Annotated in this window: 53 protein-coding genes, 1 tRNA gene, 1 other RNA gene and 1 pseudogene (1 of these 56 only partly in view); 32 read left to right on the top strand and 24 right to left on the bottom strand. The window is 66.9% G+C overall.

The features are described from left to right. The 5 genes from AC3IMC_RS13035 to AC3IMC_RS13015 all read left to right on the top strand — a co-directional run. Window positions 1-539 carry the 3' portion of an SRPBCC family protein gene (locus tag AC3IMC_RS13035; RefSeq protein ID WP_490918969.1) on the top strand. Its footprint begins 190 nt before the window's first position, so only the last 539 of its 729 coding nucleotides appear in the window; its start codon lies beyond the left edge, outside the window; the stop codon is at window positions 537-539. Between the two features lie 52 nt (window positions 540-591). Further along, window positions 592-1,878, top strand: a complete 1,287-nt coding sequence (gene tgt, locus AC3IMC_RS13030) for a tRNA guanosine(34) transglycosylase Tgt (protein ID WP_490918968.1) — start codon at window positions 592-594, stop codon at window positions 1,876-1,878. 36 nt (window positions 1,879-1,914) lie between these two features. Further along, on the top strand, window positions 1,915-2,673 hold the full coding sequence (locus AC3IMC_RS13025; protein ID WP_490918967.1) for a dienelactone hydrolase family protein: 759 nt from the start codon (window positions 1,915-1,917) through the stop codon (window positions 2,671-2,673). Window positions 2,674-2,827: 154 nt separating this feature from the next. Beyond that, on the top strand, window positions 2,828-3,766 hold the full coding sequence (locus tag AC3IMC_RS13020) for a type IV toxin-antitoxin system AbiEi family antitoxin domain-containing protein (protein ID WP_490918966.1): 939 nt from the start codon (window positions 2,828-2,830) through the stop codon (window positions 3,764-3,766). A gap of 133 nt (window positions 3,767-3,899) precedes the next feature. Beyond that, complete coding sequence (locus tag AC3IMC_RS13015) at window positions 3,900-4,757, top strand: hydroxymethylpyrimidine/phosphomethylpyrimidine kinase (protein WP_490918965.1); 858 nt, start codon at window positions 3,900-3,902, stop codon at window positions 4,755-4,757. Between the two features lie 24 nt (window positions 4,758-4,781). Here the strand turns inward: AC3IMC_RS13015 and AC3IMC_RS13010 are convergent, their stop codons facing one another. Then, window positions 4,782-6,530, bottom strand: coding sequence for a pyruvate dehydrogenase (locus AC3IMC_RS13010; protein ID WP_490918964.1), 1,749 nt, complete (start codon window positions 6,528-6,530; stop codon window positions 4,782-4,784). 184 nt (window positions 6,531-6,714) lie between these two features. Continuing rightward, window positions 6,715-8,109 (bottom strand): MFS transporter, encoded by a 1,395-nt coding sequence (locus AC3IMC_RS13005; RefSeq protein ID WP_490918963.1) that lies wholly within the window; start codon window positions 8,107-8,109, stop codon window positions 6,715-6,717. 235 nt (window positions 8,110-8,344) lie between these two features. Between AC3IMC_RS13005 and AC3IMC_RS13000 the strand changes: the two genes are divergently transcribed. Genes AC3IMC_RS13000 through AC3IMC_RS12990 form a run of 3 tightly spaced genes read left to right on the top strand, consistent with a single transcriptional unit; the run spans window position 8,345 to window position 11,458 of the window. Then, window positions 8,345-9,013, top strand: coding sequence for a response regulator transcription factor (locus AC3IMC_RS13000; RefSeq protein WP_490918962.1), 669 nt, complete (start codon window positions 8,345-8,347; stop codon window positions 9,011-9,013). Next, complete coding sequence (locus AC3IMC_RS12995) at window positions 9,010-10,458, top strand: HAMP domain-containing sensor histidine kinase (protein ID WP_490918961.1); 1,449 nt, start codon at window positions 9,010-9,012, stop codon at window positions 10,456-10,458. Before AC3IMC_RS13000 ends, AC3IMC_RS12995 begins: the two co-directional genes overlap by 4 nt. After that, window positions 10,451-11,458 (top strand): TAXI family TRAP transporter solute-binding subunit, encoded by a 1,008-nt coding sequence (locus tag AC3IMC_RS12990; RefSeq protein ID WP_490918960.1) that lies wholly within the window; start codon window positions 10,451-10,453, stop codon window positions 11,456-11,458. The genes AC3IMC_RS12995 and AC3IMC_RS12990 overlap by 8 nt, the downstream gene beginning before the upstream one ends. Window positions 11,459-11,594: 136 nt before the next feature. On the opposite strand, the gene AC3IMC_RS12985 is transcribed toward AC3IMC_RS12990, so the two are convergent. After that, window positions 11,595-13,079 (bottom strand): helix-turn-helix domain-containing protein, encoded by a 1,485-nt coding sequence (locus tag AC3IMC_RS12985; RefSeq protein ID WP_490918959.1) that lies wholly within the window; start codon window positions 13,077-13,079, stop codon window positions 11,595-11,597. A 177-nt stretch (window positions 13,080-13,256) separates the two neighbouring features. Between AC3IMC_RS12985 and aceA the strand changes: the two genes are divergently transcribed. Continuing rightward, window positions 13,257-14,573: an isocitrate lyase gene (gene aceA, locus AC3IMC_RS12980; protein ID WP_490918958.1), complete on the top strand. Its 1,317-nt coding sequence runs from the start codon at window positions 13,257-13,259 to the stop codon at window positions 14,571-14,573. Between the two features lie 219 nt (window positions 14,574-14,792). Next, window positions 14,793-16,445, top strand: coding sequence for a malate synthase A (gene aceB, locus AC3IMC_RS12975; RefSeq protein WP_490918957.1), 1,653 nt, complete (start codon window positions 14,793-14,795; stop codon window positions 16,443-16,445). Window positions 16,446-16,674: 229 nt separating this feature from the next. Here the strand turns inward: aceB and AC3IMC_RS12970 are convergent, their stop codons facing one another. Further along, window positions 16,675-17,871, bottom strand: coding sequence for an MFS transporter (locus tag AC3IMC_RS12970; RefSeq protein WP_490918956.1), 1,197 nt, complete (start codon window positions 17,869-17,871; stop codon window positions 16,675-16,677). Between the two features lie 143 nt (window positions 17,872-18,014). Between AC3IMC_RS12970 and AC3IMC_RS12965 the strand changes: the two genes are divergently transcribed. After that, window positions 18,015-18,974: a D-2-hydroxyacid dehydrogenase family protein gene (locus AC3IMC_RS12965; RefSeq protein WP_490918955.1), complete on the top strand. Its 960-nt coding sequence runs from the start codon at window positions 18,015-18,017 to the stop codon at window positions 18,972-18,974. 14 nt (window positions 18,975-18,988) lie between these two features. Beyond that, on the top strand, window positions 18,989-19,522 hold the full coding sequence (locus AC3IMC_RS12960; protein WP_490918954.1) for a GNAT family N-acetyltransferase: 534 nt from the start codon (window positions 18,989-18,991) through the stop codon (window positions 19,520-19,522). Between the two features lie 32 nt (window positions 19,523-19,554). On the opposite strand, the gene AC3IMC_RS12955 is transcribed toward AC3IMC_RS12960, so the two are convergent. Further along, window positions 19,555-21,732: an amylo-alpha-1,6-glucosidase gene (locus tag AC3IMC_RS12955; protein WP_490918953.1), complete on the bottom strand. Its 2,178-nt coding sequence runs from the start codon at window positions 21,730-21,732 to the stop codon at window positions 19,555-19,557. Between the two features lie 60 nt (window positions 21,733-21,792). Next, window positions 21,793-22,854, bottom strand: a complete 1,062-nt coding sequence (locus AC3IMC_RS12950; protein ID WP_490918952.1) for a glycosyltransferase family 4 protein — start codon at window positions 22,852-22,854, stop codon at window positions 21,793-21,795. Between the two features lie 215 nt (window positions 22,855-23,069). On the opposite strand from AC3IMC_RS12950, the gene AC3IMC_RS12945 reads away from it, so the two are divergent. Together AC3IMC_RS12945 and AC3IMC_RS12940 are read left to right on the top strand one after the other, a co-directional pair. After that, window positions 23,070-23,768: a DsbA family oxidoreductase gene (locus AC3IMC_RS12945; protein WP_490918951.1), complete on the top strand. Its 699-nt coding sequence runs from the start codon at window positions 23,070-23,072 to the stop codon at window positions 23,766-23,768. Window positions 23,769-23,799: 31 nt separating this feature from the next. Then, complete coding sequence (locus AC3IMC_RS12940) at window positions 23,800-24,450, top strand: TetR/AcrR family transcriptional regulator (RefSeq protein WP_490918950.1); 651 nt, start codon at window positions 23,800-23,802, stop codon at window positions 24,448-24,450. A gap of 27 nt (window positions 24,451-24,477) precedes the next feature. Here the strand turns inward: AC3IMC_RS12940 and AC3IMC_RS12935 are convergent, their stop codons facing one another. Both AC3IMC_RS12935 and AC3IMC_RS12930 read right to left on the bottom strand, forming a co-directional pair. Next, window positions 24,478-25,152 carry a LytR C-terminal domain-containing protein gene (locus AC3IMC_RS12935; protein WP_490918949.1) on the bottom strand — a complete coding sequence of 225 codons (675 nt, stop codon included), beginning with the start codon at window positions 25,150-25,152 and terminating at the stop codon, window positions 24,478-24,480. Then, window positions 25,145-25,444 carry a type II toxin-antitoxin system VapB family antitoxin gene (locus tag AC3IMC_RS12930; protein ID WP_221385451.1) on the bottom strand — a complete coding sequence of 100 codons (300 nt, stop codon included), beginning with the start codon at window positions 25,442-25,444 and terminating at the stop codon, window positions 25,145-25,147. Before AC3IMC_RS12930 ends, AC3IMC_RS12935 begins: the two co-directional genes overlap by 8 nt. A 148-nt stretch (window positions 25,445-25,592) precedes the next feature. On the opposite strand from AC3IMC_RS12930, the gene AC3IMC_RS12925 reads away from it, so the two are divergent. Both AC3IMC_RS12925 and AC3IMC_RS12920 read left to right on the top strand, forming a co-directional pair. Further along, complete coding sequence (locus AC3IMC_RS12925; protein ID WP_490918948.1) at window positions 25,593-26,522, top strand: Cof-type HAD-IIB family hydrolase; 930 nt, start codon at window positions 25,593-25,595, stop codon at window positions 26,520-26,522. 105 nt (window positions 26,523-26,627) lie between these two features. Beyond that, window positions 26,628-28,265, top strand: coding sequence for a stealth family protein (locus AC3IMC_RS12920; protein ID WP_490918947.1), 1,638 nt, complete (start codon window positions 26,628-26,630; stop codon window positions 28,263-28,265). Between the two features lie 3 nt (window positions 28,266-28,268). Here the strand turns inward: AC3IMC_RS12920 and AC3IMC_RS12915 are convergent, their stop codons facing one another. After that, window positions 28,269-29,198, bottom strand: coding sequence for a phosphodiesterase (locus AC3IMC_RS12915; RefSeq protein WP_490918946.1), 930 nt, complete (start codon window positions 29,196-29,198; stop codon window positions 28,269-28,271). A gap of 161 nt (window positions 29,199-29,359) precedes the next feature. Continuing rightward, window positions 29,360-29,872, bottom strand: a complete 513-nt coding sequence (locus tag AC3IMC_RS12910; protein ID WP_490918945.1) for a glutathione peroxidase — start codon at window positions 29,870-29,872, stop codon at window positions 29,360-29,362. Window positions 29,873-30,081: 209 nt separating this feature from the next. Between AC3IMC_RS12910 and AC3IMC_RS12905 the strand changes: the two genes are divergently transcribed. Both AC3IMC_RS12905 and AC3IMC_RS12900 read left to right on the top strand, forming a co-directional pair. Beyond that, window positions 30,082-30,312: a hypothetical protein gene (locus tag AC3IMC_RS12905; RefSeq protein ID WP_490919091.1), complete on the top strand. Its 231-nt coding sequence runs from the start codon at window positions 30,082-30,084 to the stop codon at window positions 30,310-30,312. A gap of 27 nt (window positions 30,313-30,339) precedes the next feature. Further along, window positions 30,340-30,585, top strand: coding sequence for a hypothetical protein (locus tag AC3IMC_RS12900; protein WP_490919090.1), 246 nt, complete (start codon window positions 30,340-30,342; stop codon window positions 30,583-30,585). A 74-nt stretch (window positions 30,586-30,659) separates the two neighbouring features. Here the strand turns inward: AC3IMC_RS12900 and AC3IMC_RS12895 are convergent. Further along, window positions 30,660-31,013, bottom strand: a pseudogene (locus tag AC3IMC_RS12895) (M23 family metallopeptidase); the annotation flags it as partial. 620 nt (window positions 31,014-31,633) lie between these two features. Between AC3IMC_RS12895 and AC3IMC_RS12890 the strand changes: the two are divergent. After that, complete coding sequence (locus AC3IMC_RS12890; protein ID WP_490918944.1) at window positions 31,634-32,557, top strand: oxygenase MpaB family protein; 924 nt, start codon at window positions 31,634-31,636, stop codon at window positions 32,555-32,557. A gap of 91 nt (window positions 32,558-32,648) precedes the next feature. Here AC3IMC_RS12890 and AC3IMC_RS12885 read toward each other — a convergent pair. Further along, a tRNA-Ser gene (locus tag AC3IMC_RS12885) sits at window positions 32,649-32,733 on the bottom strand. Window positions 32,734-33,060: 327 nt separating this feature from the next. On the opposite strand from AC3IMC_RS12885, the gene AC3IMC_RS12880 reads away from it, so the two are divergent. The 5 genes from AC3IMC_RS12880 to AC3IMC_RS12860 all read left to right on the top strand — a co-directional run bounded on the left by AC3IMC_RS12880 (window position 33,061) and on the right by AC3IMC_RS12860 (window position 39,095). Beyond that, window positions 33,061-33,384 carry a hypothetical protein gene (locus AC3IMC_RS12880; protein ID WP_490918943.1) on the top strand — a complete coding sequence of 108 codons (324 nt, stop codon included), beginning with the start codon at window positions 33,061-33,063 and terminating at the stop codon, window positions 33,382-33,384. 44 nt (window positions 33,385-33,428) lie between these two features. Continuing rightward, window positions 33,429-33,525, top strand: an RNA gene (ffs, locus tag AC3IMC_RS12875) — signal recognition particle sRNA small type. 21 nt (window positions 33,526-33,546) lie between these two features. Next, window positions 33,547-36,915, top strand: coding sequence for a DNA polymerase III subunit gamma and tau (locus AC3IMC_RS12870; RefSeq protein WP_490918942.1), 3,369 nt, complete (start codon window positions 33,547-33,549; stop codon window positions 36,913-36,915). Window positions 36,916-36,981: 66 nt separating this feature from the next. Continuing rightward, window positions 36,982-37,581, top strand: coding sequence for a recombination mediator RecR (gene recR / locus AC3IMC_RS12865; protein WP_490918941.1), 600 nt, complete (start codon window positions 36,982-36,984; stop codon window positions 37,579-37,581). A 155-nt stretch (window positions 37,582-37,736) separates the two neighbouring features. Then, a complete protein-coding gene (locus tag AC3IMC_RS12860; protein ID WP_490918940.1) occupies window positions 37,737-39,095 on the top strand; it encodes an aspartate kinase in 1,359 nt (452 codons plus the stop codon). 87 nt (window positions 39,096-39,182) lie between these two features. On the opposite strand, the gene AC3IMC_RS12855 is transcribed toward AC3IMC_RS12860, so the two are convergent. After that, complete coding sequence (locus AC3IMC_RS12855; protein ID WP_490918939.1) at window positions 39,183-39,398, bottom strand: hypothetical protein; 216 nt, start codon at window positions 39,396-39,398, stop codon at window positions 39,183-39,185. Between the two features lie 164 nt (window positions 39,399-39,562). Further along, a complete protein-coding gene (locus AC3IMC_RS12850; protein WP_490918938.1) occupies window positions 39,563-39,805 on the bottom strand; it encodes a hypothetical protein in 243 nt (80 codons plus the stop codon). Between the two features lie 79 nt (window positions 39,806-39,884). Here AC3IMC_RS12850 and AC3IMC_RS12845 point away from each other — a divergent pair, with 79 nt between their 5' ends. The 4 genes from AC3IMC_RS12845 (at window position 39,885) to AC3IMC_RS12830 (ending at window position 42,256) form a co-directional block, all read left to right on the top strand. Further along, complete coding sequence (locus AC3IMC_RS12845) at window positions 39,885-40,349, top strand: MarR family winged helix-turn-helix transcriptional regulator (RefSeq protein WP_490918937.1); 465 nt, start codon at window positions 39,885-39,887, stop codon at window positions 40,347-40,349. Between the two features lie 95 nt (window positions 40,350-40,444). Next, on the top strand, window positions 40,445-41,014 hold the full coding sequence (locus AC3IMC_RS12840) for an SSI family serine proteinase inhibitor (protein ID WP_490918936.1): 570 nt from the start codon (window positions 40,445-40,447) through the stop codon (window positions 41,012-41,014). Then, window positions 41,001-41,924 (top strand): 3-methyladenine DNA glycosylase, encoded by a 924-nt coding sequence (locus tag AC3IMC_RS12835; RefSeq protein WP_490918935.1) that lies wholly within the window; start codon window positions 41,001-41,003, stop codon window positions 41,922-41,924. The genes AC3IMC_RS12840 and AC3IMC_RS12835 overlap by 14 nt, the downstream gene beginning before the upstream one ends. Beyond that, window positions 41,921-42,256, top strand: coding sequence for a serine protease inhibitor (locus AC3IMC_RS12830; RefSeq protein ID WP_490918934.1), 336 nt, complete (start codon window positions 41,921-41,923; stop codon window positions 42,254-42,256). Before AC3IMC_RS12835 ends, AC3IMC_RS12830 begins: the two co-directional genes overlap by 4 nt. A 102-nt stretch (window positions 42,257-42,358) precedes the next feature. On the opposite strand, the gene AC3IMC_RS12825 is transcribed toward AC3IMC_RS12830, so the two are convergent. Beyond that, window positions 42,359-45,466, bottom strand: coding sequence for a S8 family serine peptidase (locus tag AC3IMC_RS12825; RefSeq protein ID WP_490919081.1), 3,108 nt, complete (start codon window positions 45,464-45,466; stop codon window positions 42,359-42,361). Between the two features lie 270 nt (window positions 45,467-45,736). Next, window positions 45,737-45,922, bottom strand: a complete 186-nt coding sequence (locus tag AC3IMC_RS12820; protein ID WP_490918933.1) for a hypothetical protein — start codon at window positions 45,920-45,922, stop codon at window positions 45,737-45,739. 266 nt (window positions 45,923-46,188) lie between these two features. Between AC3IMC_RS12820 and purS the strand changes: the two genes are divergently transcribed. The 3 genes from purS to purL are packed head-to-tail and all read left to right on the top strand — an operon-like array spanning window position 46,189 to window position 49,521. Then, on the top strand, window positions 46,189-46,440 hold the full coding sequence (purS, locus tag AC3IMC_RS12815; protein ID WP_490918932.1) for a phosphoribosylformylglycinamidine synthase subunit PurS: 252 nt from the start codon (window positions 46,189-46,191) through the stop codon (window positions 46,438-46,440). A gap of 1 nt (window position 46,441) precedes the next feature. Further along, entirely contained in the window at window positions 46,442-47,215 is a 774-nt protein-coding gene (gene purQ, locus AC3IMC_RS12810) for a phosphoribosylformylglycinamidine synthase subunit PurQ (protein WP_490918931.1), read from the top strand. Then, window positions 47,212-49,521 (top strand): phosphoribosylformylglycinamidine synthase subunit PurL, encoded by a 2,310-nt coding sequence (gene purL / locus AC3IMC_RS12805; protein ID WP_490918930.1) that lies wholly within the window; start codon window positions 47,212-47,214, stop codon window positions 49,519-49,521. The genes purQ and purL overlap by 4 nt, the downstream gene beginning before the upstream one ends. Before the next feature lie 71 nt (window positions 49,522-49,592). Here purL and AC3IMC_RS12800 read toward each other — a convergent pair whose 3' ends face one another. The 5 genes from AC3IMC_RS12800 to AC3IMC_RS12780 form a co-directional block, all read right to left on the bottom strand. Next, window positions 49,593-50,531: a type IV toxin-antitoxin system AbiEi family antitoxin gene (locus AC3IMC_RS12800; protein ID WP_490918929.1), complete on the bottom strand. Its 939-nt coding sequence runs from the start codon at window positions 50,529-50,531 to the stop codon at window positions 49,593-49,595. A 117-nt stretch (window positions 50,532-50,648) separates the two neighbouring features. Further along, window positions 50,649-50,942: a DUF503 domain-containing protein gene (locus tag AC3IMC_RS12795; protein ID WP_490918928.1), complete on the bottom strand. Its 294-nt coding sequence runs from the start codon at window positions 50,940-50,942 to the stop codon at window positions 50,649-50,651. 12 nt (window positions 50,943-50,954) lie between these two features. Further along, window positions 50,955-51,275, bottom strand: coding sequence for a putative quinol monooxygenase (locus AC3IMC_RS12790; protein WP_490918927.1), 321 nt, complete (start codon window positions 51,273-51,275; stop codon window positions 50,955-50,957). Next, complete coding sequence (locus tag AC3IMC_RS12785; RefSeq protein ID WP_490918926.1) at window positions 51,272-51,826, bottom strand: DUF1990 domain-containing protein; 555 nt, start codon at window positions 51,824-51,826, stop codon at window positions 51,272-51,274. The genes AC3IMC_RS12790 and AC3IMC_RS12785 overlap by 4 nt, the downstream gene beginning before the upstream one ends. Next, window positions 51,819-52,232, bottom strand: a complete 414-nt coding sequence (locus tag AC3IMC_RS12780) for an MmcQ/YjbR family DNA-binding protein (RefSeq protein ID WP_490918925.1) — start codon at window positions 52,230-52,232, stop codon at window positions 51,819-51,821. Before AC3IMC_RS12780 ends, AC3IMC_RS12785 begins: the two co-directional genes overlap by 8 nt. A 45-nt stretch (window positions 52,233-52,277) precedes the next feature. Between AC3IMC_RS12780 and AC3IMC_RS12775 the strand changes: the two genes are divergently transcribed. Continuing rightward, the gene (locus AC3IMC_RS12775; RefSeq protein ID WP_490918924.1) at window positions 52,278-53,306 is read left to right on the top strand and encodes an isopenicillin N synthase family dioxygenase; all 1,029 of its coding nucleotides are present in this window, start codon (window positions 52,278-52,280) and stop codon (window positions 53,304-53,306) included. On the opposite strand, the gene AC3IMC_RS12770 is transcribed toward AC3IMC_RS12775, so the two are convergent. From AC3IMC_RS12770 to AC3IMC_RS12760, 3 genes are all read right to left on the bottom strand, one after another. After that, entirely contained in the window at window positions 53,303-53,728 is a 426-nt protein-coding gene (locus AC3IMC_RS12770) for a CoA-binding protein (protein WP_490918923.1), read from the bottom strand. The two genes, AC3IMC_RS12775 and AC3IMC_RS12770, sit on opposite strands and share 4 nt — an antisense overlap. 207 nt (window positions 53,729-53,935) lie before the next feature. Further along, window positions 53,936-54,295: a YegP family protein gene (locus AC3IMC_RS12765; RefSeq protein ID WP_490918922.1), complete on the bottom strand. Its 360-nt coding sequence runs from the start codon at window positions 54,293-54,295 to the stop codon at window positions 53,936-53,938. Window positions 54,296-54,554: 259 nt separating this feature from the next. After that, window positions 54,555-55,596 (bottom strand): adenylosuccinate synthase (locus AC3IMC_RS12760; protein ID WP_490918921.1); only part of this gene is annotated, 1,042 nt, incomplete at its 5' end.

Below are 55,596 nucleotides of genomic sequence, written 5' to 3'. Positions count from 1 at the left end.
GGGACACCTTTGAGCTTCATCCGGTGCCCGGCGGGACCCGGGTGAGCGTTACCCGCGGAGCCCTTGACCACGAATCCGAGTGGGCCGCATGGGACGAGGACATCACGCAGGGGTGGCTGACGTTCCTGCAGCAGCTCCGCTTCGCCCTGGAGCGCCACCCGCACGGCAAGCGGCACACCTTGTTCCTGCACCTGACGGACGGGAAGGGCTCCGCGATTGACAAGCTTGGACTCTCCGACCTGCCTGCCGCAGGTGAGCCGTACCAGTTGAAACTGGGAACCGGCGAGCAGATCAGTGGGAAGGTCTGGTTCCGGACCAGCCACCAGGTGGGCCTCACGGTGCACGACTATGCCGAGCATGGCGAGGGCCTGCTGGTGGTGGCAGACCACCCCGCCATTAAGAATGTCCGCGAGGAGGGCGATGGCTCCCTGGTCATCGCTTCGACGTATGACCTGGGAGCCGGCAGGCTCGAGGCCGTGCGATCCTCCTGGGATTCCTGGCGGTCCGAAAACTACCCCGACTCGGATCCGGTGAGCTGAGGGCGGCGGCGCCCCTTGCTGGCGCCGCCACGATTGCTGGCACACTGGTAGGGTGCCCGCCGATCTTGCCACCACCCTGCCCGACACCCAGTCCCAGTTCTCCTTCACCGTGGGCACCCGCCTGGCCGAGTCGTGCCCGCCGCCGGCGGCGCTTGTTGACGCAAACGGCGGGGAATTCCTGGGCCGCACCGGCACCATCGCCACCCCGCACGGGCAGATCCGCACCCCGGCGTTCATCGCCGTCGGAACCAAGGCCACGGTGAAGGCGGTACTCCCGGAATCAATGGCCAATCTCGGCGCCCAGGCACTGCTGGCCAATGCCTACCACCTGTACTTGCAGCCAGGCCCGGACATCCTGGACGACGCCGGCGGCCTGGGCGCCTTCATGAACTGGCCCGGGCCCACGTTCACGGACTCTGGCGGCTTCCAGGTGATGAGCCTGGGCTCCGGGTTCAAGAAGGTCATCGACATGAAATCGGTGGACGCGTCCGGCCCCGACGACGCCGTGGCCCCCGGCAAGGAGCGGCTGGCGCACATCGACGAGGACGGTGTCTGGTTCAAGTCGCACCTGAACGGCGACCGGCACCGATTCTCCCCCGAAATCTCCATGCAGGTCCAGCATCAGATCGGCGCGGATATCATGTTCGCGTTCGACGAGCTCACCACCCTGCAGAACTCCCGCCGGTACCAGGAGGAATCGCTGGAGCGGACGCGGCTGTGGGCGGAGCGGTGCATCGCTGAGCACTTCCGGCTGACCGGCGAGCGGGCGGGGAAGCCGTACCAGGCCCTGTTCGGCGTCATCCAGGGCGCCCAGTACGAGGACCTGCGCCGGAAGGCCTGCCGCGACCTCGGCGCCATGCCGTTCGACGGCTACGGCATCGGCGGGGCGCTGGAAAAGGAAAACCTCGGCACCATCGTGCGCTGGTGCAACGAGGAACTCCCCGAAGACAAGCCACGGCACCTGCTCGGCATCTCCGAGCCGGACGACATCTTCACGGCCATCGAAAACGGGGCCGACACCTTCGACTGCGTCTCCCCCACCCGCGTGGCCCGCAACTCCGCCTTCTACACCCCCTACGGCCGGTTCAACCTCTCGGGCGCCAAGTACAAGCGGGACTTCGGGCCGCTGCAGGAAGGCTGCGACTGCTACGCGTGCGCCAACTACTCGCGGGCCTACATCCACCACCTGTTCAAGGCCAAGGAGATGGTCTCCGCCACCCTGATCTCCATCCACAACGAGCGGTTCGTGGTGAAGATGGTGGACGACGCCCGGCTGGCCATCGAGTCCGGGAGCTTTTTCGACTTCAAGGCTGACACCCTGGGGCGCTACTACTCCTAGGCAGGGACCATCAGGGAGCTCCGGTAGGGTAGCCCCATGCCTGTCGAACCCATCGAGATCCCTGCCGCAGACGGCACCGCCGAGGCCCTGGTGGCCCGCCCGTCCACCGGAACCGGCCCGTTTCCCGGCGTCATCCTCTACATGGACGCGTTCGGCCTGCGTCCCCGCATCCGGGAGATGGCACAGCGCATCGCCGACTGGGGCTACGTGGTGCTGGCCCCGAACGTCTTCTACCGGGAAGGAACCGCGGCCGAGCTCGCCCCCGCGGCGGACATGTCCACCGAGGAAGGCCGGGAGGCGGCGGGCAAGGCTGCGTTCCCGCGCGTCGGCCGCCTGACACCGGACAAGGCGCTGCCGGACATCGATGCCTGGGTGGCTGCGCTGGCGTCCCTCGAGGGCGTCGCCCCCGGCCCGATCGGCACCACCGGCTACTGCATGGGTGCCAGGCTCGCCGTCCGGACCGCAACGTCCCACCCCGAAGTGGTGGCGGCATGCGGCGGCTTCCATGGTGGCGGACTCGCCACCGACACCCCGGACAGCCCGCACCTCAAGCTGGGCAACGCACGGGCCCGCTTCGTCTTCGGCCATGCCGACCACGACCGCAGCATGGGCCCCGATGCCGTCGCGCGCCTCGGCGAAGCGCTCGAAACTGCAGGGCTTGAGGCGTCCAACGAAATCTACGCCGGGGCGCCCCACGGCTACACCATGGGCGATACCTCTGCCTTCCACCCGGAAGCCACCGAACGGCACTTCCACGAACTGCGGGCATTGCTGGACGGGACGCTGAAGGCCTAAGCCGGCTGCCGCCGTCGAAATCGCCGGAAAGCTGCGGGATCGCCGGAACGTTCCGGCGATCCGGACGGTTTCCGGCGAGCCGGGGCCGCTCACGTTTTCCACATGACGACGGCGGCGCCTTCCGGAGCTGCCGCGGCGGCAGGATCCTGTCGGGATGACACCGCAACGGCCAGTCCCGCTCCCCGCCCTTCCGGGGACCGGCAACCTGTGGCGGACGGGGCAATTGAACGAAATGGGCCTCAACGCCCGGGCCATCAAAGCCTTGGTGCTCCACGGAAAGCTGGTCCGCCTCCGACACGGCTGCTACATCCGCGCTGAGCTGTGGGAGAAGCAGTCGGGCCCGGTCCGCAGCAGGCAGCTGATTCGCGCCCACGCGCACGGGACGCTGACCACCTCAGCGGGCGGCTATGTGTACAGCCACACCTCGGCGGCCCGGCTGCACGGTTTGTATCTGTGGGACGTTGATGATCTGATCCACCTTCTGCTGCCCGGAAACCCTTCCAGCGAGCGGCTCGGCAAGGATGTCCGCGGCCATACCCGGCCGTGGACCGCACCGGAGGTGGTGACTCTCGGCGGACTGAGGGTGACGTCGCTGGAGCGGACGGTGGTGGATTGCGCCATGATGCTGGGCTACCGGCAGGCACTGGTGCTGATGGACCACGCGCTCCGGCTCGGTGCAGACAAGGTCCTTATGGAAAATATGGTCCAGGGCCTGCAAGGGTGCCGCGGGATCCGGACCCTTCGGCTGGCGCTCACCCACGCCGATCCGCGGTCGGAGTCAGCCGGCGAGACTCTCACCCGCGAACTCCTGGCACGGTTGAAACTTCCGCTGCCCGAACCCCAGGTCGCAGTGGCTACGCGTGCTGGCCGGTACCGGCTGGATTTCGCCTGGAAGGAGAAGCAGGTGGCCCTCGAATTCGACGGGAAGACCAAGTACTTCGACTACAGGCCGACGGCCGAGGTGCTGTTCCAGGAACGGCAGCGCGAAAATGCCCTCATCGAGGACGGGTGGGCCTTTCTGCGCGTGAAATGGGCCGACCTGTTCCGCGAACACGAGTTCAAAGCCCGCATCCTCGCTGCACTCCGGCGGTAGCCATGCGCCGGCCGGAGCGCCAAATCGCCGGAAAGCCACCAGGTCGCCGGTTTAATCCGGCGATCTGGCATCCTTCCGGCGTCCCGGGACGGGTAAGCCACAACGCACGACGACGGGTGGCAGGATGGGGTGCATGACTTCCGTTTTCCCTGACTCCACGCTGCCCGCGGACGCCCCCGCCGTCGTCCTCACCATCGCAGGTTCCGAAGCCACTGGCGGCGCGGGCGCCCAGGCCGACCTGAAGACCTTCCAGGAACTTGGCGTCTTCGGCATTGCCAACCTGACCTGCATCGTCTCGTTCGACCCGACCGACAGCTGGAACCACCGCTTCGTGCCGGTGGACCAGCAGGTGATCGCCCACCAACTGGAGGCGACGACGGCGGCCTACGGTCCGGCGTCGGGCGCGCCTTCCGTGTTGGACACCGTCAAGATCGGCATGCTCGGCAGCCCGGCCACCATCAGCACCGTGGCGGGCGCCCTCCAGGAGAACAGCTTCGCGAACGTGGTCCTGGACCCGGTGCTCATCTGCAAGGGCCAGGAACCCGGCCACGCACTGGACACCGACCAAGCCCTGAAGGCCCAGATCCTGCCGCTGGCCACGTTCGTCACGCCCAACCACTTCGAGGCGGAGTCGCTGTCCGGGCTGGACATCACGGACGTCGAATCCCTGAAGGCCGCTGCCGTCCGCATCCATGAGGTCAGCGGCGCCGCAGTCCTCGCCAAGGGCGGGGTGCGGCTGGACGGCCCGGACGCCGTCGACGTTTTCTACGACGGCGAAACCCTCGAGGTCCTGGCCGCCCCCAAGGTGGGCGAGGTAGCTGTCTCCGGCGCGGGCTGCTCGCTGGCGGCAGCGGTGACGGCGGAGCTGGCCAAGGGCGCCACCCCGCTGGAGGCTGCCCGGACCGCCAAGGACTTCGTCACCGCCGGAATCCGCAACCGCGTTTCCTCGGGCGCCCCGTTCGATGCCCTGTGGCAGGGCGGCCCGCGCTAGGCGGGCCCACCCTGCAGCGCCAGGTCAGCGCCGCGGGATGTTGCGCAGGTTGCTGCGGGCCATGCTCACCGCCTCACCGGCGCCACGGTTCAGGACCACCTTGGACATGGCCGTGGCGAACCCGAGCACCTGCGATCCTGAGACCTTCGGCGGGATGGACAGCGCTTTGGGATCGGTGATCAGCTCCACCAGCGACGGGCCCGGGTGCGCGAAGGCCTGCCGGTAGGCCGCCTCGATCTGCAGGGGATCGGTGACGCGCACGGCGTGGAAGCCCAGGGCCTTGGCCACGGCGGCGTAATTGGCGTCCGGCACATCCACGCCGAAGTCGGGCAGGCCGTCCACCAGCATCTCGAGCTTCACCATGCCCAGGGTGGAGTTGTTGAACACCACCACGTTGACCGGCAGCTTGTACGCCGCCAGGGTGATGAGCTCCCCCAGCAGCATGGACAGGCCGCCGTCGCCGGAGACCGAAACGACCTGGCGGCCGGGGTTGGCCAGCTGGGCCCCGATGGCGTGCGGGAGGGCGTTGGCCATGGAGCCGTGCAGGAAGGAACCGATCAGCCGGCGGGTGCCCAGCGGGTTGATGTAGCGCGCGGTCCAGACGTTGCACATGCCCGTGTCGGCGGTGAAGATGGCGTCCTCCGCGGCCACCTGGTCCAGCAGCGAGGCCGCGTATTCCGGATGGATGGGCTGCTTCGTCTCTACCTTGCGGGTGTAGGCGCCTACGGACTTGTTCATCAGCCGGTCGTGCTTCTTCAGCATCTGGTCCAGGAAGCGGCGGCTCTTCTTGGGTTTCACCAGCGGCAGCAGCGCGCGCAGGGTGGGCAGCACGTCGCCGTGGACGGCGATGTCCACGTCGGTCCGCCGCCCCAGCCGCTGCGCCGCCCGGTCCACCTGTGCGGTGCGGGTGTCAGGCAGGAACTGGTCGTACGGGAAGTCGGTGCCCATCAGGACCAGCAGGTCCGCGTCCTCGATTCCCTCCGCAGCAGCACCGTAGCCCAGCAGGCCGGTCATGCCGATGTCGAAGGGGTTGTCGTACTGGACGAAGTCCTTGCCGCGCAGTGAGTGCCCCACCGGCGCCTTGGCGAGCTCCGCGAGCGCCATCAGTTCCCGGTGCGCACCCTCCACGCCGGCCCCGGCGAAAATGGCTACCTTGCCGGCGTCGTTGATCGCATCCGCCAGCGCCCGGACGCTGGCATGGTCGGGGACCAGGGCGGCGGGCCGGAAGGAGGCGGGCAGCGGCGTGGGGCCCACGGCCTCCAACCCGGCGATGTCGCCGGGCAGGGTGACGACGGCGACTCCCCCGAGTCCCAGCGCGTGCTGGATGGCGCTGTGCATTACGCGCGGCGCCTGCTCCGCGGTGCTGACCAGTTCGGAATACACCGAGCATTCGTTGAAGAGCCGGTCCGGGTGGGTTTCCTGGAAGAAGCTGCTGCCGATCTGCTTGCTCGGGATGTGCGAGGCGATGGCCAGCACGGGCGCACCGGATCTGTTGGCGTCGTAGAGGCCGTTGATCAGGTGCAGGTTCCCCGGCCCGCAGGAGCCCGCGCAGACGGCCAGCTTGCCGGTGAGCTGGGCTTCCGCGGCAGCGGCGAACGCAGCGGCTTCCTCGTGGCGGACATGGATCCAGTCAATGCCGCCCTTGGCCGAGCCTCCCGTCTGGCGGACGGCGTCGACGATCGGGTTGAGGCTGTCCCCCACGATCCCGTAGATCCGCTGCACACCGGCAGCCTGGAGTTGTTCGACGAGCTGGGTGGCAAGTTCCTTGGCCATGGTTCAGACTCCCGCGATGGTGGTGGTGGTGACAAACGCCAATATAGTCCGGCTGCCTCGGCGGGCACCTGGGAGCAGCAGGCGCCCGGCAGCGGCCAAACACAAAGGAGGCGTACGACGGCGGCCGGTCAGCCGCCGTCGTACGCCTCCTTGTGGAGCCAGGCACCTTGGTGCCGCCGGAATGCTAAACGCCGAGCGCGTCCTTGTCCGTGCGGCTACCCTGGTGCGCCTGCTCCCACGCGTGGCCCTGTTCGTCGTCCAGGTGGGTGGCTTTCTTGTTCTTCAGCGCAAAGATGTACACCAGCAGGGAAATGGCGATCGCCACGGTGACATAGGTGAAGAACAGGTCCTCCCGCTCCGCCTTCTGGAAGGCTGCGCCGATCAGGGGCACGGTGCCGCCGAAGAGGGAGTTGGCGATCGCGTAGCCCAGGCCCACGCCGAGGGCACGGATGGAGGCGGGGAAGAGTTCGGCCTTCACCAGCGCGTTGATCGAGGTGTAGCCGCCCACGATCACCAGGCCGCCCATCATGAGCAGGAATGCCGTGAACGGATCCTTGGTGCCGGCCAGGGTGGACAGCAGCGGCCAGGTGAACAGCACGCCGGTGATACCGAACCAGAGCAGCAGGGGCTTGCGGCCCACCTTGTCCGAAATGAGGCCGTAGACCGGCTGCAGCAGCATGAAGATGAACAGGGCCCAGAAGTTGATCACCGAGGTGTCGGTCTTGGCGATGCCGGACGTATCGTTCATGAACTTCAGGATGAAGTTGGTGTACGTGTAGAACGCCACTGTGCCGCCCAGGGTGATGCCGATGCACACCAGCAGCGGCTTCCAGTAACCGGTGAAGAGCAGCTTCATGGTGCCCGGCTGGGCCTGGCCGGTCTTTGCGGGAGCCTTTGCGGCGTTGATCTGGTCGGCGGAGACTGTTTCCTCCATCGAGCGCCGCAGCCACAGCACCACGAGGGCAGCCACGCCGCCGATGGCGAACGGAATGCGCCAGCCCCACTCGTTCAGGTCACCCTTGGGCATGACGTTCTGCAGGACCACCAGGACCAGCAGGGCCAGCATCTGGCCGCCCACCAGGGTGACGTACTGGAAGCTGGAGAAGAAGCCACGGCGCTTGCTGGTGGCAGCCTCGGACATGTAGGTGGCGCTGGTGCCGTACTCGCCGCCCACGGAGAAGCCCTGGATCACGCGGACGATCACCAGCAGGATCATGGCCCACAGGCCGATAACGTCCTGCGTGGGCAGGATGGCGATGGCGAAGGAACCCGCCGACATCAGGGTCACGCTCAGCGTCAGTGCGGCCTTGCGGCCCTTGCGGTCCGCGTACCGGCCGAAGAACCATGCGCCGATGGGGCGCATGAGGAACGACGTCGAGAAGACGGCCATCGCTTCGAGCCCGGCCTGGAGGTCGTCCTTGGAGTTGAAGAAGTGAGCCTGGAAGTACGCGGCGAAGACGGTGTAGACGTAGAGGTCGTACCACTCCACGAGGTTGCCGGCGGAGCCTTTCAGGATGTTGCCCACCGCCCGCCGGGTCTGGGCTGCCTCCGTGGCAGGGATGGCTTGTTGGGTGCTCATCGGTGAGTTCCTCCTCGTAGTGGTTTCGGCCTCCAGCGCCGGGAGGGCCTTATCCAAGCTATGGGTGATGCACGGCACAGCCAACGCGGGAGGGCATTTCCTAACACTTCCTTAGGTTTGGGCGCGTCCCCCTTCCGAACCTGCCGCCCGCCGTCGGGCAGATGCACCCCAGGCGCGGTAGTCTCCAAAGGCGGGGATGAACCGGAACAGCGCACGAACAGCAAGGAACAGGGCAATGGAAGTGCTGATCGTCGAGGACGACGACGCCATGGCCAGCGCACTGGCGGCCGGCGTCGCCACGGCGGGACATGCGGCCTCCAGGGTGGCCCGCGGCGCCGACGCGCTCCTGTCACACCGGAACTTCCAGGTGATCCTGCTGGACCTTGGGCTGCCCGACATGGACGGCCTGGAGGTGCTGCGCAAGCTCCGCCAGGTCACCCACGTTCCCATCCTGGTCTTGACTGCGCGCGACGACGAACGCAGCGTGGTGCTCGGCCTGCGGTCCGGTGCGGACGACTACCTGGTCAAGCCCGTCAAGCTGGTGGAACTGCTGGCCCGGATCGAAGCGGTGACCCGGCGGGCCGGACGCAGCAGCGGGGCGCCGCAGCACACCATCGTCCTGGACGACCTCGACATCGACCTGGACCGGCGCATCGCGTCCAAGGCCGGCGCACCCCTCCCCCTCACCGCCACCGAGTTCGAACTGCTGGCCCTGCTGGCGCGCCATGCCGGTTCGGTGGTCACGCGCGAACAGATCCTGGACGCACTGTGGGGCGACGCCTTCCTGGCATCCTCACGCTCCCTGGACGTGCACCTCACCGGGCTGCGGGCCAAACTGCAAAAACCCGGCTTCATCATCAACGTCCGCGGGGTGGGTTACCGGGTGGAGGCGGCTGCCCCATGAGGCTGCGGGTCCTCGGCGTCCTCAGCGTGCTCTGCCTCGTCGTGGTCTTCCTGATTTCGGGAACCATCCTGTCCTCCGCGTCCCGGGAGTTGACCCAGGAGCTGCAGATCAACCGGGCAGCATCTCTGAACCGGTTGGCGCAGGTGGCGTTCGATGCAGCCAGCGACGGCGACGCTGCCCGGCTGCAGCGGGAAATGGACACCTACTCCGGGCTCTATGGGGAAGGCATTGTGGTGCGGCTCCAGCAGGAGACCTTGATGTCGGGTGGACTGGGGGCGGACCGCGCTGACGTGCAGGAAGCCCTCTCCGTGGCCCGGCTGAACGTGAGCAACACCGCCCTGGAACCGCTGGAGCCCTTCGGAGCCGGTTCCCAGGTCATCTACCGGCCCTTCGGCAATGCGAGCCAGGTCCTGGGAGCCGTAGTCCTGGACGTCGACGCTGCAACTGCCCGGCAGAAGCTCCGGGAACGGTGGCTCGGTGTGGGCGTAGCTTCACTCGCCCTTGCCGCCATCCTCCTGTTCGGCGCGGCCCGGGTCACCAGTTGGGTCCTGCGGCCTGTCCTGCGCCTGAACTCGGCGGTGAACGAGCTGGGTCGGACCGGGCGCGCCGGGCTCCTGCCGGAGGCCGGGCCGCCGGAGCTGCGGGAGCTGAGCAGGTCCTTCACCGCCATGGCCCGGGCCGTAGGCGCGAGCATGGAGTCCCAGCGCCAGCTGATCGCCGACACCTCACACCAGTTGCGCAATCCCATTGGTGCGCTGCGGCTGCGGCTGGACCTGCTCCAGCTCGAGCTGAAGAGCGCCCGCGAACACGATGCCGCCGAACGGGCCATGGCGGAGCTGGAACGGGTGGAGGAGATACTGGATGACGTGTTGAAGCTCGCGGCGGCGGAGCACCGGGCGTCCGAAGGTTCCCTTCAGGCGGCTGGCAGCCAGGCCGGGCAGCCCGCATCGGAAGCGTTGGATCCGTACCCCGTCCTCGAGGGCGAAGTCGAACGGGCGGTGCCGCTGGCTGAGCAGGCCGGATGCCGGTTGGTCCTGGCTCCGGCTCCCCGGCCGGCAGTGCTGGCGGCGTGCAAGCCGGCGGAACTGGCCCAGATGGTGGGTGAACTGCTGGGCAACGCCTTCAAGTACGCACCCGGGTCCACGGTCACCGCCCAGGTCCGGGCAGCCACTGGCCGGGTGACGGTTGAGATTTCCGACGACGGTCCAGGGCTTTCCGAAGCGGAGCGCGCCTCGGCTGCCACCAGGTTCTGGCGGTCCCCCCGGCATGCCTCAGTCCCCGGGACCGGCCTGGGCATGACGATTGTTGGCGAACTTGCGGCAGCCAATGGCGGCCGGCTTGTCCTGGCCGAAGCAGCACCGCACGGGCTGTCAGCCAGGATTGAGTTCCCCATACTCTCGGCACAGATCCCGTCCGACCCCCACAGCGGTGAGCAGAATGTGTGACGTTCACGCTGCCTCCACAGCGCTTTCCCGCCGCTCGGTGCTCAAGTCCGCCCTCGCCGTCGGACTCGCCGCCGGGCTGCCGGCCGCCGTCAGCTCCTGCACCGCCGGCGACCGGCCGGACATGTTGACGGTGGCAGGCGGTGAACCGGGTGGGTTCTACCTGGAATTTTCCACGCTGCTGGCCGCCGCGCTGGAGCGGCACGGCGTGGCCCGGCACGCCGCGGCGGTGCCCACCGGCGGCAGCCTGGACAACCTCGCGGAGCTGCGGGCAGGACGGGCCGCGTTTGCCGTGGCCCTGGCCGACGCGGCAACCCAGCAGCCGGGACTGGCCCTTGGATCCGAGATTGCAGCGGTGGGGAAGGTCTACGAAAACTATGTCCACTGCGTGGTCCGCAGGGACAGCGGCATCCGGGACATCTCCGGCCTCGCCGGGCGCCGGGTCGCCGTGGGCCAGCCAGGCTCCGGGACGTCCATCACCACGCCGAGGCTCCTGGCGGCGGCCGGGCTGGCAACCTCCGCGGATGCTGCGCCGCCCGCGCCGGGGACAACCGCCGTCGAAAACCTCGGCCTGAATGACGGCATCGCCGCGCTCAAGGCCGGAACCGTGGACGCCCTGTTCTGGTCCGGCGGCGTTCCGACGGCTGCGATCGCCGCCGCGACGAAGGACGTGGCACTGGCGCTGCTGGATCTGTCAGCGCTGCTGCCGGAACTGCGTCGCCGGTACGGCGGGGTGTACGACCGCGTCCTGATCCCGGAGGGCAGCTACCCCGGCGTTCCCGCGGTGTGGACGGTAGGCGCCCCCAACCTGCTCCTGTGCCGCCGGGACCTGGATGGCGCCACCGTGGAGCGCACGGTCCAACTGCTGGTGCACAACGCCGGCAAACTGATTCCCCAGTCCACCCTGGGCGTGCAGTTCCTCAGCGCGGAAACCCTCATCAACACCGCCGGTGTCCCCCTTCACCCCGCCGCTGCGAACGCCTACCGGACGCTCCACGGCTGACCAACGCCCCATCACCTCTCGCCCCAAAACCAACGACGCCCCATCACTTCCCGCCCCACAACCAACGACGCCCCATCACTTTCCCCGGAAGGTGATGGCGCCTGGGGAGGAAGACCGCAGGCGCTGATGGGGCGTTCTAGGAGCCGGAGTGCGCCTGCAGGAAGCTGTACACCTCGGTCTCGTCCACGCCGGGGAAGGCCCCGGGCGGCATGGCGGCCAGCAAGTGTGAGTGTGCACGCGCCGAGGGCCAGGCGTTGCCGGCCCAGGCATGGGCCAGCTCTGCGGGAGGACGCTTGCAGCAGGTGGGGTCCGGGCAGTTGGACGTAGCCCGGGCAGTGGTTTCCCGGCCGCGGAACCACTTCACGTGCTGGTACGGCACCCCGATGCTTAACGAGAACTCACCGCTCGCGGACCGTTCAGTCCTCGCCGTGCACCAGTACGTTCCGGAGGGGGTGTCGGTGTACTGGCTGTAAGCGCTGAACTTATCCGGAACGTCGAACACGGCCCGTGACGTCCAGGCCTTGCACGACGGCTGCCCCTCGATGGCGCCGGTGTGGTCCTGGGGAAAGTTCACGCCGTCGTTCTCGTAGGCCTTGTAGATGATCCCGCTCTGGTGCGTCTTCTGGAAATGCGTGGTGAGCCCCAGATGCTTGGTGGCCAGGTTGGTGAAGCGGTGCGCCGCGGTCTCGTAGGAAACGGCGAACGCGTCCCGGATGTCCTCCACCGCGATTTCCTTGGCTGCCTTGGCTTTTTGCAGAAATTCCACAGTTGCCTGCTCCGGCAGCAGCAGGGCGGCGGCGAAATAGTTGGTGGCCACCCGCTGCGCAAGGAAGTCGCCGTAGTTCTTGGGTGTTTCATGGCCCAGGACGTAGTGGCCCAACGCTTGCAGCAGCACCGAGCGGGGGTCGTGGTCCTGCCGCTGGCTCTGGGTCAGGTAAATTTTGCGGTTCTTCAAATCCGTCACTGAGCGGGTGGAATGCGGCAGATCCCCCACATGGTGCAGGGTGAAACCGAGGTGCTCGGCGATGTCCGCAATGACGTGCTGGCTCAGCGGACCGGTGGTGTACCCCACCTCCTTGAGGACCTTCTGCGCCTCGGCCTCGTACTCCGGAAAGTAGTTACCCCTCTCGCGCATCATGGCACGTAGTTCACCGTTGGCGCGGCGGGCTTCCTCGGGGGTGGCCACCTGCTCGTTCATCTTGCGTTCGAGCTCGTGCAGCAGACCCACCTGGGCCTCCAGGACATCCAGTGGAAGCCTTGAACTGATGCGGATTTTCGGCAGGTTCAGCGACTCGTACAGCGGCCCGCGCTGGTACCGTTCCAGCTCGATTTCCAGGGCGGCGCGGCGGCTGGGCGGTTCGGCCCCGAGCAACTGGTCGATGCTGACATTCAGGGCCCCCGCGAGATGCTGGAGGAGCCCGAGTTTCGGTTCACGCTTGCCGTTTTCCACCAGGCTGAGCTGGCTGGGGGCGGTCCCGACGGCGGCGCTCAGGTCATCGAGCGTCAGTCCGGCTTGTTTGCGCAGATGGCGGACGCGGCGGCCCAGCGAGATGACGTCCAGTTCCGTTGAGGCGGAGGACGGCGGCTGGGCTACGTCCCTGTTCCAGCTTGAAGGCGACATTTCTGAAGAATACGTGAAGAAACGCGTTTCTTTCCACACTTTTTCTCTAGAAAGGGGATTGAAAGTGCTGAAAAGTAGTTCTCACGGAAAGAAATACCGCACCGGAAAAAGCCGGTGGGAACCTCAACGGCGCGGTTCCCACCTACTCCATCCGGAGCTCAATCAAGGAGATCAACGATGACTGCAGCATTTGAGCCCACCCAGCAGACGCCCGAAGAGCAGGCCGCCGCCCTGGAGCTCGAGTGGGCCGCCAACCCCCGCTGGGAAGGGGTGACCCGGGACTACTCAGCTTCCGACGTCGTCCGCCTCCGCGGCCGCGTCTCCGAAGAACACACGCTGGCCCGCCGTGGATCGGAAAAGCTGTGGAAGCAGCTCACCGAAGAGCACAAGACCGGCGGCTACACCAACGCGCTCGGCGCCTTGACCGGCAACCAGGCCGTGCAGCAGGTCAAGGCCGGGCTGCGCGCCATCTACCTCTCCGGCTGGCAGGTTGCCGCGGACGCCAACAACTCCGGCCACACCTACCCGGACCAGTCCCTCTACCCCGCGAACTCGGTTCCCACCGTGGTCCGCCGCATCAACAACGCTCTGCTCCGGGCCGACCAGATCGAATTCTCCGAAGGCATCCAGACCGTGGAGGACTGGCTGGTCCCGATCGTCGCCGACGCTGAAGCCGGCTTCGGCGGCCCGCTCAACGCCTACGAGCTCATGAAGTCCATGATCCAGGCCGGCGCCTCCGGCGTTCACTGGGAAGACCAGCTCGCCTCCGAAAAGAAGTGCGGCCACCTCGGCGGCAAGGTCCTCATCCCCACCCAGCAGCACGTCCGCACCCTCAACGCCGCCCGCCTCGCGGCCGACGTCGCCGGCACCCCCACCGTCGTCATCGCCCGCACCGACGCCGAGGCCGCCACCCTCATCACCTCCGACGTCGACGAACGGGACCAGGAATTCATCACCGGTGAGCGCACCGCGGAGGGCTTCTACAAGGTCCGCAATGGCATCGAACCCTGCATCGCCCGCGCCAAGGCCTACGCCCCCTACTCCGACCTGATCTGGATGGAAACGGGCACCCCGGACCTGGAACTGGCCCGCAAGTTCGCCGAATCGGTCAAGGCCGAGTTCCCGGACCAGATGCTCTCCTACAACTGCTCGCCTTCCTTCAACTGGCGCAAGCACCTGGACGACGACACCATCGCCAAGTTCCAGCGCGAACTCGGCGCCATGGGCTTCACGTTCCAGTTCATCACCCTGGCCGGCTTCCACGCCCTGAACTACTCGATGTTCGACCTCGCCCACGGCTACGCCCGCAACGGCATGAGCGCCTACGTCGAACTCCAGGAAAAGGAATTCGCCTCCGAGTCCCGCGGCTACACCGCAACCAAGCACCAGCGCGAAGTCGGCACCGGCTACTTCGACAGCATCTCCACGGCGCTCAACCCGAACGCCTCCACCCTGGCCTTGGTGGGATCCACCGAAGAGGGCCAGTTCCACTAGCAACTTACGACGGCGGGTGTTCCGTCCGGCCTTCGGACCGGCGTCGCCTGCCTGCTATTCCCCACGTCCCGGTTGGGACCTCGCTGAGCGAGGCCCGACCGGGACGCAGGGCCCCTTTTACGCAGGCTGCCGCGACACCGGCTCCTCGGCCTCGTGCCTCAGTCGCCACCCTGCCGCTACCCGCCGTCGAACTTCCCTTTCGTCTTTAAGGAGACTGAGATGAACAGCTTCACCGATAGCTTCACGATCAATGGCATCACTATGACCGCGCAGCCCATTTGCCGGCAGGACGAGGTACTGACCCCGGACGCCCTCTCATTTATTGCGAAGCTGCACCGCGCCACTGCTGAGCGGCGGCAGGAGCTGCTGCAGGCACGGCGGGCACGGCGGGCTGACATTGCCGCAGGCGCCGACCCCCGCTTCCTCCGGGAAACCGAGCACATCCGCAACGACCCGTCATGGCACGTCGCTCCCCCGGCCCCCGGTCTGGAGGACCGTCGCGTGGAAATCACGGGCCCGGTGGACAAGAAGATGACCATCAACGCGCTGAACTCCGGGGCCAAGGTGTGGCTCGCGGACATGGAGGATTCCTCCACCCCCACATGGCGGAACGTCATCAAGGGCCAGCTGAACCTCACCGACGCCCTGGAACGGCGGATCGACTTCACCACCGAGGAAGGCAAGGAATACAAGCTCCGCCCCGCCGGGGACCTGCCCACCATCGTGGTCCGCCCCCGCGGCTGGCACCTGCCCGAAAAGCACATGCTCATCGACGGCCAGCCCATCGCCGGCGGCATCGTGGACTTCGGCCTGTACTTCTTCCACAACGCCCGCCGCCTCCTCGCCCAGGGCAAGGGCCCGTACTTCTACCTGCCCAAGATCGAGAACCACCTCGAAGCCCGGCTGTGGAACGACATCTTCATCCTCGCCCAGGACCTGCTCGGCATCCCGCAGGGCACCATCCGCGCCACGGTGCTGATCGAGACCATCACGGCCGCGTTCGAAATGGAGGAAATCCTCTACGAACTGCGCGACCACGCCTCCGGCCTGAACGCCGGCCGCTGGGACTACATCTTCTCCCTCATCAAGAACTTCCGCACCCGCGGCCCCCGCTTCGTCCTCCCGGACCGGGCCCAGGTGACCATGACCGCCCCGTTCATGCGTGCCTACACCGAACAGCTGGTCCGGGCCTGCCACAAGCGCGGCGCCATGGCCATCGGCGGCATGGCCGCGGCCGTGCCCAACCGCAAGGACCCGGAGGCAAACGCCAACGCCCTCGAGAAGGTCCGCGCGGACAAGACCCGTGAGGCCAACGACGGCTTCGACGGCTCCTGGGTGGCCCACCCCGACCTGGTGCCCATCTGCCGCGAGGTGTTCGACTCCATCCTCGGTGAGAAGCCGAACCAGCTGGACCGGCTGCGGGAGGACGTCACCCCGGACGACCGCTCCCTGATCAACGTGGCCGCCACCCAGGGCACCATCACTGAACAGGGCATCAGGAACAACATCGAGGTGGGCATCCGCTACATCGAGTCCTGGCTGCGCGGCAACGGCGCGGTGGCCATCCACAACCTCATGGAGGACGCCGCCACCGCCGAAATCTCCCGGTCCCAGCTCTGGCAGTGGATCTACGCCCGGGCCATCACGGACCACGGCGAGATCGTCACCCACGAGTGGGTGGAGGAGCTCCTCGACGAGGAATTCGCCCGGCTGGAACGCTTCGACGGCGACCGCTTCGAAGACGCCCGCGACATCTTCGAGGAAGTCACCCTGGCCACCGAGTTCCCGTCCTTCCTCACCCTGCCCGCCTACGCCCGCTACCTGACCGAGGCCCGCGAAAGGGCCACCGTCGAGGAGCTCGCCGCGGCATAACCCAATCTTCCGCTTGCCGGGCCGGCACGCCCTTCGCAACAGGCCCCCCGAAATCCGGGGCGCTGGCCCGGCAACGGAGCACCACGTCGGAAGCCCGCTCACTTTCCCTTGAAAGTGAGCGGGCTTCGTCGCGTTTGTTGCGATAAGTGATGGGGCGTCGTCGTATTTGCTGCGGTAAGTGATGGGGCGTTTGGAATGTTGGCGACGCGTCCGACGGCGGCGCCTCGCCTTAGCGCCCCTTGGGCACCTTCCGCACGGACAGGGTGGTGCTGGCGAAGAAGGTCAGCACCGAGACCAGGATGACCAGCAGGGCCGGCGTCCACGACCCCGAGGAGTCGTGCACGAAGCCCAGCAGCGGGGGCGCCACGGCGGCCAGGCAGTAGCCAAGGCCCTGGACTGTGGCGGACATCCGGCCTGCGGAGGCCTGGTCGCGCGCCAGCTTGATGATGGCGATAAATATGAGGGTGATCCCGCCGCCCTGGGCGATGCCGCCGGACACGGACCACAGCCACCACAGCTGCGGCAGGAAAAGAAGCCCCACCGGAACAGGCAGCCACAACGCTCCCAGGGTGGCCGCCACCGCCGTCGTACTCATGTATTTGGCGGCGAAAGGCACGCCGAGGCCGCCCAGGATCGCAAGGATCTGGAAGATCGAGGATGCCGCCCCCGCCTCCGAAGCGGACATGGCCAGTTCGTCGTGCAGGTAGCTGGGCAGCCACGCCGTGACGCCGTAATAGGAAAACGCCTGTCCACCGAAGCCCGCCGTCAGTCCGGCCGTGATCCATCCGGCGCCGTTCACCGGGGCCAGTTGCGCGCCGTCGGCGCCGTCCTCGCAGGCCGGCAGGAATGCGCTGCGCGGCCCCACTGCGAGGACCCACACCGCCACCGCGGCAACGGCCAGGACGGCCACGGACCCCAGCGCAAGCCGCCACCCCGCGGCGGCGGCCAACGGAGCCATGGCCACCGACGTCAGGAAGGATCCGATGTTCAGTGCCGCGGTGTAGATGCCCATCGCGGTCCCCTGCCGGCGCGGCGCAAAATCCCGCCGGATGATCAGCGGCACCGCGATGTTGCCCACCGTGATGGCCACGCCGATCAGCACGGTTCCGGCCACCACCAGTACGGGACCCCCGGCGGAGCGCACCAGCACCCCGGCCAGCACCCCCAGGATGGTCAGTGTCACGGCCACTTCGGCACCGAACTTCCTCGCCGCCAGGGACGCCAGGGGCGCGGCCAGCGAGAAGCAGAGCACCGGGATGCTGGTCAGCAGGCCGAGCAGGACCGGCGAAAAATGGAGCTCCCCCTGCATGAGGTCCACCACCGGGGCCACGGCAACAAACGGGCCACGCAGGTTCAGCGCGAGCAGCCCGATGCAGGCCAGCAGGATCCAGCTGTTTGGTACGCGGGAGAGGAGCCGGCCGCTCACAGGGGCAAAATCGGGAATGGGCGCAGTTTCATCACTCCCATTGCTATCATGCCGCGGGTTACGGGAGTTTGAGGCACCCCCGCCGCCGGCCCTGCCATACGATGAACGTGACCCCGGCCGAAGGACACTGCGAAGGACCCGCCATGCCGCACCGCCTTGCCATCCTTGACGACTACCAGGACGTGGCCCACGGCTTCGCCGACTGGGCTTCCCTGGAGGCCGACGGCGTTACCGTCACCACCTACCGTGAACCCTTTACTTCCCGGGATGCCCTGGTGTCGGCGCTGGCGGACACCACGATCGTGGTCGCGATGCGGGAGCGGACCGCCTTCCGGCGCGAGGTGCTGGAGAAACTGCCGGCCCTCCAACTGCTGGTCACCACGGGAATGGCCAACGCCTCCATCGATATGGCCGCAGCGGCGGAGCACGGGGTGACGGTGTGCGGGACCCCCGGTTCACCCACCGCCGCGCCGGAGCTGACGTGGGCCCTGCTGCTGGCCGCCGCCCGGCACCTGCCCGCGGAGGAAAACTCCCTCCGCGCCGGCACCTGGCAGTCCACAGTGGGCGTCGAACTGGCGGGGAAGACCCTCGGCATCGTTGGGCTGGGCAAGATCGGGCGCCGGGTGGCCACCTACGGGCAGGCGTTCGGGATGGACGTGGTGGCGTGGAGTGCCAACCTGACCGCGGAGGCAGCCGCTGAGGCCGGGGCGCGGCTGGTGTCCAAGGAGGAACTGTTCACCGTCGCAGACGTCGCCACCCTCCACCTGCGGCTGTCCGAACGCTCCGAAAACACTGTGGGCGAGGCCGAGCTCCGCCTGCTCGGTCCGGACGGCATTCTGGTAAACACCGCCCGGGGACCGCTGATTGACCAGGAAGCGCTGGTCAGGGCGCTGAACGAGGGGTGGATCCGCGCTGCCGCCCTGGACGTGTTCGACCAGGAACCCCTGCAGGCCGGGCATCCGCTCCTGGCCGCGCCGAACACGGTGCTCTCGCCCCACCTCGGCTACGTCACGCAGGAAAGCTACCGGCAGTTTTACGGCGGCGCGCTGGAGGACGTGTCCGCCTGGCTCGCCGGCTCCCCCATCCGCACCATCACCGCCTGACAGGAGGAGAGCGCATGGCCCACACCATCCGCAAGGCAACAGCGGACGACGCCGGCCCGCTGGCCGAGCTGGCGGCCGTCACCTTCCCGCTCGCCTGCCCGCCGTCGTCGTCACCTGCGGACATTGCAGCGCACCTGGCCAACACCCTCAGCGAAAAGCACTTCCAGCGCTACCTCGCCGACCCGGACACCACCGTCCTGGTGCTCGACGACGGCGGCCGGCTGAACGGGTACAGCCTGCTGGTGAACCGGGCCGCGGCGGACCCCGATGTTTCGTCCGCCCTGACCCTCCAGCCGTCAGTGGAGATCAGCAAGTGCTACGTCCACCCGGACTACCACGGGCTCGGCGCCGCGGCCGAGCTCATGCACGCCAGCCTGCAGGCTGCCGCAGCCGCCGGCGGTTTGGCCGCGTGGCTGGGAGTCAACAGCCAGAACGCGCGCGCCATCCGCTTTTACGAAAAGTCGGGCTTCCGCAAGGTGGGCACCAAGTCCTTCCGGCTGGGCAGCACGGTGGAACACGACTTCGTGCTGGAGCGCGCCCTGCCCTGACCTTGCCGGGCACGCCGTCTTCCTGGAAGCCGTCAGGCCCCGGACTCGTCCAGCCCCCGGCCTGCACCGGCCGCCACCCCGTCCGGCGGGTACGCCAACGGGGGACGCGGCTTGCTGAGCAGTTTGAGCCCGGGCGGCAGCCCTTCGATGCCGCCCTGTGTCCCGGCGGCGGTGATGGTGACGCGGCTGGTGTCCAGGAGGACGTTTTCAGCCCGGAACGTGCCAACGATCTCCGGCAGGATCGGGGCCAGATGCACCACGCCGCGGGTGAAGACGGGGTCGAACCGGAGCAGGATCCGCGCCAGCTGGACCGGCGCCGCGGCAGCCCACGCCTGCGGCGAGCACGCCGTGGGATACGGCACAGGACCCGGGAACTCCCCCCGGTCAAAACCGCAAAAAAGCTCCGGGAGGCGGTTATCGAAGTGCCCTGCGGCGTCGAAGATTCCCAGCGCCACCCGCTTGGCCTCGTCCACGAAGCCGTAGCGCATCAGTCCCGTGGCCACCATGGCCGTGTCGTGGGGCCAGACCGAACCGTTGTGGTAGCTGACAGGGTTGTAGGCCCCCATGTCCGAGGCAAGGGTACGAATGCCCCAGCCGGTGAACATCTGCGGGGACATCAGGTGCTCCATCACGGACTGGGCCTTGTCCTCGTCCACGATGCCGGTGAAGAGGCAGTGGCCGATGTTGGAGGTCAGCGCGTCAACGGGTCGCTTGTCCTTGTCCAGGGCCACGGCAAAGTAGCCCTTGTCCGGCAGCCAGAACTTCTTGTTGAACTCCTCCTTGAAGGCCGCCGCACGCGCTGCCCAGTGCTGCTCGAGGGCGGTGTCCCCGTCCCAGTGGGCCAGCAGGGACCGGCCAAGGTAGGCCGAGTAGACATAGGCCTGGACCTCGCAGAGGGCAATCGGTGCCTCGGCGATGGTCCCGTCCGCAAAGTTGATGCCGTCCCAGGAATCCTTCCAGCCCTGGTTGACCAGGCCGTGGTCGTTGGGGCGCAGGTATTCGACAAATCCGTCGCCGTCCTTGTCGCCGTATTTTTCGATCCACTCCAGCGCCCGGTCCGCATGCGCCAGCAGCGGCTGGATCTTGTCCCTGGACAGGCCCCACCGGCTCAGTTCACCCAGGACCGCCACAAACAAGGGCGTGGCGTCCACCGTGCCGTAATACGCCGTGCCGCCCAGGGACAGGCCGGCCGTCACGCCCAGCCGGACTTCATGCGGGATCCGTCCGGGTTCTTCCTCGGAGTCCGGGTCCACCTTCCTGCCCTGGATGCCGGCCAGGGTCTGCAGCGTGCCGAGCGCCAGGTTGGGATTGACCATCAGGCTCATGTACGACGTCAGCAGCGAGTCCCGCCCGAAGAGCGCCATGAACCAGGGCGCCCCCGCAGCAACGGCGGCCCGTTCAGGGTGGTGTGCATCGAAGATGCGCAGGGCACCGAGGTCGGTCTGGCTGCGGTTGAGGAGGTCCTGCAGGCCCGCGTCCTCGATAGTGATCCGCGGAATCCCCTCTTCCCAGTCAAGGTGCCGGCGTACTCCCTCGCGGTGATGCGGCAGCTGCCCTTCGCGGAAAGGCTTGTCCGGCGCTTCCCCGTTGACCAGCGGCACCACGATGATGCTGGTGGCCCATTTCCCCCTGGCAGGGACCGTCACGTGGAAGCGGAGACCGTCGGTACTGGCCTCCGCGCCCCGGGCGCCCACGGCGGACCCGCGCTGCTGGCCATGCCGGGAGGCCTCGATGACCAGCCGCCCTTCGTCCAGCCTCCGCGTCGTGTCATCGGCGCCCGTGGCACGTCCACCCTTGACATCGAAGAGATCCGCCTGGTCCGCGTCCACCAAAAGCTCGATGTCGCAGTCGACAGGTTCCGCCGCATAATTTTCCAGCGTGATGTCGTCCTGCATCCCAGGACCGATGTGGCGGACCTGGCGCACCACGAGGGGGCTGTCGAACCTGCCGCCGGGCCAGTTGGCCCGGCCCACAAACGTGGCCTCGAACGGATGCGGCCGCTGCGCGGACAGCGGCTCACGGAGCGAGCCGTTGATGCGCAGCACCCAGCGCGAGACGATGCGGGTGTCCTGGAAGAACGCGCCGTTCGTGCCGCCCTCGGGACTGATGTCGCCGCTGCCGGACGAGATACAGAACGACGACCCCTCCAGGACCGTCACCGAGCCCGAATCGGACACGGAGGCTTCGTTGTCTGCGTTCCAGGCGGTCATGGGAGACTCCCTTCTCAGGCGGCATGCTGCCCGGGGGAATCCGGCGAAGCATTAATGCCTCTATAGATTTTGGTGCACCCGGTCGCCGTTCGGAACCCCCGGGAACGCCTTGCCTTCAATAAGGTCGCTGTAAAGCCGCAGGTGGTCGGCCACCATACGCTCGGCCGTGAACCGCTCCTCGACCGCTTTCCGGCACGCCGCCCGGTCCAGTTCCGCGGCCGCCGGCACGAGCGCAGCCAGTTCTCCAGTCTCGCCCAGGAACCCCGTCCGCCCATGCTTGACGATCTCCGGGGCAGAGCCTGTCCGCGTACCGACCACCGGCGTTCCGGTGGCGAGCGCTTCGATCATGACCAGGCCGAACGGCTCGGACCATTGGATGGGATTCAGGAACGCCACGGCCTCGCCCATCAGTTGGTACTTGGCGGCGTCGTCCACCTCTCCCACGAAGTCTTCGTTGGGTCCCAGCCTGGGTTCGATGACTTCCCGGAAGTAGCGGACCTCCTCCTCTTCCCGCATCTTGACCGCAATCTTGAGGTGCATCCCGGCCTGCCGGGCGATGGTAATGGCCTCCACCAATCCCTTGTCCGGGCATGACCGGCCCACGAAGCACAGGTAGCCTCCGCTGCCGGTTCCCACAGGCACGCGGGAGAGGTCCATTCCGTGATGGATGACGCGGGTGACCGGAACATCGGGCGCATGGGAGGCCTGGTCCCGGGAAATCGCCACGACTGCCGCGTTCCGGGCAACAGCCCGGTAGATGTCGGCTGCCTGCGCATTGATGGGGCCGTGGATGGTGGTGGCCAGCGGAACCCCGGGCGGCCTGTGCATGTACAGGGGACCCGTCAGCGTGTGGTCATGGATGACGTCCACGTCCTGCAGCCCGTCGTAAGCCCTGGTGACGTGGCTGAGTTCGGAGATGGTGGTTCCCAGTCCGTCATAGTCGGCCGGCCGCATGTTCGGAACGAGCTGCACGGGGCACTCGCTCTCGGTTGGGGCTGCGAGCAGCACCTCGTGGCCGGCAGCCGCGAAGCCCCGGGCAAGGGTATCCACCACTCTTTCGGTGCCGCCGTAGGTTGCAGGTGGAACGGGAATCCATGGTCCCGAAACCAGTCCAATGCGCATTCCTGGCCTCCCAGGGTGACAGGCCTGGCTCCCCAGCTGGCCGGGCAGGAATTCCACCGGGGCGCTCTTGCCGCGGTGCTTCCGCTGTGAAAGGGCCCGCTGCTTGACCTCTGCTCCGACTATCTACCACGCACCGGCTCCGAGACAAGACCCAATGTGGCCGATGTCATAGCGGGCACAGGAATGGCGCCCGGAACGGGCCGGTTATGGAAACCATGAAGATTGAGATCTGGTCTGACGTTGCCTGCCCCTGGTGCTTCATTGGAAAGCGCCGCTTCGAGTCGGCGCTGGCGGACTTCCCGCACCGTGACGCCGTCGAGGTGGTGTGGCGCAGCTACCAGCTGGACCCCACGCTGCCGGAGCACTACGACGGCACCGAACTGGAGTACCTGAGCACCCGCAAGGGGATGCCGCCGCAGCAAGTGGCGCAAATGTTCGAGCACGTGGCGCAGCAGGCCAAGGGCGAAGGCCTGGATTACCGCTTCGACCAGGTGGTGGTGGCCAACAGTTTCACGGCCCACCGCCTGATCCATCTCGCCGCAGCGCACGGGAAGCAGGACGCGGCCAAGGAACGCCTGCTCAGCGACCATTTCGAGCACGGCAAGGACATCGGCAGCCGGGACTACCTGTCGGTCCTCGGCAATGACCTCGGACTCCCGGCCGAGGAGGTGGAGGAGCTCTTCACCACGGACAAATATGCGGAGGACGTGCGCAGCGACTTCCGCGAGGGCCAGGCCCTGGGCATCAGCGGCGTGCCGTTCTTCGTCATCGACCGCAAGTTCGGCCTGTCCGGCGCGCAGCCCGTCCAGACCTTCACCGCAGCCCTCAACCAGGCATGGCAGGACGCCAACCCCCTGGTGCTGGTCAACTCCGGTGAGGCGGAAGCATGTGGCCCGGACGGGTGTTCCGTCTAGGTTTACTGACACATCGCGGTAAAGTGTCTGTATGCCCAGGATTACAGCCGCCAGCAACGCCGAGCAGCGCGCGGGCACGCAGCGCAGGATCTTAACCGCTTTCGGCGAGCTGCTGTTCTCGCATGGCCTCCCCGGCCTGACCATGACGGACGTGGCGCGGCATGCGGGCGTGGGCCGGACCGCCGTGTACAACTACTACGCGGACATCGAAGAGCTGCTGATTTCCTATGCGCTCGACGAGACGGAGAAATTCCTCTCCGACCTTCGCGACGCGCTCGGGCGGCTGGAGAATCCGGTGGACCGGCTGGCCCTGTACGTCCGCGCCCAGGTGGTGGACCTCAGCCGCCGCCACCTCCCCCCGGGACCTGCCATGGGTGCGGTGCTGTCGCCGTCGTCCTTTGCCAAGCTGTCCGACCATGTGGGCGAGCTCAGCGTCCTGCTGCAGGACATTCTTCGCGACGGCATGGAGCAGGGCTACCTGCCCGTGGCGGACGTCGGGCAGCAGTCGCAGCTGATCCTCGGGACGTTGTCCTCGAGCGCGGCCCGGGGCAGCGATGAACCGTCTGAACTGGAGGCGCGCGTGGCCCGGACGGTGCGTTTCATCCAGCTCGGCGCCGGCGCCAGGTTCGACGACGGCGGGCGGCCCGTCCGGGTCGGTCCCCTTCCAGCGGCGGCCGGCTGAGTCCGCGGCCAGGCGGGGCGAAGCGCGTCAGGGTGTGGGCGCCGCCGTCGGCATGACCGGCCACTTATCGCTGTCCGCTATCCGCCGGCTTTCCCGGGGGCAGCTGAGCTTGCCGGGTGTCTGGTCCACCAGCTCCGGCGGGACGAGCGCCTTGTAGTCGTGGGCGAGGATGAGGTCAACGCTGGCGTCCGTCCGGCCGTCCTGGAAGTAGTCCGAACCCGTAACATTGCGCTGCACGCTGAAGGCCGCGGCCTGGCCGGCAGCACCGGACACCACGGCCGCCGCGCCCCGGTAGCCGGCGTTGATGTTGCCCACCGCCCCCACCACGAACTTCCGTGCCAGGAGTTCGTCCGCCACAGTGCGGGCCAGCCCGGGGCGGCTGGTGGAGTTATAGACATTGAGGTTGATCTTGTCGTTCGGCGTGTAGTCGAACATGGACGCCGGGCAGGATGAGACCGGCGTTGGGGCCGTTTCCGCAGCCGGGATCTTGAACCGCCCGTTGATGATGGCGAGCGCCAGGATGATGGCGGCCGCGATCAGGCCGATCAGCAGGACCAGGACCACGCCATGCAGCACGCGGCGGCGCACCCGGACGGTTTCATCGGCGTCCCGGGCGGCCTCCATGGCGGCCCGCAGTTCCGGCCCGCTGACTACGTGGTGGCCGTGCAGGATGTCTGGGTCCTTGGGCCGCCGCCTAGCCATCGAGCACCAGGACGCGGGCGTGGATTGCGGTGCGCTGGTGCAGGGCGGTACGGACGGCGCGGTGGAGGCCGTCCTCCAGGTACATCGTTCCCCGGTACTGCACCACGTGCGGGAACAGGTCCCCGAAAAACGTGGAATCCTCGGCCAGCAGCGCCTCCAGGTCCAGGGTCCGCTTGGTGGTGACCAGTTCATCGAGCCGGACCGGACGCGGCGGAAGGGACGCCCACTGCTTCGGGGTGTTGTAACCATGGTCGGGGTAAGGGCGGCCCTCGCCCACAGCTTTGAATATCACCCTGCCACACTAGGCACCGAGCAGCCGCAGGGAAAGTGGCAGGGCGCGCCCGCCCGAGGTTGTAGCCAAACAGTGACCATGCGTCATCCAGGGCCGCGTTCGCGGTGGCGGCCCCGGCAAATGGGGGCACTGCTGACAGAATGGACCCATGACAGTCTCCGAGTCCCCCGCCGTGTCCGCGCCCGGAACCCGCCTGCCGTCGACGCCCCCGCTGGCGCTCCTGCTGGATGTGGACGGGCCGGTGGCAAGCCCCGTTACCAGGGACGTCAAACCGGACATCATCGCGGACCTGGTGGCCCTCGCCGCGGCGGGCATTCCCGTCATCTTCAACACCGGCCGCTCGGATGCGTTCATCCGGGAACAGGTCATGGAGCCAATGATCGCGGCGGGAATCCCGGCCGGGACCGTCATCCATGCCATCTGCGAAAAGGGAGCCGTGTGGTTCAGCTACACCTCCACCGGTCCGGGCCCGGTCCACGTTGACCGGGAGCTGGCCGTGCCGGCCGCGTACGGTGACGACATCCGCCGCCTGGTTGCCGAGGACTACGCGGCGCACATGTTCTTCGACGAGACCAAGCGGGCCATGGTGTCCGTAGAGCAGCACATCGGCGTGCCCAGCGCCGAGTACCTCGCCGAGCAGAAACTGTTCGACGCGGACGCCATGGAGCTGATGGGCCGCCATGGGCTGGGCGTGGTCCGGCTGGACCACCACGCACCGAATTCCGACGACGAGGTGGACTACCGCGTGGACCCCACCATCATCTCCACGGACATTGAGTCCGTGCGGCTGGGCAAGGACCTCGGCGCCAGCCGGGCGGTAGAGCTGCTGGCCGCGCAGGGCATCACCCCGCAGGCCTGGCGCACGGTGGGAGATTCCCGCACCGATTATGCGATGGCCGACTGGCTGCACCACAACGACCACGCAGTGAAGCACGTGGACGTCCGCCCGGCGGACGGCGTGCCCAGCAAGCCGTACCAGGTGCTGACGGCCGCGGACCTTGGGCTGGGAGCCTCGGTGATCCATGACGACGCCGGAGGGGCCTTCCTGCGCGGCTGGCGGGAAGCGCTGGGCATCTAAGCCGCCGCCCGCCGTCGAACGCTGCTTCCGGCCGGCAGCGGGGCCGGAACCTGCGGCAGGTTCCGGACGGCGCCCGAAACCTGCCGTTATCCGGGCAGGACTATCATGCAGGTAAGAATGCACACTTCCACCAGCACGGAGAATCCCATTACAGAAGCACCTGTCCAGGACGAGGTCTACTACGGCGGCCAAGCGTCCGTAGAGGAACAATTCCATTCCGAGATCACCTCGGCGGCAGCTGAGCAGCGCCTCAGGCACCGCCCTGACGTTGTCCGGCACAAGGGCCGCTATGCCCTGATCAATGACACCAGGACTCCCTACCAGGCCATGGTGGAAGACCTGTTGTTCGTGCGCAACATCCTGGTAAACGCGGAACTGGCATACCTGCTGGTGCGCGGCAACAACGACCGCCCTGTCATCGCCCTGGACTGGAAGGACCGGAAAAAGCTCCGCGCCGCCCTGGTGGAGGCCTGCCGGGACGAACCCTTCTATTCCATGACGGTGGACGCCAAGAAGAAGACGTCCGTCCTGGTGGCCGACGGCGACCTGTCCTCCAACCGGCAGGCACGCATCTTCCGCCTCTACCGGCCCCGTGTGGAACCTGTCGGCGGCTTTGAGTTCGGCGCCTCAGCCGGCGTCCAGATCGAGCTGTGGTCCTTCGAAGGTGAACAGCTGATCCTCCCCATCGAGAACTCCCTGACCCGCCGCACCCTGCTGCGGCAGGACGCCGTCCGCGGCACCGTGGAACGCTACGGCCACACCTGGCCCACCATCGAGAACATGTTCGCCGACCACGCCAGCGACATCAGCTTCGATATCGACCTGGTGTTCTCCTGGGTGGACGGCAGCTCCCCGGAATACATTGCCGCCCGCCGCGCCCAGCAAAAGGGACACGTCCTGGGTGAGGGCGATGACCACGAAGCCCGGTTCCGGCAGATCAACGAACTCAAGTACGCACTCCGGTCCGTGTACATGTTCGCGCCCTGGATCCGCCGCATCTTCATCGCCACGGACTCCCCCGCGCCGGCCTGGCTGGCGGAACACCCGTCGGTCACCATCGTGCGCAGCGAGGAGTTCTTCGCCGACCCCTCCGTGCTGCCCACGCACAACTCCCAGGCCGTGGAGTGCCAGCTGCACCACATCGAAGGCCTGTCCGAGCACTTCCTGTACTCCAACGACGACATGTTTTTCGGCCGGCCCGTCAGCCCGGACATGTTCTTCACCCCCGGCGGCATCACCAAGTTCATCGAGGCGGAGACCCGGATTGGCCTGGGCGAGAACGACGCCGAACGCAGCGGCTTCGAAAACGCCGCCCGCGTGAACCGCAAGCTCCTGTGGAACCGGTTCGGCCGGATCACCACCCGCCACCTGGAACACACCGCCGCTCCCCTGCGGCGCAGCCTGGTGGCCCAGATGGAGGAGGAATTCCCGGAGGAGTTCCGGAAGACCGCCGCCAGCCGCTTCCGCGCGGCAGACAACATCTCCGTCACCAATTCCTTCTACCACTACTACGCGCTGCTCACCGGCCGGGCCGTCACGCAGACAGCGGCGAAGGTCCGCTACGTTGACACCACCATGCGGGCCGGGTTGAAGTACCTGCCCAAGTTGCTGGCCAAGCGAAACATGGACTTCTTCTGCCTCAACGACGGCAGCTTCCCGGAGGTCAGTGCCGACGAACGCGCCGAAGTGGTTACCGACTTCCTGGAGAAGTACTTCCCCATCAAGGCGCCCTGGGAGAAGTAACCGCTACTGCCTGGTGGGGGCGCCGAGCCGGGCGCCGCCACGCTCCTTAGTGGTCTCCGGGATCCGGATCCCCGCAGCCTCCAGGCGTGCCGCCGTTTCCTCCGGTGACACGTACTCGCCGACAGTGGGCGAAGTGCCCAACGGAACCACGGAGTGCACAATCGTGTGCTCGTACACGTGCACCAGGTTGAAGGCCTGCCCGCCGTCCTGCCCACGGGTACCTCCGACCGGAACATTGAGGTCCTGGGTGTAGCAGGAGGCCGAGGCGACCGAGACCGGAACACCCGCAAACGTGGCGGTGGTGGAGTAGTGCAGGTGGCCGGCCAGGATGGTGCGGACGTCGGAGTTCCGCACCACGGCCGCCAGGGAGGACTGGTCCCGCAGTTCCACCAGCACCGAAAGGTCCAGCACGGAGGGCACCGGCGGGTGGTGGAGTGCCAGGATGGTGCCGTCCGGGGCGGGAGTCTCCAGCTGCCGGGCCAGCCAGTCCAGCTGCTCCGGGCTCAGCTCGCCATGGTGGAAGCCGGGCACAGTCGTGTCCAGGGTGATGACGCGCAGCCCGTTGATGAAGTAGCTGTGGTCCACGGGTTCAGCGGTCCCGGGCTGGTCCAGCAGGCCCATGCGGAAGTTGGCGCGGTCGTCGTGGTTGCCCATGGCCCAAATAACCTGTGCACCCAGGTCCCGGCAGGCGGGCTCCACGATGGCCCGCAGCTTGACGTAGGCCTCGGGGTCGCCCTTGTCCGCAAGGTCGCCGGTGAAGATCACGGCTTCCGGCCGCGCGCCGGAGGCCTTCACTTCGTCGAAGAGCTGGATGAGCCGCGCTTCGCTGTCGACGGTTCCGTAGAGGGGTTCTGCACCTCCCAACAAGTGGGGGTCGCTCAGGTGGAGTAGGAAATGGCGTGGCCGGGGATGTTCGGCCTCGATGTGCTCCATTGCTGCCTCTGTGGTCGGTGGGAAGCCGTTCTTCCCTTCTACCCTTCAGTAATCTTTATCCAACCAGACATTTGGCAAACTTGGGGTAAATCGCCGGAGCCCATGTGGAAAAAGTTCGTAAAACTGCGCATATTCATACTGGATTCGGCGCAGTCGTTTTGTCAGCCGAGTAATTCCTCGATCGCGGCCAGCACCTTGGGCGAGTCCGGCTGCACGGCCGGGGCAAACCTTGCCGCCACCTCTCCGTCGCGGCTCACCAGGAACTTTTCGAAGTTCCACTTCACCAGGCCGGGGAGCAGGCCCGCCTTGAACTTCGTGAGCTCGCTGTACAGCGGGTGCCGGTTCCTGCCCCGTACATCCGCCTTGGCCGTCAGCGGAAAGGTGACGCCGTAATTGCGCTCGCAGAACCCGGCAATGTCGCTGTCCGTGCCCGGCTCCTGCCCCGCAAACTGGTTGCAGGGTACGCCCAGGATCTCGAAGCCGCGGCCACGGAGCCTTGCATACAGGGACTCAAGGGCTGCGTACTGCGGCGTGAATCCACAGTTGGACGCCACATTGACCACCATCACCACCTTTCCCTTGAACTGGCCGAAATCCGTCACGGCGCCGTCATTGAGTGTTAGTGGAATCTGGTACAGGGGCGACAGACGTCGTGTCTCCGGCAGGTTCTTCATACGAGCTGTTCGTTGCCGTGGCCTGACCGTACGGGTCAGGACTCGAAGTTTCCTGGCTGGACGCTGTTTGGGCCACCGTCTCTGCAGGCGTCGCTGTCTCTATCGGAACCGCTGTTTCTATGGGTGTGGCCGTTTCGATCGGCGCGGGAGCAGGTGCCGGGGCAGGCTCCCCTGTGGGCACCGGGCCTGAAGGTACGGGGTCAGAAGTTATGGGGTCAGTGGCTGGCTCGGAGATCGCAGGCGCCGGCTCCTCGGCGGGCAACGGAGCAGGCTCACTGGTCGTCGGGGCGGGTTCTTCCGTGGCGGGCGACGGCGACGGGTCGCTTGATAACGGCGACGGCTCCGTTGGCGAAGGCGCCGGCGAGGGCTCAGTGGGCGACGGCGACGGGTCGCTTGCCGACGGCGAAGGCTCCGTTGGCGAGGGCGACGGCGAAGGCTGAGCGGGCGAGGTCGACGGCGAAGGCTCAGTGGGCGACGGCGACGGAGCGGTCGCCGAGGGCGAGGGTGATGGCGATGGGGACTGGGACGGCGCAGTCGCCCACGGGCTGCTGGCCGACGGGGACGGGGACGCCACCCCCGTGGCTGGAGGTGGTGCCGCCGTCGAATCCCCTATGTGGGAATCCACATCCCGGGATCCGATCTCCGGCAACATCGGCAGGGGGATGGTCCAGCTGACCCTGCCGTCGGAAAGGGAATTTCCACCGGGCCCGTAGGCAACCAGATGGTCCGGCAGCAACTGCCCTACCGCACGAAGGGTGAGGAACCTCCAGCCCAGAGGATTGGTGTAGCGGCCTTTAACGATGGTCTCGAAGTGCAGGTGGCAGCCCGTGGACCAGCCTGTGGTACCCACTTGTGCTATTGCCTGGCCGACCTGCACCTTGTCACCTGTGCGTACGCCGATCGATTCCAGATGGTTGTACGTGGTGACGAGGCCATCGCCGTGGTCGATCTCCACCCGGTTGCCGCCTCCCCAGGGGTGCCAGCCCGCCGCCCTGACGACGCCCGAATCAGCCGCATACACCGTTGCCCCACATGGCGCCGCGTAGTCCTGCCCCAGGTGGAAGTCTCCCGCAAGCCCGCTCAGCGGGCTGATCCGGAAACCGAACGGCGAACTCGGGTAGAGGACCTGCAGCGGTGCCATCAGGAACCCGCTGGGGGGCCTGCCAACCCCTGCCGGTCCCACCGCCAGCCCTGGGAACCCGCCCTCCCCGAAACTGCCGACTGCCGGGTGGGGAAAGGAAAGGACCGCGTGGGGGTCGGACAGGACGGGCGCCCCCACCGTTCCCGCCCCCACCTGGTCCGATCCCATCGGGCCAGCGTCAGAGGGCTGCAGTACGTTGGGCTCCGGTGCGCTGCCAATTTCGTGTGCTGTGGGGCCTGCCGGGCTCGTGGCGGCCCGGCTCTCCCCGGCGCGGCCAACAGAACCGGCCGACTGGCCGGCTCCTTCCGATCCGGCAGCCAGGTTGACGGCAGCCACCGATGCTGCCAGGACGCCCGCGGCGGCCACTGCACGCGCGACAGGGGGGAAAGAACCCTGTTCCGGCTTGCCCCTGCCCGGCGTCCAATGCTTGCCCAATTGACTGACCCCACCACGTGGCTGACCGCACGTTGTCTCGACGGTATGTCCCATGGGACCACAGGCGCCCAACCCTGTGAACCCTGCTGCCGCACAATGCGGGTTTTTTTGCGGGCGTTAGGGGTTCAGCATCCCGTGGACCTGCGAGGCCCTTCCGGCGCCGGAAAAATGGGCAACAATGGGTCATGCGCAATGTCCTTCGCATCTGGCAGGACGAACTGAGGAAGACCTTCTCAGGCAAGGCAGACGGTCCACCTGAATGGTCGCTGCGCCTGGCGGAAGGCAATGATGCCGGATACCACCTGCCCGGGTCGGCAGTGTGGGCGGTCCACGGCTCCATGACGCCCATTGTGGCCGGGATCCGCGCTTTGCTCATGCAGTCGCTGCACCCTGGCGCGCTGGCCGGGGTGCACGAGCACTCCAACTTCCGTGAAGACCCACTCCGGCGCCTTGCCAACACCATCCGCTGGATCTTCACTGTCACCTACGGTTCCAAGGCCGCTGCCGAAGACGCGTCCGAACGCGTCCGCCACCTGCACGTGCCTGTCCAGGGGACTTACCGCGACAACGCTGGCGGCCTGCGAACCTACAGCGCCAACGATCCCGGCCTCGCGCGCTGGATTCACCTCGCCTTCACTGACGCTTTCCTCACGGCGCACAAGGTTTACGGCCGTCCCGTCCCGGGCGGCCCTGACGCGTACGTGAGGGAGTGGGCCCAGGCCGGCAGGCTGATGGGAGTGGAGGATCCACCGCTCACGGAAGCGGAAATGCGGAGCGAGTTGGACCGCTGGTATGGACAGGACCAGCTGCGGACGGACGAAAAGGTGGCTGAAACGGTGCAGTTCATCCGCAATCCACCATTGCATCCACTGCTGCGTCCAGGCTACCGGGTGCTGTTCGCCGGTGCCGTCTACACCCTGGAGCCCAGGTACCGCAGCATGCTCGGGCTCTCGGTTCCACGGCTCGGCCCATTCCCCCTCCCGGTGCGGCCTGCAACCAAGGCGGTGCTCGGCGTCGTCCGTCTCGCCTTGGGCAGCAGAAGTCCCAGCGAAAATGCGGCAAGGGAACGCCTGCGGCGGTTGGGTGAGCCCTCGGCCGGCCTTGCGTGACCGTCGCTGCCTGACCATCGCCGCCACCGCGGGCACGCGGGAAAACGAAAGAACCCGGCCCCGGTGTTACCGGGGCCGGGTTCTTGACCGGCGGAGAATGGGGGATTTGAACCCCCGAGGGCGTTAACCCAACACGCGTTCCAGGCGTGCGCCATAGGCCGCTAGGCGAATTCTCCAACTGCTTCTGAATCAAAAGCAGGTACTAGACTACCTGAACTTTCCCGCAACACCCAATTGAGCGCCGGGAGGGGCATTTTTGACACCGGAAGCAGCCAACGCCGGCCCGTGCCGGTTGCTGCTTAACTGGAAAATGGGCGCCCCCAACGCGCCCATTCCCTCGGATACGCCGTTGAACTGCTTGGTCCGGCACCGCAAAGCCAGGCCACGCAGCTCACAATCTCGAGATTGCCCCAATCGGTGTACATTTCCATGATCGTGCGTCCCGCCCGGATAAGCAATGGAAACCGCAGCGACCTGGGCCGCCATCGGGCACTATAGGTTCCATGGCTGAGCTGCACGCACTGGTGGTTTATGTCCCGGCGTCGCACACCGGGCAGGTCCTGGATGCCATCGGAGACGCCGGAGCGGGCCGCTTGGGAAACTACTCCCACTGCTCTTTCGTGACGGCGGGGACCGGGAGGTTCATTCCTCAGGAAGGCGCCCAGCCTTACCTCGGCCAGCCCGGGACTCCGGAAACCGTGGCCGAGGAACGCATCGAATGCATCGTCGAAGAGCAGGCGCTGGCCGCCGTCGTGGCTGCCCTGCGGACCGCGCACCCCTACGAGGAACCGGCCTTCATGACCTGGCGCGTGGAGGGCTGGCGATAAGGTGGCCCGATTCGAGTCGCGCCGAATGTTCGGGTAAAGTATCTGACGGCCCCTCATGTGGCGTCATCCTGTTGAACTCCCCCAGGACCGGAAGGTAGCAAGGGTAGACGGGCTCTGGCGGGTGCATGGGGGGTCTTTACTATTCCCCCACAGGGCGGCATGATGTCAGCCCGGATTGGTAGGGTTTTCTCTGTGACAGTTACTACCGCCCTGTACCGCAGATACCGTCCCGACTCGTTCGCCGACGTTATCGGTCAGGAGCACGTCACCGAGCCGCTGATGACGGCCCTGCGGAAGAACCGCGTCAACCACGCCTACCTTTTTTCCGGCCCCAGGGGCTGTGGCAAGACCACCTCCGCCCGCATCCTGGCCCGCTGCCTCAACTGCGCGCAGGGCCCCACGGACACCCCCTGCGGCACCTGCCCCAGCTGCGTGGAGCTGGCCCGCGGCGGCTCCGGATCGCTGGACGTCATCGAGATCGACGCTGCCAGCCACGGTGGCGTTGATGACGCCCGGGACCTCCGCGAACGCGCCACCTTCGCTCCCGTGCGGGACCGCTACAAGATCTTCATCATCGACGAAGCCCACATGGTCACTTCAGCCGGATTCAACGCCCTGCTGAAGATCGTGGAGGAACCGCCGGAACACATCAAGTTCATCTTTGCCACCACCGAGCCGGACAAGGTCATCGGAACCATCCGCTCCCGGACGCACCACTACCCGTTCCGGCTGGTGCCGCCGGAGCCGCTGATGGCCTACCTCGAACTTTTGTGCCAGCAGGAAAACGTTCCCGTGGCTCCCGGCGTGCTGTCGTTGGTCATCCGGGCCGGCGGCGGTTCCGTCCGTGACTCGCTTTCCGTCCTGGACCAGCTCATGGCCGGTGCCGGGCCCAACGGGCTGGACTACGAGCTCGCCGTGGCACTGCTCGGCTACACCCATGCATCGCTGCTGGACGACGTCGTGGAAGCGGTTGCCGCTTCGGACGCCGCGACGGTCTTCCGTGCTGTGGACCGGGTCATCCAGACGGGCCACGATCCGCGCCGGTTCGTCGAGGACCTGCTGGAGCGCTTCCGGGACCTGATCATCGTCCAGGCCATGCCTGAGAGCGCCCATGCCATCCTGCGCGGCATGCCGGCGGACCAGATCGCCCGCCTGCAGAACCAAGCCCACAACCTGGGGGCAGCGGAACTTTCCCGCGCCGCCGATGTCACCAACACCGCCCTGACCGAAATGACGGGCGCCACATCCCCTCGGCTGCACCTGGAACTGCTCTGCGCCCGGATCCTGCTCCCCAGCGCCGAACAGAATGAGCGCGGCATGGCCGCCCGGATTGACCGCGTTGAACGGCGCCTCAACTATGCGGGCAATGACGTCGGCGCCCCCGCCCAGTCTCCGCACCAGGCCCAGCCAACGCAGGCACCAGCACCCCAGCCCGTCCAGCAGCCGGCTGACGCCCCACCTGCCGCGGGCCCGGAAATCCACCACTCGGAACCCAGCCGCGCAGAAAAGCCCCCGGCTGCCACCGCGCCCGCGTCCTCGGAAGCCCCGGGCGCTCCGGCTCCGGCGGGCCCGCGCACCCCGCTGACGCCACCCCGGGTGAGCAGAAACGACTGGCCGGTGGATGAAACCGGCGGGCGCACCGCACCCGCTGCGGAAAGGCCGGCCGCCCCCACCACGCCGCACGTGCCCGCTGAGGGATCGCAGGTTCCGGAACCACAGCCCCGGCACGCCCCGGACGGCCACACCCCGGCCCCGGAAACCCGCGATCGGGAAATTCCGGCCCCTGCGGCCCAAGCCCACGGGACCCCTGCCGCCGTCAACCCGCAGGCCCAGGACGGACACCGGGAGCAACCCGCCGGTTCCGCACCTGCCGCACCGCCGGCGATGGGTGATGTGGAAGTCCTGCGCAGGGCCTGGCCTGAGGTCCTGCAGACGCTGTCCAAGATCAAGCGCAGCACGTGGGCCCTTGTTGAGCCCAATGCACAGGTCAGCTCCTACGACGGCAGCATCCTGACGCTGTCCTTCACCACCCAGGGACTGGCGGGCGCTTTCGGCCGGGGGGACCATTCGGAGAACCTGCGGCGGGCCATCCACAAGACGGTGGGGATCGACTGCCAGATCAACGCAGTGGCAGGCGGCGCAAGCCAAACCAATGGCGCAAGCCAAACCAACGGCCCGAGCCAACCCAACGGCGCAAGCCAGTCGGGCGGCCCAAGCCAGTCGGGCGGCGCCGGCCAGCAACGCGGCGGCAGCCGATCGAGCGCTGAGCCAAACCCAAAAGCACCGGCCAGCCCGGTGGTTCCCGCCACTTCAGCTGACGTTGCGTGGGGACTGGCGCCCGCCCCCTCCACCATGGACGCTCCCCGCCAGGCAGGCACCGGCCCGGATGCCGGAGCCCAAACCCTTGGAGCCCAAACCCTTGAAGCCCGGACCGTTGGAGCCCGGACCCTTGGAGCCCAACCCGGCGCAGGCCGGAGCTTTGGCGAACAGACCGGAGGTGCGGCCGCCGGTAGTGGACCCCGCAGTTCCGGCAGCTCCGCGGTAGCCACCGCCCCTGCGGAAGCCACCACGGCCGTCCATGCAGCAGCACCCGACCATGCAGCCCCATCCCACCATGCAGCACCGGGCGGCGCTCCGGCTTCACCCACACCCGCCGCTCAGGCAACGGCGATCGCGGAAACCCCCAACCCGTCTTCCTCTCCCGTACGTGCAAGCGGTTCGACGTCCGGCGACCCTTCCAGCGCCGCGCAGCCTGCCCCGGCCTCATACCCCGATGCAGGCGGCGACTATTCCTACTCGGACGATGACTGGGGACCCGCGCGGGACGAAGACGCTCCCCCGCTGGACGAGGAACCACCCATGGACTGGGAACCGTCACCGCGTGCGGACAGCCGCGCCACCGCGCCGGCTGCTGCACGGGAAAGCCCCCGGCAGTCCGCGACCGCCGCGCACGACCCTTGGACACGGGCTGTGGAGCAGGCACCGGGCGTGTGGGTGGTCGGGGATAAAAGCAACGTGGGTGCCGCTTCCCCTGCTTCGGGCCAGCCTGAACCGAGCGGACCTGTCCAGGTTCCCCGCTACGAGCCGGCAACCGCACAGGTTCCTCCATCCATTCCCGTGACTGCGTCCGTTGCTGCACCTGCAACTGGCTGGGCGTCACCGGGCCAGCCCGCCGCGGAATCCCAACCTGCTCCGGCCCCGGAATTTGCGATGGCCTCAGCAGGGTCCGCACCCGCCGTCGCTCCCGCACGTCCCGCAGCTCCCGGCAGCTCACCTGCTGCGGCACGCACGGAAACCCGGCAAAGCCTCTACCAGCGGCTGTCCAACAGCCCGGAGGCTGCTGCCGGCCGCGCCAAGGCGCCCTCCAGCGCTGCGGCGGCAACTGCTTATGTCCAGGACATACCGAGCGCCGACGACGAAACCATTGAGGAGTCAGGGGTGTTCGGCCGGGCCGCCGTGGAACGGATCCTGGGCGGGAAGCTGATCGAGGAGCGGTCCCTGGACGGAAGCCCGGTTCCGCCACGGTACTGACCCCCGGCCCCCAGCTGAACTGCCGATCCATTCACCCGCAATCCATACCAAGCTAAAGAGGGAAACGTGTACGAAGGTGCTGTCCAGGAGCTGATCGATGAGCTCGGACGCCTTCCAGGGGTGGGCCCCAAGTCCGCGCAGCGGCTGGCGTTCCACATCCTCGAAGCGGACCCCCAGGACATGAAGCGGCTGGTCGAGGCCATCACCACGGTGAAGGAGCGGGTGAAGTTCTGCACCGTCTGCGGCAATGTCACCGAACAGGAAAAGTGCAACATCTGCCGGGACCCCCGCCGTGACCCGTCCGTCATCTGCGTGGTCGAGGAGTCCAAGGATGTCCTCGCAGTCGAACGCACCCGGTCGTTCCGTGGCCGGTACCACGTGCTGGGCGGCGCCATCAATCCCATTGCCGGCGTTGGTCCGGAGCAGCTGCGGATCCGCGAACTGCTCACCAGGCTGAACGACGGCGAGATCCAGGAAGTCATCATCGCCACCGATCCGAACCTGGAGGGTGAGGCAACGGCCACCTACCTGGCCCGCATGCTCAAGACGATCGGCATCGCCGTCACCCGCCTGGCATCCGGGCTGCCGGTGGGCGGGGACCTCGAGTACGCCGACGAGGTCACGCTGGGACGGGCCTTCGAGGGACGCCGGAACGCCCTCGGCTAACGGTTGCCCCCGCCCATGGCACCGGGGGACCGGCATGCGGTCACAATTCCGCGCCGCTCTTCGCACGGCGATAAACTGTCGAAAGGAAGTCGCGCCGGCCCGGCGTCAGGCTGCCAAGCCTCCAGAACTCCAATTGATCCGATGAAGGTACGCGCATGAGTACGCCCACCACCGAAGTGCACAACGCAACACAGCCGCAGGTGCAGCCCGCCGGCAAAGCGGCGACCAAACAGCTCATCGTGCAGAAGTTCGGCGGCTCCTCCGTGGCGGACGCGGACGGCATCAAGCGCGTTGCCAAGCGCGTCGTTGACGCCCAGCAGGCCGGCAACGAGGTTGTAGTGGTCGTTTCGGCCATGGGCGACACCACGGATGAACTGCTGGACCTCGCCGCACAGGTCACGGATTCCGCACCCGCCCGGGAAATGGACATGCTCCTCTCGGCCGGCGAGCGCATCTCCATGGCCCTGCTGGCCATGGCCATCAACAAGCTCGGCGCGTCCGCACAGTCCTTCACCGGATCCCAGGCCGGCATGATCACGGACGGGATCCACGGCAAGGCCCGGATTATCGACGTCGACCCGCACCGGATCCGTACTGCCCTGGACAAGGGAAACATCGCCATCGTTGCAGGGTTCCAGGGCATGACCCGGGCCACCAACGAAATCACCACCCTGGGCCGTGGCGGCTCCGACACCACGGCCGTTGCCCTGGCAGCCGCACTGGAAGCCGACGTCTGCGAGATCTACACGGACGTTGACGGCATCTTCACCGCCGATCCCCGCGTTGTCCCCTCGGCCCAGAAGATCGACACCATCTCCAGCGAGGAGATGCTGGAGCTCGCAGCCTCGGGAGCCAAGATCCTGCACCTGCGCTGCGTCGAATACGCCCGCCGGTTCGGTGTCCCGCTGCACGTCCGTTCCTCATTCAGCCAGCACGAAGGCACCTGGGTCATCCCCAGCGCCGAAGACAAAATCACCACTCAAGAGGGAGTTGCCTTGGAGCAGCCAATCATCTCCGGCGTTGCCCATGACCGTTCAGAAGCCAAGGTCACCGTGGTCGGCGTCCCCGACATTCCCGGCAAGGCCGCCGCGATCTTCCAGGTCATTGCCGATGCGCACTCCAACATCGACATGATCGTCCAGAACGTATCCACCCACGGCACGGGCAAGACGGACATCTCCTTCACCCTGCCGATCGTTGAAGGTGCCGATGCCCTGGCTGCGCTGCACGCCGCCCAGGACCAGATCGGCTTCGAATCGATCGAGTACAACGAGCAGATCGGCAAGCTGTCACTGATCGGTGCCGGCATGCGGTCCCACCCCGGTGTTTCGGCCACGTTCTTCAAGGCGCTGTCGGACGCCGGCATCAACATCAACATGATCTCCACCTCCGAGATCCGCATCTCCGTGGTAACGCATGCGGACCTGCTGGACGAGGCCGTCCGTGTGATCCACAAGGCGTTTGGGCTGGACAGCGAGAGCGAAGCCACCGTGTACGGCGGGACCGGCCGCTAGGTCCGGCAGCAAAAAGCCGGGCCGTCCTCTTGATGGATCAAAAGGACGGCCCGGCTTTTGTGTACTTGAGGGCCCTGGATAAGGATGTCAGCCTTGGTTTTCCAGGTCTTCGCGGCGCACGGCGTAGTGGTGGCCGGTTGAGTCGGTTTCGACCACGAAATGCGAGAGGTCCTCTTCGGAGGCCTGCTCGAATTCGTCGTGCTTGTGTACGACGGGTGCGTCGGCGTCCAGTCGGGTAGCAGGACCGAAGAAGAAACGGAGCCTGTCAGTCAGGCCCATGAAACCACTGAGGACATGTGCCACTGTTTTCCACCCCCTTCCCGAGCCTCGGGCGAAAGTGCCGCTGGCTCCGGCGGGAGCCAGTGCCCTTAGTTTAAACCCGTCGCGGGAAAAAGGAGCCGGCAGGCGGCGGAAGAATGGCATCGGCCAGGCACGTCGCCGCAGGGCGGAACGGTGAGCCCTGCGGATCAGCGCAGGGAGCGGTCCTCCGGGTTCCTCGGCACGACGTACGTGCTGCCGTCCGGCCTGGTGATGGTCTCCCACTGCTGGGTTTCTGCCTGCCGCTGGGCCAGCAGCCTGCGGTTCTCTTCCGTCATGTCATGCGCCAGCGACGTTCGGCTCGCCGGACCGAAGATGGCCCTCAGCTTCCCCGTGGCCCGCATGAAGCGCTGGGAGGCGTTGCCCTTCTGCCCTGATCTGGCCCTGTCCATGAAGCGGTTCCTTCCACTCACTGCATTTCCTGCTTAGAAATGTACACTAACTGTTAGTGCACTAACAATTGGAGGATCAATGACCACCAGCGTCGACACGGTACGGGACGAAGACCTGCTGCTGGAACACCAGCTCTGCTTCGCCCTGACGGTCGCAGCACGCAGCGTTGTGGGCGCCTACAAGCCTGTCCTGGAGAAGCTCAACCTGACGCATCCGCAGTACCTGGTGATGCTCTGCCTCTGGGAAACAAGCCCCCGGACAGTGAAGAACATCAGCGCAGCCCTTGCCCAGGAACCGGCCACCATCTCTCCCCTGCTCCGCAGGCTGGAAGCCGCCGGGCTGATCACCCGGCGCCGCGTGGACGGAAACGAGCGGGCCCTCGCCGTCGAACTGACTCCCGAAGGCGCCGCGCTGAGGCAGCAGGCGCTCAACGTACCCGGCACCATGATGGAGCGGCTGGGCCTGAGCCGGGAACAGGTCACCGAACTGCATGCTTCCATGATGGGATTGATCGCTGCCACGTCGGGAGGGAGCACTTCCTAGCGGGCGCCCACGCCCATCCCCGCCGCAGTGGCCCCGGGCGCGCAAATGAATAGAATTATCGGACGAAAATCATCGAGCGCAGGAGAGGTGGCCTGATGCATCAAGCACGGCTGTTCGCTGCAGTCCTGGCACTTGGTGCCGGGCTGGTCTCCGGCTGTTCCGGCACCCCGGAGGGCTCGTCGTCGGGCCCATCTTCCCCGGCCCCCTCCGGTTCTTCCCCCGCCACCCCGCCATCTACCTCGGGCACCCCGTCCCCCGACGCCGAAACCTCGGTGCCGGCCCCGGCACCCCCCACGTCCCGGCCGTCGCCCGGACCGGGCCAGGGAAACGCCGAGCTGGCCATCACCGTCGTGCCGTCCGAAGGCGCAGCCCAACTCGACTACACCTTGGTCTGCACCGCCGGAACGCCGGCCGCGGAAAGCAGCCACCCCAACGCGGCCGCAGCCTGCGCGGCGTTGAAGGCGAACCCTGCCATCCTGGCGCCAGCCACCCAAGGGAGCGCCCAGGCCTGCACGCAGCAGTACGGCGGCCCGCAGAAGGCGACCGTGACAGGAGTGGTGGACGGAGTTGCCGTTGATGCCTCCTTTGTACGGACCGACGGGTGTGAAATCAGCGCATGGGAAGCCGCCAAGGACGTGTTGGGTACCGCGGGTGGAGCCTCTTAGCCTTCTGGCGGCGGACACCGGGCGAAGCAGGGAGGAAGCCCACCTGCAACGCGTCAGCCGCTACGCCGATCCCTACCTTGCCCGCCGGTCCTCAGGACAAAAGCATCCGGTGGAGGACTTCCTGTTTACCTACTACACGCAAAAGCCGGGCCAGCTGAAGCGCTGGCACCCGGGCGCCGGGACGGTCCTCACCGGTGACCAGGCGGTGCTGCGCCGCAGTTGGAAGCATTACAGGACGCTCGACGACGGCGAGCTAGCCTTCCTGGGGCTGCCGGCGGGAAGCAACGCGGTCACCTTCGACCGGGCCGCCTTCCTGGCCGACCGCAAGGATGCGGTGGCCTTCGCTGGCGTCATCCTCCGCGGTACCGCTGCGCGCCCGGCCCAGTTTGGCTGCTTCGGGCTGCATGAGTGGGCCATGGTGTACCGCCAGGACAAGTTCGACCTTCGCCACGAATACCTGCAGCTGAGGCTGGGTGCGGCCGGCACCGACAAGGTGGTGGAGGACAACAAAATCCGGTGCACCCACTTTGACGCGTTCCGCTTCTACACTCCGGACGCGCTACCCCTGAACGAGTTTGCGCCAACCCGGGAGAGCCAGCGCCACCTGGAGCAGCCCGGCTGCCTGCACGCCAACATGGACCTCTACAAGTGGGCGTACAAGCTGCTGCCGGCGCTGCCAAGCGAACTGGTGATGGACTGCTTCGAGCTGTCCTGGCGCATCCGGGCCATGGACATGCAGGCATCACCGTACGACCTGGCGGAATGGGGATACCCGGCTATTCCCATCGAGACGCCGCAGGGCAAGGCCGCGTATGTCGAGTACCAGCGGGCATTCGCAGCGGAGGCCTCGGTGCTGCGGGAAAGGCTGGCCCGGGAACTCGATGCGGCCATGGCCGGGGAGCATCCGTGATCGACCTGACTGTCAGCCTCCGGACGGATGCCGGCTCCCCCGAATACGTCTTCCGTCTGGTGGCCAGGGATGGCCGCCCCGCCGACGGCACCACCGTGCCGGATCCGGAAGCGGCCCTCGCCGCCGTGGAACGGTTCGGCGAAGCCATCTTTTTCCCGGTGCCGGGCCCTCCGAAGCTGTGCACGCAGCAGTACGGCGGCCCGCAGGTCGCGGTGGTCACCGGCACCATCGACGGCCGCGCCGTGGACTCTATTTTCAGCCGCACGGATGGCTGCGAGATTGCCCGCTGGAACGCCATGGCTCCGCTGTTGGGAGGCGGCACGTCCGCCTGATTGCGTCGCCCCACGTTGCGAAGCCAACACGGGGCCGCAGGAACGAAAAAGGTCCCGGGCGGTTGTCGACCGCCCGGGACCTTCCCCCCAGATCTTGGCGCGTCAGCTGGCGGGCACCGCCTGTGCCAGGCCAAGCTGCGGAGCGCCGGCCGGAGCCGTGGCAGAGCCAGTCCCCACCTGGACATTCACCCAGGTCCTGACGCCGTTCCCGCCCAGACTCAGCCGCGAAAGGTAGGACCCCTCGGACAGGCCGGTCCAAGCCAGGTTTGCCGATGTTGCCGTTCCGTTCGGAGCCATAATGGGGTTCGGATCCACGGTGAGGTTGCCGGCATCCCCGGCGAACGTCACCGCCTGGACGGAAGCGGTGGCCGGTCCGTTGTCCGGCGTGGAGTACAGGTTTGCCACCACGTAGTACGTTCCCGCCCGCGGCGATTCAATATCCAGGAACTCACTGGCAGAGGCAGTCGCCACCTGGGTTGCCGTTAGTCCACCCGAAGCGTTCGGCGCGTACACCACCATGTCCCAGTCGACGTCGTCCGCTTGCGCCTGGATGCCAAACCGGGCGAAGGAAGCGCCGGCGGGAACCTGCACCTGGAGCAGCGCATTGTGCTCGTCGTTCGTGGGCGCGTACGCCCCAGGCGTCTTCGTTATCGCCGTCTGGCTCAGCGGTGCCAAGCCCTCCACGCCGACGCTGATGGGGCTGTCCGAACCGGAGACCAGCTCCATGGATCCGCTGCCTGTCCCGGTGGCCGAGTTGAAGGAGAACGACGACGCGATTTGGGCATCAACCGGGCGAACGGCGATGGGCGAGGACGCCGTTTTCGGACCCTTCCAGGTCAGTGTTCCGGTGCTGAATTTGCCCATCGGCGCGCCAGAGTTGCGGATGGTCAGTGTCACCTCACGGGTTTCGCCTGCCTTCGTGAAGTTGAGGACTTTCGGCTCCACCTGAACGTTGAAGCCCGGCATATTGAGTTCCGACCGGTAAGTTCCCGGGACCAACGCCGTGAGTTTGCGCTTCACTTGGACCTCGCCTACCAGGCTTCCCAATGCGATAGACGGGAGGTTGAGGTCACGGGCATTGATTGATCCCGCTTGGGGAGCACCGGTTTGCACACCCTGGCCGTTGAGGAATCCGAACCAGTCCTGGCTGCCTGAGTTGTAGACCAGCCCGGGATCGAGGACACGGGCGGAATCGATGTGCCCCGCCCCGCCCTGGAAGGGATCGGTGTTGGCGGAGCCGTCAGCCTTGACCAACGGGTAAGCGGTGGTCATCATCGCGGACTTGACCATCGCGGGGCTCCATGACGGCTGCCTGCCCAGCACCAGGGCGCCGAAGCCGGAAATGTGCGGGGCCGCCATGGACGTGCCGGACATGAAACCGAACTCGTCGCCGTCATTGCCGATGGTGGAGACGCCGGCAAGGACGTTGACGCCCGGCGCGGCGATGTCGGGCTTGAGCAGGTCGCCGCCGGCGGCGAGGGTGGGACCGCGGGACGAGAATCCTGCGATCTGGGGCGCGGGGGCCGGGGGCAGGCCGGTCAGGTCACCCTTCACCAGGCTAACGGTGAGTGCGGGGTTCGCTTCCAGCTTGGATTTCAGCTCCAGGCTCTTGGGAGCGTTGACGTGGACGGTGGGCACCGCGTGGTTGTCAGCGTCCTCCGAGCTGCTGGAAAGGTTCACCAGGATCATGCCCACCCCGCCCTTGTCCAGGACTTCCTGGCTCTTGGCGGTCCGGTCCACCACGCCGCGGTCGCAGACCACCACCTTGCCCGCCACTTTCGCCGGATCCAGTGATCCGGGTGCGCACAGGTTGGCATTCGTGGCACCCGCGGCGGCAGCCGCCGCAGCGATCACCGTGGGCTTGTCAGCCACCTCGGCCTTCATGATGGAGGCGCCACGGTACAGCGAGCCGTCCGAGACCTTGACTGTTCCGAGCAGGTCGCTGGGGAAGGTGGAGGCAGCCACAGTGGTAAGCCACGGCGAGGCATGGTTCACGGTGGAAGCCGTGGGGCCGGAGTTGCCGGCCGATGCGGAGACAAAGACGCCGGCGGCAGCGGCGTTCAGGAAGGCCAGCGCCACGGGATCGGTGGTGCTGTTGTTGTTTCCGGAGATGGAGTAGTTCAGGACATCCACGCCGTCCTTGAGGGCTGCTTCCACCGCCTCGACGGAGGCGGAGGAGTAGCAGCCGCCCGTGTCGGGGCTATTGTCCTCCCAACAGACTTTGTAGACGGAGACCTTCGCGGCGGGTGCCACACCCGAGCTCTTCCCGAAGCTGACACCGTCGATCACCTGTTCGACGTTCGCGTTGCCGGCCGCTGTGGTGGCCGTGTGAGTGCCGTGGCTGCCGACGTCAACGGGAGAGATCAGTTCTTCTTTGGCACGGTCCTTCGGGGCGACGTACTGCAGGAATGCGTCGGCAAAGTAGCGGGCGCTGATGACCTTCGAGTTGCAGAGCGACCCGTTGAACGTTGCCCCGGATTGCTGGCCCTTTTGGCATTCGCCTTCGAAGGTGGTGCCGTCCGCCTTCAGCATGGCGATCCTGCCTTCGCCGGTGCGGTACGGGACCCCCACTTGCGGCCTGCCCTGCAGGGGTGCGACGGGTTCACCCTGGAGGAAGGGGTTGTCCGGAGCGTAGCCGGAGTCGATGACACCGACCACGACACCCTTTCCGGCATTGGCCTCCCCGCCGAACTGCTTTGCCCACATGCCCTCAGGGCCGGTGAGCTTGAGGAAGTCTGTGGTGGTGTAATCCGGCGTGTTCTCAACCTCGGGCGCCACCACCAGGACCCGGCTGTCCTTCGACAGCGCGGCGGCCTGCCCCGCGGTCAGCTCTGCGGTGAACCCGTTCAGCGCTGCGGTGTACTGCTTGGCAGGGGCCACTCCCTGGCTGGCAGCGACGTCGCGCTGTTGCTGGCGCAGGTGGGCGTCGTAGGCCTTGAAGTTGGCGCTTCCCGCATCCAGCTTCCTACCCTGCTGCGGCTTGGTTGCCCCAAGCCCCGGGGTCTGTCCTTCATAAGCCGCAGCTGCCGGTCCGGCCAGGACCACAATGTACCGGCCGTCCTTGAACTGAGTGCCCTGGGCGCCTGCGGCCGTGCCCGCTTGCCCCCGGTCTTCCGGTGCCGCCGATGCGGGACCAGCCACCAATGACCCAAGCAAAAGGGGCAGCCCGACGGCAAGCGCCGCAGCCTTCCGGAGTCCCCCAGCCCGCACGGGGCTCTTTCCAGTTGAATTCACGCGCAACCCTTTCACGATGGGCCGCCAGTCAATAAGGGGCGGCCGGACGACTGGCACCCCAGAAGAAATTACAGATTTTGTAATTTGGTGAGACCAGACTGCTCAAAGATTACAGACTGATAGCCGGATATGACATAGCAAACAAAGAACTATCTCTCATTGTCATATACCCCTTGGAAGCCGCTTCGGCCGGGCACGAAAAAGGGCGCCCCGAAGGACGCCCTGGCGAGGATTGGCCTGCTCCCGCTAAGGCCGCGGCGTGCGCACTACCTCACTGATCCATTGCCTGGTCTTCTCATCCACCGGCCCGGCTACCTTGTTCTGGCGGGCCACTCGGTCAGCTTTGACCTTCTGGAACACCATCCGGCCCAGCCCGGCAAACACCGCCGCGGCAACCACTGGCAGCAGGAGGGACTTCGAATTCTCAGCCATGCCGCAATCCTAATGAAGGCAGGCGGTCAACTCCAGAACTCCACCGGTGGCACCCAGCAGGGGAGGGTTCCCGCCGTCTCCCGGCCGCGATTTCACAGAATACAAAGGGGTCCGCGCGGCCCGGTAGAATGGGAGGGCAAGCTCGCGGAGCGCCCCACCTCATCGTTGACCACGGCAGTTGCCCAACTGTCCCCAAGATCCTGGTAGGCGTGAGACGGCACCACTCCGCTGCGCCCTTACCCAAGCTCACGCACAGGAGTTACCGGATGCCCCGGATCGTTGTTGACGTCATGCCCAAGCCCGAGATTCTGGACCCGCAGGGGAAGGCAATCGTTGGCGCTCTGCCCCGGCTGGGCTTCACCAGCTTCAGCGCTGTCCGCCAGGGCAAGCGTTTCGAACTGACCGTCGACGGCGAGGTGACCGAGGCTATCCTGGCCCAGGCCCGCGACGCCGCCGAAACCCTCCTGTCCAACCCGGTCATCGAGGACGTCGTCAACGTCGAGGTCGTCGAGGCCTGACATGACTGAACTTCCCTTGATCGGCGAGGCCGTCGCCGTCGCGGCGGCGCCACGCCTGGCCGGCGCCCGCATCGGCGTCGTCACCTTCCCAGGAACCCTTGACGACCGGGACGCGGCCCGCGCCGTGCGCTTGGCCGGTGCCACCGCCGTCGAGCTGTGGCACGGCGACAGCGAACTCGGCGACGTGGACGCCGTCATCATCCCCGGCGGGTTCTCCTACGGTGACTACCTGCGCGCCGGCGCCATTGCCCGCTTTGCACCCCTGATGTCGAAGATCATCGACGCCGCCAACAGCGACGCCAAGCTTCCCGTCCTGGGCATCTGCAACGGCTTCCAGATCCTCACCGAGTCGCACCTGCTGCCCGGTTCGATGATCAAGAACGACCACCTGAAGTTCCTGTGCCGCGACCAGGTGCTGCGCGTCGAAAACAGCAACACCGCGTGGACCCTTGACTACGAGGCGGGCCAGGAGATCACCATCCCGCTGAAGAACCAGGACGGCCAGTACATCGCGGACGAGAAGACCCTCGACGCCCTTGAGGCCGAGGGCCGCGTGGTGTTCCGGTACGTGGGCTTCAACCCGAACGGTTCCCGCCGCGACATCGCCGGCATCTCCAACGCCGCCGGCAACGTGGTGGGCCTCATGCCGCACCCCGAGCACGCCGTGGAACCGGGCTTCGGCCCCGAGTCGCTGGACGGGATCGGCGGGTCCGACACCGACGGCCTGGGATTCTTCACCTCCGTACTGAACAAGATTGTGGGAGGCGACAAGTGACCACCGAAACCACCAAGAAGTTCAACATCGACACCGTCGAGAATGCTGCCAAGACCCCGGACACCGAGCTGCCCTGGGCCGAGTTGGGCCTGAAGCAGAACGAGTTCGACGAGATCGTCAAGGTCCTGGGCCGCCGCCCCACCGGCGCCGAACTGGCCATGTACTCCGTCATGTGGAGCGAGCACTGCTCCTACAAGTCCTCCAAGAACCACCTGCGCCAGTTCGGCCAGAAGGTCACCGAGGAGATGAAGAAGGACATGCTGGTGGGCATCGGCGAAAACGCCGGCGTGACCAACCTGGGGGACGGCTGGGCCGTGACCTTCAAGATCGAATCGCACAACTCGCCGTCGTTCGTTGAGCCCTACCAGGGTGCGGCGACCGGCATCGGCGGCATCGTCCGCGACATCATCTCCATGGGCGCCCGCCCGGTGGCCGTGATGGATCCGCTGCGCTTCGGCGCCATCGACCACCCGGACACCGCCCGTGTTATGCACGGCGCAGTGGCCGGCATCGGCGGCTACGGCAACTCCCTGGGCCTGCCCAATATCGGCGGCGAGATGGTCTTCGACTCCGTGTACCAGGGCAACCCCCTGGTCAACGCCCTCGCTGTGGGCGTCATGCGGCACGAGGACATCCGGCTGGCCAACGCCTCGGGCAAGGGCAACAAGGTGGTCCTGTTCGGTGCGCGCACCGGCGGCGACGGCATCGGCGGCGCGTCCGTGCTGGCCTCCGAGTCCTTCGACGACACCAAGCCGTCCAAGCGCCCCGCCGTCCAGGTGGGCGACCCCTTCGCCGAAAAGGTCCTCATCGAATGCTGCCTGGAGCTCTTCAAGGGCTCACTGGTGGAAGGCATCCAGGACCTCGGCGCGGCAGGCATCTCCTGCGCCACGTCCGAGCTGGCGTCCAACGGTGACGGCGGCATGCAGGTTGAGCTGACCTCGGTCCTGCTGCGTGACCCCACACTGACCCCGGGCGAAATCCTGATGTCCGAGTCGCAGGAACGCATGATGGCCGTGGTCACCCCGGAGAACGTGGAAGCGTTCGAAGCCGTGATGGACAAGTGGGCCGTGGAGTACTCCTGGCTGGGCGAAGTCACCGACACCGGCCGGCTGATCATCACCTGGGAAGGCGACGTGATTGTCGACGTCGATCCCCGCACCGTGGCGCACGACGGCCCGGTCTACGACCGCCCGTTCGCCCGCCCCGAGTGGCAGGACGCCGTCCAGGCCGACACCTTCACCGGTTCCGTGCAGGACGCCGGGCGCCCCACCAGCCCGGCCTCGCTGGCTGCCGCCGTCACTGAACTGGTGGCATCGCCGAACATGTGCTCCAAGTCCTGGATCACCAACCAGTATGACCGGTACGTGGGCGGCAACACCTCGATGGCGTTCCCCGACGACGCCGGGGTGGTCCGCGTGGACGAGGAGTCCGGCCTGGGCGTTGCCCTGGCTACCGACGCCAACGGCCGCTACACCTACCTCGACCCGTACCACGGTGCCCAGCTGGCGCTGGCCGAGGCCTACCGGAACGTTGCCACCGCAGGCGCCATCCCCATGGCCGTCAGCGACTGCCTGAACTTCGGCTCCCCCGAGGACCCGGACGTCATGTGGCAGCTGGCCGAGGCCATCCGCGGCCTGTCCGACGCCTGCATGGTGCTGGGCATCCCGGTCACCGGCGGCAACGTCTCGCTGTACAACCAGACGGGCACCACGCCCATCCACCCCTCCCCCGTGGTGGCGGTCCTGGGCAAGCTCGACGACGTTGCGCGCCGCACGCCGTCGGGCTGGCGTGAGGACGGGCAGGCGATCTACCTCCTGGGCACCACCGCTGCGGAGCTGGACGGTTCCGAGTGGGCCAACATGCGCGGCCACCTGGGCGGGCAGCCGCCGAAGGTGGACCTTGAGGCAGAACGCGCCCTGGGTGAAATCCTGATCAACGCCTCACGCGACGGCATGATCGACTCCGCGCACGACCTCTCCGAAGGCGGCCTCGCGGCTGCCCTGGTTGAGTCTTCGCTGCGCTACGGCGTCGGTGCCCGGATCGCACTGCAGGACGTTCTGGACCGGGACGGCGTGGACCTGTTCACCGCGCTCTTCTCCGAGTCCCAGGGCCGTGCAGTCGTTGGCGTCCCGCGGTCCGAGGAAGTCCGCTTCACCGACATGTGCACCGCCCGCGGCTTCGCGCACACCCGCATCGGCGTGGTGGACGCAGCCAGCGGCACGCTGGAGATCAACGGCGTGGAGAGCCTGTCCCTTGACGCCCTCCGCGAAGCCCACGAAGGGACGCTGCCGAAGTACTTCGGCTGATTTAGCCCTCATCGGTTGCTCCGTAACCGCCCTTTTGAGCACTCAAAACGGCGGTTGCGGAGCAATCGTTTTTAATTGCATCTCCGCCAGCCGGCCTGCACCAAGGCAACAAGAACTTTGGCCGCGGCCGGTTTGGCGTCGTTGAGCATATGGCGCTTCGAGATCCTGACCTCCGTCCACCCCAGGGCGGCGTAGCGCTCTGAGCGGTAGATGTCCCGTACGATCTGCCCCTCCTCTCCATGGTGCTCGCCGTCGTACTCAATACCAATCCGGTACTTCCGGTACGAGAGGTCGGGCTCGTGATGCCTGGTGCCGTCGTCGGCGATGATCGGAACGTTCAGCTCGGGCTCGGGCAGCCCCGCGCGGACGATGGCGAGCCGCAGCATCGTTTCCTGCGGAGAATCCGATCCGACCCGGATGAGTTCCAGGGCCTCCTTCGCCTTCCGGAGCCCCCGCTTTCCCCGGTGCCTGTCAATGGTTCGTTGCAGGTCGCCGACGCTGCACAGCGGCATGTCCCGGTCTTCAAATTCAGGCCTCGGCACACGGACGCAGTTATCCCCCATTGCCACGAGCTCATCCACGGACAGCAGCTCCGCCATGTCCAGCCAGGTTCGCTCAGGGGTTGTGACCGGAAGCCCGTCAACCATCATCACCTCGTCCTCGTAGAGCTTCATACGGTGGACGATGACGTGGGGCCGGGCCAGGTGGGCTGCGCCCTCCGGACGGATGAGGTGGTAGACGTCAAAGGCGTCAAGGCGCCGCTGAGGCAGCGCGTGAAGCTCCGCAGCCGTAACATGCGAGGCAGCGCAGAGCTCGTTGACCTCGATGAAAGGCCGCACCCTGACGCTCAAGGCGAGCTCCGCCGTCGGGCCGTCCGCCCTGATGCCCTTGCCAAGCCTGCTGAGGGAACGATGCCTGAGGCGTTTGGCCGAGACCCCTTCCCGTGCAGCCTCAGCCGCTGTGAAGGGGCGGCCCTCAAGTACTTCCGGAAGCGGACGTGCAGTCTTCATGGCTACATCAGACCAAAACCGTGCAAGCTCCGCAGAAGTTATCCACACCCCGCATCGACTGCTCCGCAAACGCCCTTTTGACGCTACAAAGGGCGTTTACGGAGCAATCGATGGGGGTCAGTCCTCGCTGTGGAGCTCCCGTTGGCGCACGCTGAGCAGCTCGATCTCCGGCCGGCCCGCCACAAAGCGTTCGACGGCGGCCAGCACCTCCACGAGGTGTGGCCGGTCCGCTGCGACGAGGCCAGCGCCCAGCTGCGTGCGCCGGTACTGGCTGTGGTCCCCCACCTCGGCGACGGAGATCTCGAAGCGGCGCTTGAGTTCGGCCAGGAGCGGCCGGACCACGGAGCGCTTCTCCTTCAGGCTGTGCACGTCCCCGAGCAGGATGTCGAACTCAATCCAGCCGATCCACATGGCGGGCCTTCCCTACTCGATGGTGAGCTCGCCCATCTGGTCCCAGCCTTGGCCTTCGAGCTGGCGGCTGATGATCCGGGGTGTCTCGGCGAGCGCCTGGGGCATGTCGGCCATGGCCTGCTTGAAGTGGGTACTGTTGACGTGGTCACCGGCGGCGTCGTCCTTGAAGGCCTCCACCAGGACGAACTCGTTCGGGTCATCTACGCTGCGGGACCAGTCGAACCACAGGTTGCCAGGCTCCTGCCGCGTCGCCTTCGTGAAGCCGTCCACCAGGTCCAGCCAGCGCTCCGACCAGTCGGGCTTGACCTTGAACTTAACGACGATAAAAATCACTGGGCTGGTCCTTCCTGGGCGAGTGTGCGTGCCCCTTCAATGTACCGGCCCGTCACGTGCCGCTGGGCCGCCCGGGTCACCATTCCGCCAGCCGCGTAGAACCAGTTTGCGGGCCTGCTGAACGCGCGGATCCGTAGCCAGACCTCCCCCTGGCCATTGATCTCCACTTCGAAGGATTCCTCGCCGCGGGCGGGGTGGCCGGGCAGCGTCCCGTAGCCGAACCCCGCCGACTGCGGCATACCAACCGGCGAGGGCTCGTGGACCCACACCACCTCACAGGGCGCGTTCAGGCGGAGGGGCCCGACGCCGAAGCCGCTCACCACCCGCGCCCCGGGTACCGCCTTGGGTGCATCCGCGCTGACCCGAAGTCCCGCCCGGCGCTGCAGCTCCCACGCCAGGATGCCGTCCGCCACTCGCCGGTAGACTGCGAGTCCGCTGCCCAGCCGGGCCTCCTCCAGGACACGGTCAAACCCCTCCGGGGCGGACCCCTGTTCGGTGGCTCCCACTCCCGGATAATTCAGTGCACCCAAAACCTGTCCCCTGTCAGTCATCCGTTCCTGCCCCTCCCAGGCGTGCCCAGCCCAGCTGCTCCTGCTGTTTCCTGCTCAACCCGGAAACCACCAGGTCATACGAGTCTTCCACCATGTCACGGACCATGTCGTCCGGCAGCAAGCCGTCCAGGCGGATGCCGTTCCAGTGCGTCTTGTTCATGTGCCACGCACCTGTGATTTCGGGATGTACCGCACGGAGCTGAACCGCCAGGGCGGGCTCGCACTTCAGATTGACGTAGAAGTCGCGCACGTCCATGGACGACAGCGCGAAGAGCCTGGCCTCGTGCCTGGCCCCGCCGGTAACCTGGGTCCGGACCTTGAACACCGATGTCTCCGGCCCGAAGGGGAAGTCCTCATAGGCGCCGGGAAAGGAAAGACAGATTTTCCTCAAAGCATCCGGGTTCATGAACGAAGCCTATAAAGCCCGGCCCGGCGGTGCTAGTCTGCGAGGATGTCACACGACCAGGGGCCCATACCTGTTCTGGACCTGAGTAGCGCACGGCAGCCCTACGGCTCGTTCCGCCCCGAATTCATTGAGCAGCTGCGGCACGCCACCCATGATGTGGGGTTCTTCCAGGTCACCGGGTACGGCGGCTCGCCCGGCCAGGCTGAAGACCTCCTGGAGGTGGTCCGGCGCTTTTTCGGCCTGCCCCTCGAGGAGCGGATGAAGCTGGACAACCGCCTGTCGCCGCATTTCCGCGGCTACACCCGGATGGGAACCGAGGTGACGCAGGGCCGGGCGGACGCGCGGGAACAGATCGACTACTCCCCCGAACGCGCCCCGGTGAAGGACTATCCGGCCGACCAGCCGTACTGGCTGCTGCAGGGCCCCAACCTCTGGCCGGACGAGTCCTTTCCGGAGCTCAAGCCGGCGGCGATGGCGTGGGCGGACCTGATGTCAGCGGTGGGCATGGAACTGTTGAGGGCCATCGCAGTATCCCTGCAGCTGCCCGAAGACTACTTTGATGAACCGTTCAGGGACGCCCCGGCATGGATGGGCAAGCTGGTGCACTACGTCGGCGGTGTGGTGGAAGCGGCGGGCGACCAGGGTGTGGGTTCGCACGCCGACTACGGCTTCGTCACCCTCCTGCTCCAGGATGACGTGGGCGGCCTTGAAGTCCTGCCTCCGGGCACCACCGAATGGTTGCCCGTGGAACCCCTTCGCGGTGCCTTGGTGGTGAACCTCGGGGAGATGCTGGAAGTGGCCACCGAGGGCTACCTGGCGGCCACCATCCACCGCGTACAGGCGCCGCCGCCAGGCGTGGACCGCTACTCTGTCCCCTTCTTCTGGTCCCCGCGGCTCGATGCCAAGATCGGACCCGTGCCCCTGCCGCCGGAGTTGAAAGCCCAGGCGCGGGGCATCACCGACGATCCGGGCAATCCCCTGCTCTCGACCTTCGGCCTCAACATGCTCAAAGGCCGGATGCGTGCGCACCCCGACGTCACGGAGCGGCACTACCCCCGACTGATGATCCGCTAGAGGTTGTACTTCCATGCGAGCTGGGCGGGGCAGGCGTTCATCACCACGTCCAGGCCGGCTGCCTTGGCGCGTGCTGCGGCTGCCTCGTCAATGACCCCCAGCTGCAGCCATACTGCCCTGGCGCCGACGGCGATGGCCTGGTCCACCACATCGCCCACCTTCTGCGAGTTTACAAAGCAGTCGACGACGTCGATCGGCTGCTTTTCCGCCGGAATGTCACGGAGGGTGCGGTAGCCGGTTTCGCCGTGGACTGCGTCCCCGGGCAGGTTGACGGGGATGATTTCCATGCCCATCCGGTCCCGGATAAACAGTGAGGTGTCGTAGGCGGCGCGCCATTCGTTGGTGGTCAGGCCGACGATGGCCCACCGTCCCTTGGTGCGCATGAGTCGGTCGATGACTGCCGGATCGTTTGTGTGGCCCATGCGATTAGCCTACGCGGCAGGAAGGCGGGCGGGTCGGACCAGCCCATGCCGAAAGTGCGTCGCCAGCACCGTCGGGAAAAAGGAAGAGCCGGCCTGGAACGTGATGGGGGACAAGTTCCAGACCGGCGCTACACAGGGATAATCGTTGGCACCCCCGAAAGGGTTACGCGATTTCAAAAGTTTTTTAAAAACTTTTTTCTGCGGCCCTCAGCGGACCGCTCCCCTGGTCCAGCGGGGCAGCGTCGCCTGCCGGCGCGGCCCCTTGGCGAGTGCGAAGGCGTGCAGTCGGGCGGGCAGCCGCTGGTCATCACAGGCAGGAACGACGACGGCGGACGGCCCGGCGGAAACGTCTGCACCGCCGGCGGCCGGGCGGGCCGCGGCTCCCTGGGGGCATAGGTCGGTGACCAAGCCAGTCCCCGCACATTCACGGACCGCGGCGATGCCGGCAGCCACGCCCCGTTTGTCGTTGAACGCTCCGGAGACGGCCATCACGGTGCCGTCGGGCGCCAGCAGGCGGAACCTGTACAGCGACTCCGGGTCAAGAAAGACTTCGAAATTTCCTGCCACGATGGTTTCCTTCCGGTCTGGGCGGTCCTGCCGGCGGCGGCCCATCCGGGGCGCGCACCGCTGCGCCGTCCATTGGGGGTCTGCTGGAACCGTCTGCTGATCAGTTCAAATGGTGCTAAAAATTCTGGCGCCCCAACGTGCAGGCCTACAAGACCGGGCGGGTTAAGCCTGTGTAAATTGCTGCCCACCGTGGAAACAGCGGCGGCGGCCCACCCGCCAAGGTGCGCCGCCGCCGTCGAACTTACCGGAAATGCAGGGATTAGTCGTTGATGAGGTCGTTGACCACGATCGTCTGGTCCCGGTCGGGCCCGACGCCGATTGCCGAGAAACGGGTGCCGGAGAGCTTTTCCAACGCCAGGACGTAATTGCGGGCGTTCTCCGGCAGGTCCGCAAGGGTGCGGGCGCCGGTGATGTCCTCGGTCCACCCATCAAAGTACTCGAAGATCGGCTTCGCGTGGTGGAACTCGGTCTGCGTCATGGGCATCTCGTCATGGCGGACACCGTCCACGTCGTAGGCTACGCACACGGGGATCTGCTCGATGCCGGTGAGCACGTCCAGCTTGGTGACGAAGTAGTCCGTGAAGCCGTTGACGCGGGAGGCGTGGCGGGCCAGGACGGCGTCATACCAGCCGCAGCGGCGCGGCCGGCCGGTGTTGACGCCGAATTCGCCGCCGGTCTTCTGCAGGTACAGGCCCATCTCGTCAAAGAGTTCGGTGGGGAACGGACCGGCGCCGACGCGGGTGGTGTACGCCTTGATGATGCCGATGGAGCGGGAGATGCGGGTGGGCCCGATGCCGGAGCCGACCGAGGCCCCGCCGGCGGTGGGGTTGGAGGAGGTAACGAACGGGTAGGTGCCGTGGTCCACGTCCAGGAACGTTGCCTGGCCGCCTTCCATCAGGACCACCTTGCCCTCGTCCAGCGCAGAGTTGAGGACCAGGGTGCTGTCGATGACCAGCGGGCGGAGCTGCTCGGCGAAGGACAGGAAGTAGTCAACGATCTCGTCCACCACTACGCTGCGGCGGTTGTAGACCTTGACCAGGAGTTCGTTCTTCTGGCGCAGCGAGCCTTCCACCTTCTGGCGGAGGATGGATTCGTCGAAGACGTCCTGGACGCGGATGCCCAGGCGGGCCACCTTGTCCATGTAGGCAGGGCCGATGCCGCGGCCGGTGGTGCCGATGGCGCGCTTGCCGAGGAAGCGTTCGGTCACTTTGTCCAGGACCTGGTGGTACGGGGCCACGAGGTGCGCGTTGGCCGAGACGCGGAGCTTGGAGGTATCGGCGCCGCGGGCCTGGAGGCCGTCG

Source organism: Arthrobacter sp. E70, from assembly GCF_058266945.1.
Note: the sequence above shows the minus strand (reverse complement) of the source record. Positions and strands in the feature narration are given on the sequence as shown.

Coding starts and splice junctions, on each gene's coding strand:
- AC3IMC_RS13025 (WP_490918967.1), top strand. CDS start 1,915: ATGCCTGTCGAACCCATCGAGATCCCTGCCGCAGACGGCACCGCCGAG.
- AC3IMC_RS12920 (WP_490918947.1), top strand. CDS start 26,628: ATGCAGGTAAGAATGCACACTTCCACCAGCACGGAGAATCCCATTACA.
- AC3IMC_RS12860 (WP_490918940.1), top strand. CDS start 37,737: ATGAGTACGCCCACCACCGAAGTGCACAACGCAACACAGCCGCAGGTG.
- AC3IMC_RS12800 (WP_490918929.1), bottom strand. CDS start 50,531: ATGAAGACTGCACGTCCGCTTCCGGAAGTACTTGAGGGCCGCCCCTTC.
- aceB (WP_490918957.1), top strand. CDS start 14,793: ATGAACAGCTTCACCGATAGCTTCACGATCAATGGCATCACTATGACC.
- AC3IMC_RS12960 (WP_490918954.1), top strand. CDS start 18,989: ATGGCCCACACCATCCGCAAGGCAACAGCGGACGACGCCGGCCCGCTG.
- aceA (WP_490918958.1), top strand. CDS start 13,257: ATGACTGCAGCATTTGAGCCCACCCAGCAGACGCCCGAAGAGCAGGCC.
- AC3IMC_RS12905 (WP_490919091.1), top strand. CDS start 30,082: ATGGGGTCAGTGGCTGGCTCGGAGATCGCAGGCGCCGGCTCCTCGGCG.
- AC3IMC_RS12870 (WP_490918942.1), top strand. CDS start 33,547: ATGTCAGCCCGGATTGGTAGGGTTTTCTCTGTGACAGTTACTACCGCC.
- AC3IMC_RS12990 (WP_490918960.1), top strand. CDS start 10,451: ATGTGTGACGTTCACGCTGCCTCCACAGCGCTTTCCCGCCGCTCGGTG.
- AC3IMC_RS12785 (WP_490918926.1), bottom strand. CDS start 51,826: ATGACTGACAGGGGACAGGTTTTGGGTGCACTGAATTATCCGGGAGTG.
- AC3IMC_RS12820 (WP_490918933.1), bottom strand. CDS start 45,922: ATGGCTGAGAATTCGAAGTCCCTCCTGCTGCCAGTGGTTGCCGCGGCG.
- AC3IMC_RS12840 (WP_490918936.1), top strand. CDS start 40,445: ATGCATCAAGCACGGCTGTTCGCTGCAGTCCTGGCACTTGGTGCCGGG.
- AC3IMC_RS12985 (WP_490918959.1), bottom strand. CDS start 13,079: ATGTCGCCTTCAAGCTGGAACAGGGACGTAGCCCAGCCGCCGTCCTCC.
- AC3IMC_RS12775 (WP_490918924.1), top strand. CDS start 52,278: ATGTCACACGACCAGGGGCCCATACCTGTTCTGGACCTGAGTAGCGCA.
- purS (WP_490918932.1), top strand. CDS start 46,189: ATGCCCCGGATCGTTGTTGACGTCATGCCCAAGCCCGAGATTCTGGAC.
- AC3IMC_RS12850 (WP_490918938.1), bottom strand. CDS start 39,805: ATGGACAGGGCCAGATCAGGGCAGAAGGGCAACGCCTCCCAGCGCTTC.
- AC3IMC_RS13005 (WP_490918963.1), bottom strand. CDS start 8,109: ATGAGCACCCAACAAGCCATCCCTGCCACGGAGGCAGCCCAGACCCGG.
- AC3IMC_RS12940 (WP_490918950.1), top strand. CDS start 23,800: ATGCCCAGGATTACAGCCGCCAGCAACGCCGAGCAGCGCGCGGGCACG.
- AC3IMC_RS12795 (WP_490918928.1), bottom strand. CDS start 50,942: ATGTGGATCGGCTGGATTGAGTTCGACATCCTGCTCGGGGACGTGCAC.
- AC3IMC_RS12915 (WP_490918946.1), bottom strand. CDS start 29,198: ATGGAGCACATCGAGGCCGAACATCCCCGGCCACGCCATTTCCTACTC.
- purQ (WP_490918931.1), top strand. CDS start 46,442: ATGACTGAACTTCCCTTGATCGGCGAGGCCGTCGCCGTCGCGGCGGCG.
- AC3IMC_RS12780 (WP_490918925.1), bottom strand. CDS start 52,232: ATGAACCCGGATGCTTTGAGGAAAATCTGTCTTTCCTTTCCCGGCGCC.
- AC3IMC_RS13020 (WP_490918966.1), top strand. CDS start 2,828: ATGACACCGCAACGGCCAGTCCCGCTCCCCGCCCTTCCGGGGACCGGC.
- AC3IMC_RS12965 (WP_490918955.1), top strand. CDS start 18,015: ATGCCGCACCGCCTTGCCATCCTTGACGACTACCAGGACGTGGCCCAC.
- AC3IMC_RS12770 (WP_490918923.1), bottom strand. CDS start 53,728: ATGGGCCACACAAACGATCCGGCAGTCATCGACCGACTCATGCGCACC.
- AC3IMC_RS12935 (WP_490918949.1), bottom strand. CDS start 25,152: ATGGCTAGGCGGCGGCCCAAGGACCCAGACATCCTGCACGGCCACCAC.
- AC3IMC_RS12995 (WP_490918961.1), top strand. CDS start 9,010: ATGAGGCTGCGGGTCCTCGGCGTCCTCAGCGTGCTCTGCCTCGTCGTG.
- AC3IMC_RS12925 (WP_490918948.1), top strand. CDS start 25,593: ATGACAGTCTCCGAGTCCCCCGCCGTGTCCGCGCCCGGAACCCGCCTG.
- AC3IMC_RS12910 (WP_490918945.1), bottom strand. CDS start 29,872: ATGAAGAACCTGCCGGAGACACGACGTCTGTCGCCCCTGTACCAGATT.
- AC3IMC_RS13000 (WP_490918962.1), top strand. CDS start 8,345: ATGGAAGTGCTGATCGTCGAGGACGACGACGCCATGGCCAGCGCACTG.
- AC3IMC_RS12880 (WP_490918943.1), top strand. CDS start 33,061: ATGGCTGAGCTGCACGCACTGGTGGTTTATGTCCCGGCGTCGCACACC.
- AC3IMC_RS12945 (WP_490918951.1), top strand. CDS start 23,070: ATGAAGATTGAGATCTGGTCTGACGTTGCCTGCCCCTGGTGCTTCATT.
- AC3IMC_RS13015 (WP_490918965.1), top strand. CDS start 3,900: ATGACTTCCGTTTTCCCTGACTCCACGCTGCCCGCGGACGCCCCCGCC.
- AC3IMC_RS12950 (WP_490918952.1), bottom strand. CDS start 22,854: ATGCGCATTGGACTGGTTTCGGGACCATGGATTCCCGTTCCACCTGCA.
- AC3IMC_RS12845 (WP_490918937.1), top strand. CDS start 39,885: ATGACCACCAGCGTCGACACGGTACGGGACGAAGACCTGCTGCTGGAA.
- AC3IMC_RS12955 (WP_490918953.1), bottom strand. CDS start 21,732: ATGACCGCCTGGAACGCAGACAACGAAGCCTCCGTGTCCGATTCGGGC.
- AC3IMC_RS12890 (WP_490918944.1), top strand. CDS start 31,634: ATGCGCAATGTCCTTCGCATCTGGCAGGACGAACTGAGGAAGACCTTC.
- AC3IMC_RS13010 (WP_490918964.1), bottom strand. CDS start 6,530: ATGGCCAAGGAACTTGCCACCCAGCTCGTCGAACAACTCCAGGCTGCC.